This window comes from Glutamicibacter sp. GQ173 (assembly GCF_059759215.1).
In genome coordinates this window covers 57,136-114,806 of the sequence record NZ_JCAXDT010000003.1, presented here as the reverse complement: position 1 = coordinate 114,806, position 57,671 = coordinate 57,136, and the positions used below count along the sequence as shown (strand labels likewise).

At 58.8% G+C, this 57,671-nt stretch carries 51 protein-coding genes and 3 tRNA genes (2 of these 54 only partly in view); 28 read left to right on the top strand and 26 right to left on the bottom strand.

Features of this window, described 5'->3' with window-relative positions; genetic code table 11:
- From AC6CHO_RS06515 to AC6CHO_RS06490, 6 genes are all read right to left on the bottom strand, one after another.
- Positions 1–428: the 5' portion of a single-stranded DNA-binding protein gene (locus tag AC6CHO_RS06515; RefSeq protein WP_060703202.1), read on the bottom strand. The gene continues 145 nt to the left of window position 1, outside the view; only the first 428 of its 573 coding nucleotides appear in the window; its start codon is at positions 426–428; its stop codon lies beyond the left edge, outside the window.
- 55 nt (positions 429–483) lie between these two features.
- Positions 484–780: a 30S ribosomal protein S6 gene (rpsF, locus tag AC6CHO_RS06510; RefSeq protein ID WP_498214223.1), complete on the bottom strand. Its 297-nt coding sequence runs from the start codon at positions 778–780 to the stop codon at positions 484–486.
- Positions 781–950: 170 nt separating this feature from the next.
- Positions 951–3,041: an acyltransferase family protein gene (locus tag AC6CHO_RS06505; RefSeq protein WP_498214222.1), complete on the bottom strand. Its 2,091-nt coding sequence runs from the start codon at positions 3,039–3,041 to the stop codon at positions 951–953.
- Between the two features lie 77 nt (positions 3,042–3,118).
- Positions 3,119–3,610 (bottom strand): helix-turn-helix domain-containing protein, encoded by a 492-nt coding sequence (locus tag AC6CHO_RS06500; RefSeq protein ID WP_498214221.1) that lies wholly within the window; start codon positions 3,608–3,610, stop codon positions 3,119–3,121.
- A 193-nt stretch (positions 3,611–3,803) separates the two neighbouring features.
- On the bottom strand, positions 3,804–4,352 hold the full coding sequence (locus AC6CHO_RS06495) for an LURP-one-related/scramblase family protein (protein WP_186467991.1): 549 nt from the start codon (positions 4,350–4,352) through the stop codon (positions 3,804–3,806).
- 93 nt (positions 4,353–4,445) lie between these two features.
- Entirely contained in the window at positions 4,446–5,726 is a 1,281-nt protein-coding gene (locus AC6CHO_RS06490; protein WP_498214220.1) for a M18 family aminopeptidase, read from the bottom strand.
- Positions 5,727–5,956: 230 nt separating this feature from the next.
- Here AC6CHO_RS06490 and AC6CHO_RS06485 point away from each other — a divergent pair, with 230 nt between their 5' ends.
- Positions 5,957–6,367: a LapA family protein gene (locus AC6CHO_RS06485; protein ID WP_498214219.1), complete on the top strand. Its 411-nt coding sequence runs from the start codon at positions 5,957–5,959 to the stop codon at positions 6,365–6,367.
- Between the two features lie 68 nt (positions 6,368–6,435).
- On the opposite strand, the gene AC6CHO_RS06480 is transcribed toward AC6CHO_RS06485, so the two are convergent.
- The 7 genes from AC6CHO_RS06480 to AC6CHO_RS06450 all read right to left on the bottom strand — a co-directional run bounded on the left by AC6CHO_RS06480 (position 6,436) and on the right by AC6CHO_RS06450 (position 14,313).
- A complete protein-coding gene (locus tag AC6CHO_RS06480) occupies positions 6,436–7,179 on the bottom strand; it encodes a response regulator (protein ID WP_498214218.1) in 744 nt (247 codons plus the stop codon).
- Complete coding sequence (locus AC6CHO_RS06475; RefSeq protein ID WP_498214217.1) at positions 7,137–8,432, bottom strand: sensor histidine kinase; 1,296 nt, start codon at positions 8,430–8,432, stop codon at positions 7,137–7,139. Before AC6CHO_RS06475 ends, AC6CHO_RS06480 begins: the two co-directional genes overlap by 43 nt.
- A gap of 34 nt (positions 8,433–8,466) precedes the next feature.
- Positions 8,467–9,309 (bottom strand): ABC-2 transporter permease family protein, encoded by an 843-nt coding sequence (locus AC6CHO_RS06470; protein ID WP_498214216.1) that lies wholly within the window; start codon positions 9,307–9,309, stop codon positions 8,467–8,469.
- Between the two features lie 6 nt (positions 9,310–9,315).
- On the bottom strand, positions 9,316–10,242 hold the full coding sequence (locus AC6CHO_RS06465) for an ABC transporter ATP-binding protein (protein WP_498214215.1): 927 nt from the start codon (positions 10,240–10,242) through the stop codon (positions 9,316–9,318).
- A 142-nt stretch (positions 10,243–10,384) separates the two neighbouring features.
- Entirely contained in the window at positions 10,385–11,413 is a 1,029-nt protein-coding gene (locus tag AC6CHO_RS06460; protein WP_498214214.1) for a YdcF family protein, read from the bottom strand.
- A 6-nt stretch (positions 11,414–11,419) separates the two neighbouring features.
- A complete protein-coding gene (locus AC6CHO_RS06455) occupies positions 11,420–12,853 on the bottom strand; it encodes a phytoene desaturase family protein (protein ID WP_498214213.1) in 1,434 nt (477 codons plus the stop codon).
- On the bottom strand, positions 12,850–14,313 hold the full coding sequence (locus AC6CHO_RS06450) for a glycosyltransferase family 87 protein (protein WP_498214212.1): 1,464 nt from the start codon (positions 14,311–14,313) through the stop codon (positions 12,850–12,852). Before AC6CHO_RS06450 ends, AC6CHO_RS06455 begins: the two co-directional genes overlap by 4 nt.
- 229 nt (positions 14,314–14,542) lie before the next feature.
- On the opposite strand from AC6CHO_RS06450, the gene AC6CHO_RS06445 reads away from it, so the two are divergent.
- The 7 genes from AC6CHO_RS06445 to AC6CHO_RS06415 all read left to right on the top strand — a co-directional run bounded on the left by AC6CHO_RS06445 (position 14,543) and on the right by AC6CHO_RS06415 (position 22,688).
- Complete coding sequence (locus AC6CHO_RS06445; RefSeq protein ID WP_498214211.1) at positions 14,543–15,694, top strand: cytidylyltransferase domain-containing protein; 1,152 nt, start codon at positions 14,543–14,545, stop codon at positions 15,692–15,694.
- Between the two features lie 42 nt (positions 15,695–15,736).
- Complete coding sequence (locus AC6CHO_RS06440; RefSeq protein WP_060703215.1) at positions 15,737–16,630, top strand: N-acetylneuraminate synthase family protein; 894 nt, start codon at positions 15,737–15,739, stop codon at positions 16,628–16,630.
- An 87-nt stretch (positions 16,631–16,717) separates the two neighbouring features.
- The gene (locus tag AC6CHO_RS06435) at positions 16,718–17,713 is read left to right on the top strand and encodes a glycosyltransferase family 2 protein (protein WP_498214209.1); all 996 of its coding nucleotides are present in this window, start codon (positions 16,718–16,720) and stop codon (positions 17,711–17,713) included.
- Positions 17,710–19,053, top strand: coding sequence for a polysialyltransferase family glycosyltransferase (locus tag AC6CHO_RS06430; protein ID WP_498214208.1), 1,344 nt, complete (start codon positions 17,710–17,712; stop codon positions 19,051–19,053). The genes AC6CHO_RS06435 and AC6CHO_RS06430 overlap by 4 nt, the downstream gene beginning before the upstream one ends.
- 8 nt (positions 19,054–19,061) lie before the next feature.
- Positions 19,062–20,075, top strand: a complete 1,014-nt coding sequence (locus tag AC6CHO_RS06425) for a hypothetical protein (protein WP_498214207.1) — start codon at positions 19,062–19,064, stop codon at positions 20,073–20,075.
- Positions 20,076–20,083: 8 nt separating this feature from the next.
- Positions 20,084–21,316: a DUF6716 putative glycosyltransferase gene (locus AC6CHO_RS06420; protein WP_498214206.1), complete on the top strand. Its 1,233-nt coding sequence runs from the start codon at positions 20,084–20,086 to the stop codon at positions 21,314–21,316.
- 286 nt (positions 21,317–21,602) lie between these two features.
- Entirely contained in the window at positions 21,603–22,688 is a 1,086-nt protein-coding gene (locus AC6CHO_RS06415) for an inositol-3-phosphate synthase (protein WP_498214205.1), read from the top strand.
- A gap of 900 nt (positions 22,689–23,588) precedes the next feature.
- On the opposite strand, the gene AC6CHO_RS06410 is transcribed toward AC6CHO_RS06415, so the two are convergent.
- From AC6CHO_RS06410 to AC6CHO_RS06400, 3 genes are all read right to left on the bottom strand, one after another.
- Complete coding sequence (locus AC6CHO_RS06410) at positions 23,589–24,443, bottom strand: IS3 family transposase (protein ID WP_498214447.1); 855 nt, start codon at positions 24,441–24,443, stop codon at positions 23,589–23,591.
- Positions 24,440–24,877, bottom strand: coding sequence for a helix-turn-helix domain-containing protein (locus AC6CHO_RS06405; RefSeq protein WP_498214204.1), 438 nt, complete (start codon positions 24,875–24,877; stop codon positions 24,440–24,442). Before AC6CHO_RS06405 ends, AC6CHO_RS06410 begins: the two co-directional genes overlap by 4 nt.
- Positions 24,878–25,022: 145 nt before the next feature.
- Entirely contained in the window at positions 25,023–26,474 is a 1,452-nt protein-coding gene (locus AC6CHO_RS06400; protein ID WP_498214203.1) for a CCA tRNA nucleotidyltransferase, read from the bottom strand.
- A 124-nt stretch (positions 26,475–26,598) separates the two neighbouring features.
- Here AC6CHO_RS06400 and AC6CHO_RS06395 point away from each other — a divergent pair, with 124 nt between their 5' ends.
- From AC6CHO_RS06395 to AC6CHO_RS06370, 6 genes are all read left to right on the top strand, one after another.
- On the top strand, positions 26,599–27,138 hold the full coding sequence (locus AC6CHO_RS06395; protein WP_022874507.1) for an NUDIX domain-containing protein: 540 nt from the start codon (positions 26,599–26,601) through the stop codon (positions 27,136–27,138).
- On the top strand, positions 27,122–28,882 hold the full coding sequence (gene murJ, locus AC6CHO_RS06390; RefSeq protein ID WP_498214202.1) for a murein biosynthesis integral membrane protein MurJ: 1,761 nt from the start codon (positions 27,122–27,124) through the stop codon (positions 28,880–28,882). The genes AC6CHO_RS06395 and murJ overlap by 17 nt, the downstream gene beginning before the upstream one ends.
- A gap of 125 nt (positions 28,883–29,007) precedes the next feature.
- Positions 29,008–30,633 carry a hypothetical protein gene (locus AC6CHO_RS06385; RefSeq protein ID WP_498214201.1) on the top strand — a complete coding sequence of 542 codons (1,626 nt, stop codon included), beginning with the start codon at positions 29,008–29,010 and terminating at the stop codon, positions 30,631–30,633.
- A gap of 100 nt (positions 30,634–30,733) precedes the next feature.
- The gene (gene trxB / locus AC6CHO_RS06380; RefSeq protein ID WP_146277170.1) at positions 30,734–31,699 is read left to right on the top strand and encodes a thioredoxin-disulfide reductase; all 966 of its coding nucleotides are present in this window, start codon (positions 30,734–30,736) and stop codon (positions 31,697–31,699) included.
- A gap of 29 nt (positions 31,700–31,728) precedes the next feature.
- Positions 31,729–32,052, top strand: a complete 324-nt coding sequence (gene trxA / locus AC6CHO_RS06375) for a thioredoxin (RefSeq protein ID WP_498214200.1) — start codon at positions 31,729–31,731, stop codon at positions 32,050–32,052.
- Positions 32,053–33,228: 1,176 nt separating this feature from the next.
- Positions 33,229–33,480: a hypothetical protein gene (locus AC6CHO_RS06370; RefSeq protein ID WP_498214199.1), complete on the top strand. Its 252-nt coding sequence runs from the start codon at positions 33,229–33,231 to the stop codon at positions 33,478–33,480.
- Positions 33,481–36,663: 3,183 nt separating this feature from the next.
- Here the strand turns inward: AC6CHO_RS06370 and AC6CHO_RS06365 are convergent.
- The 8 genes from AC6CHO_RS06365 to rpmH form a co-directional block, all read right to left on the bottom strand.
- A complete protein-coding gene (locus AC6CHO_RS06365) occupies positions 36,664–37,878 on the bottom strand; it encodes a ParB/RepB/Spo0J family partition protein (RefSeq protein ID WP_498214198.1) in 1,215 nt (404 codons plus the stop codon).
- A gap of 192 nt (positions 37,879–38,070) precedes the next feature.
- Complete coding sequence (locus tag AC6CHO_RS06360; RefSeq protein WP_498214197.1) at positions 38,071–38,994, bottom strand: ParA family protein; 924 nt, start codon at positions 38,992–38,994, stop codon at positions 38,071–38,073.
- Between the two features lie 175 nt (positions 38,995–39,169).
- Positions 39,170–39,811: a 16S rRNA (guanine(527)-N(7))-methyltransferase RsmG gene (gene rsmG / locus AC6CHO_RS06355; RefSeq protein WP_498214196.1), complete on the bottom strand. Its 642-nt coding sequence runs from the start codon at positions 39,809–39,811 to the stop codon at positions 39,170–39,172.
- Between the two features lie 46 nt (positions 39,812–39,857).
- The gene (locus AC6CHO_RS06350; protein WP_146277176.1) at positions 39,858–40,385 is read right to left on the bottom strand and encodes a Jag family protein; all 528 of its coding nucleotides are present in this window, start codon (positions 40,383–40,385) and stop codon (positions 39,858–39,860) included.
- 2 nt (positions 40,386–40,387) lie between these two features.
- Positions 40,388–41,362, bottom strand: a complete 975-nt coding sequence (gene yidC / locus AC6CHO_RS06345) for a membrane protein insertase YidC (protein WP_498214195.1) — start codon at positions 41,360–41,362, stop codon at positions 40,388–40,390.
- The gene (gene yidD, locus AC6CHO_RS06340; RefSeq protein WP_498214194.1) at positions 41,362–41,739 is read right to left on the bottom strand and encodes a membrane protein insertion efficiency factor YidD; all 378 of its coding nucleotides are present in this window, start codon (positions 41,737–41,739) and stop codon (positions 41,362–41,364) included. The genes yidC and yidD overlap by 1 nt, the downstream gene beginning before the upstream one ends.
- Positions 41,739–42,092, bottom strand: a complete 354-nt coding sequence (gene rnpA / locus AC6CHO_RS06335; RefSeq protein ID WP_498214193.1) for a ribonuclease P protein component — start codon at positions 42,090–42,092, stop codon at positions 41,739–41,741. Before rnpA ends, yidD begins: the two co-directional genes overlap by 1 nt.
- A 65-nt stretch (positions 42,093–42,157) precedes the next feature.
- Positions 42,158–42,295 (bottom strand): 50S ribosomal protein L34, encoded by a 138-nt coding sequence (rpmH, locus tag AC6CHO_RS06330; protein WP_075972541.1) that lies wholly within the window; start codon positions 42,293–42,295, stop codon positions 42,158–42,160.
- 518 nt (positions 42,296–42,813) lie between these two features.
- Between rpmH and dnaA the strand changes: the two genes are divergently transcribed.
- The 11 genes from dnaA to AC6CHO_RS06275 all read left to right on the top strand — a co-directional run bounded on the left by dnaA (position 42,814) and on the right by AC6CHO_RS06275 (position 53,822).
- The gene (gene dnaA, locus AC6CHO_RS06325; protein WP_498214192.1) at positions 42,814–44,250 is read left to right on the top strand and encodes a chromosomal replication initiator protein DnaA; all 1,437 of its coding nucleotides are present in this window, start codon (positions 42,814–42,816) and stop codon (positions 44,248–44,250) included.
- Between the two features lie 470 nt (positions 44,251–44,720).
- Positions 44,721–45,848 (top strand): DNA polymerase III subunit beta, encoded by a 1,128-nt coding sequence (gene dnaN, locus AC6CHO_RS06320; RefSeq protein ID WP_060700134.1) that lies wholly within the window; start codon positions 44,721–44,723, stop codon positions 45,846–45,848.
- Between the two features lie 59 nt (positions 45,849–45,907).
- A complete protein-coding gene (gene recF / locus AC6CHO_RS06315; protein ID WP_498214191.1) occupies positions 45,908–47,071 on the top strand; it encodes a DNA replication/repair protein RecF in 1,164 nt (387 codons plus the stop codon).
- Complete coding sequence (locus AC6CHO_RS06310; RefSeq protein WP_060700136.1) at positions 47,064–47,621, top strand: DciA family protein; 558 nt, start codon at positions 47,064–47,066, stop codon at positions 47,619–47,621. The genes recF and AC6CHO_RS06310 overlap by 8 nt, the downstream gene beginning before the upstream one ends.
- Positions 47,622–47,965: 344 nt before the next feature.
- Positions 47,966–49,969: a DNA topoisomerase (ATP-hydrolyzing) subunit B gene (gene gyrB / locus AC6CHO_RS06305; RefSeq protein ID WP_206693736.1), complete on the top strand. Its 2,004-nt coding sequence runs from the start codon at positions 47,966–47,968 to the stop codon at positions 49,967–49,969.
- Positions 49,970–50,024: 55 nt separating this feature from the next.
- A complete protein-coding gene (gene gyrA / locus AC6CHO_RS06300) occupies positions 50,025–52,652 on the top strand; it encodes a DNA gyrase subunit A (RefSeq protein ID WP_498214190.1) in 2,628 nt (875 codons plus the stop codon).
- Positions 52,649–53,230: a DUF3566 domain-containing protein gene (locus AC6CHO_RS06295; RefSeq protein WP_498214189.1), complete on the top strand. Its 582-nt coding sequence runs from the start codon at positions 52,649–52,651 to the stop codon at positions 53,228–53,230. Before gyrA ends, AC6CHO_RS06295 begins: the two co-directional genes overlap by 4 nt.
- Before the next feature lie 120 nt (positions 53,231–53,350).
- Positions 53,351–53,424, top strand: a tRNA-Ile gene (locus tag AC6CHO_RS06290).
- Between the two features lie 31 nt (positions 53,425–53,455).
- A complete protein-coding gene (locus AC6CHO_RS06285) occupies positions 53,456–53,575 on the top strand; it encodes a DLW-39 family protein (RefSeq protein ID WP_498214188.1) in 120 nt (39 codons plus the stop codon).
- 7 nt (positions 53,576–53,582) lie between these two features.
- Positions 53,583–53,655, top strand: a tRNA-Ala gene (locus tag AC6CHO_RS06280).
- Between the two features lie 94 nt (positions 53,656–53,749).
- A tRNA-Ala gene (locus AC6CHO_RS06275) sits at positions 53,750–53,822 on the top strand.
- A gap of 63 nt (positions 53,823–53,885) precedes the next feature.
- Here the strand turns inward: AC6CHO_RS06275 and AC6CHO_RS06270 are convergent.
- Complete coding sequence (locus tag AC6CHO_RS06270; RefSeq protein ID WP_498214187.1) at positions 53,886–55,028, bottom strand: glycosyltransferase family 4 protein; 1,143 nt, start codon at positions 55,026–55,028, stop codon at positions 53,886–53,888.
- A 111-nt stretch (positions 55,029–55,139) separates the two neighbouring features.
- Between AC6CHO_RS06270 and AC6CHO_RS06265 the strand changes: the two genes are divergently transcribed.
- Both AC6CHO_RS06265 and AC6CHO_RS06260 read left to right on the top strand, forming a co-directional pair.
- A complete protein-coding gene (locus AC6CHO_RS06265) occupies positions 55,140–56,108 on the top strand; it encodes a bile acid:sodium symporter family protein (RefSeq protein WP_498214186.1) in 969 nt (322 codons plus the stop codon).
- Between the two features lie 135 nt (positions 56,109–56,243).
- On the top strand, positions 56,244–57,113 hold the full coding sequence (locus AC6CHO_RS06260; protein ID WP_498214185.1) for a DMT family transporter: 870 nt from the start codon (positions 56,244–56,246) through the stop codon (positions 57,111–57,113).
- Between the two features lie 7 nt (positions 57,114–57,120).
- Here the strand turns inward: AC6CHO_RS06260 and AC6CHO_RS06255 are convergent, their stop codons facing one another.
- Positions 57,121–57,327, bottom strand: a complete 207-nt coding sequence (locus AC6CHO_RS06255) for a hypothetical protein (protein ID WP_444661240.1) — start codon at positions 57,325–57,327, stop codon at positions 57,121–57,123.
- A gap of 171 nt (positions 57,328–57,498) precedes the next feature.
- Here AC6CHO_RS06255 and AC6CHO_RS06250 point away from each other — a divergent pair, with 171 nt between their 5' ends.
- Positions 57,499–57,671, top strand: the start of a protein-coding gene (locus AC6CHO_RS06250; RefSeq protein ID WP_146277192.1) for a peptidylprolyl isomerase. Its footprint extends 373 nt past the window's final position; the window shows 173 of its 546 coding nt (coding positions 1–173); its start codon is at positions 57,499–57,501; its stop codon lies off the right edge, out of view.

Here is a 57,671-nt window from a genome sequence, read left to right as displayed (position 1 = left end):
TGTGGTGCGTTGGAGAATCCTCCACCGCCACCATTGCCGAAGCCACCGTTGCCACCGCCGGAGCGCTGGGTGCGGGTGACCTTGGCGGACGCAAAACGGAGCGATGGGCCGATTTCATCGACCTCAAGCTCCATCACGGTGCGACGTTCGCCTTCCTTGGTGTCGTAGGAACGTGAACGCAAACGACCCTGGGCGATGACGCGCATGCCCTTGGTCAGCGTTTCAGCAACGTTCTCTGCAGCCTCGCGCCACACCGATGCGCGCAAGAACAGGGCTTCCCCGTCCTTCCACTCATTGGACTGGCGGTCAAAGGTGCGAGGAGTCGAAGCGATCGTGAAGTTCGCTACGGCTGAACCGGACGGCGTGAAACGCAGCTCCGGATCGGCGGTCAGATTTCCGATGACGGTAATAACAGTCTCGCCTGCCATTGACTCTCCTTAGAAAGATTGAACGTTTATTCCTACGACGGAAGGTTGCGCGTAATTAAACGCGGGCCTCTTCCGGACGGGTGACCTTGTGGCGCAGGATCAGCTCGTTGATCTTCAGCTGGCGCTCAAGCTCAGCGGAAGCGGCTGGTTCTGCGGTGTAGTTCACCACTACGTAAGTGGCTTCTGCCTTCTTCTTGATCTCGTAGGACATCTTGCGACGACCCCAGATATCAACCTTTTCGATGGTGCCACCGTTGGAGCGGACAACCTCGAGGTACTTCTCGATGGTTGGCTCTACGGTGCGGTCATCGACCTCTGGATCAATGAGGACCATAAGTTCATAAGCACGCATGTGAACCCACCTCCTTTGGGCTAAACGGTCGCGGTATTTCCGCAACAGGAGGTTCTTGCGTTATCAGTGCACCAGACGCCCAAGTTTCGGGCATGCAGTAGCACAGACTTTTCAATCCTACCCGAGATCCTCGCGCAAGCATAAGCCTTCGTGTCCTAGATCATGGGCGGCTACTTCGAATCGATGGCCTGCTGCAGCCGCTGCCCGAAGACCGGCACCAGCGTGCTCATGTAGGTGTCGCTGATGTGGTGCTTATCCCGATAGATCAAAACATTGCCGACAACCACTGGGCAGGTTCCAGCTACGCAGAACTGGTCGCTGAAGTCCAAGACCTTCACTCGCGGCTCCAGCTTGGCGGCGGCCTTGGTGGCGTCGCCCTTTTCGTAGGCCCCCTTTTCGGGGAATGAGCAGGCTTCGGGGTTATTGATGTTCTGCTCCACGCAGTCCCTGGCGTAGGAATCCTGGGGCGGCCGCGGGGTATCGGCAATGGCATAGACCGGCAGGCCGGCATCTTCGAGCTTGCCCCACGCGGCCGCCAAGCCTTGCGCGGGATCGGAAACGAAGGTGGACCCGCCCCAGTTCGAGGTGATCACCGCGTCGATGTCTTTTCGCTTGGCCAGGTCATCCATGCTCTGCTCAAAGGCTTCGCTGCAGTTGATGCTTCCGTCTTGATCTGCCTTGCGCTGCGCTTCGCTAAAGGGGCACGAGTTCTTCAGATAGGTAACAACTTTCCACCCCTTGCTGCGTGCGAAGCCGTTCAACGCCTCGAACCAGTGGGCGGCATGCGAATCCCCAACAAGCGCCACCGTATAGGTCGCATCCTTGCTGCCGAACTCGCATTCCTTGATCTGGGTCGACTGCGGATTCTGCACGCAGCTGCCGATGTCGGGAAGATCCTTGGCGGCCTCGGCCGGCACCGGGACCACCTGGTGTTCGCCGGTGACAAAGGCCGGTGCGCCGTGGGCCAGCGATGCTGCGCCGAATCCTTCGGGCGGTTGCTCGGCCAGCGCGGTTGCCACCTGCTGCTCCTGTTCCACCATGCGCTCCTGGGCGATGCCCGGAAGCAGTCCCGCCGTAGCGGCCACCGCGACCATGGCAGCACCGGCAATCAGGGACTTGGCCGGGGAAACAGCCAAGAAGCGCAGGTGGCGCATCGGTGTCTCCACGAATTTCAGGCTCGCCCATGCCAAGAGCAAGGAACCGGCCAACAGGGCGGCGGATTGCAGCGGCTTCGGCTTGCCTCCGGAGAGCTCGGTGTAAAAAACGATCAGCGGCCAGTGCCAAAGATAGAGCGAATACGAGGCAAGGCCCACCCATTGCACCGGCCGCCAGTTGACGAGCTGGTGCAAAGAGCCGGGGCCGCGGGTGCTTCCGGCGGCAATGATCACCGCGCAGCCCAGTACCGGCACTGCAGCGGCAACACCGGGGAAGACGGTGGCTCCGTCATAGCTGAAGGCGGCGATGCCAATGGCACCCAGCGCGACTAGAACGGCCAGATTTCGCGTGGACCATGCAGTCACCCATCGTGGAAGGCGCAGGGCATCGTTCTCATGTGCTTGCACGCCGAGCGCCAGCAATCCGCCAACGGCCAGCTCCCAGATTCGGGTGGTGGTCACGAAGTACCCTGCTGCGTCCCCGGAATATCCGGCGTACGCCGAGTACCCCAGCGACAAGAGGGACACCGCGCCAAATGCCAGCCACAACCACCGGCGGCGGGCGGCAAAATGATCGGAATGCGCTCCGGGAACCTCGAGCTTGACCAGCCAGCACACCGCCAGGATCAACAGCGGCCAGAAGAGATAGAACTGTTCTTCCACGCCCAGGGACCAGAAGTGCTGCAGCGGTCCTGCCGCTTGCTCGGCGGCCAGATAATCAACGGAATCTGCGGCCAGCACCCAGTTCTGCACGGAGAAGGCGGAGGCCAAAGCCTGCAGGCCCAGTGTGCCCCACTGGGTCTTCGGGAAGACCAAGAAGCCGGCGGCCACAACCACCAAGATTACGAGCATGGCGGCGGGCAGGATGCGCCGGGCCCTGCCGGCAAAAAACGCCGATAGCCTGATGCGCCCGGTGCGTTCGGCTTCGCGCAACAGGTGCGAGGTAATCAGGAAACCCGAGATGACGAAGAAGATGTCCACGCCGATATAGCCGCCGGGAACCACTTTGGGCTCCAGATGGTAGGCGACCACCAGAAGGACCGCCAGTGCACGCATCGCTTGGATTTCCGGTCTGAAATTATTGACCTGCACGGAATTCGAACTCATATTGTTCGATCTGACCAGCCTGGGATGAACAACAGGTAATCAAACGGTATCCGCCGGGCTAACGGCTGATGGGAAGCTCAGCTGCCTTCGCTCTGGCTTGGCGTGGAGAGCGGGTATTTGGCATCCAGTTTCGGATCAACGCCCAGCCTTATTATTGCGTCCAGGAGCACCTTTCCTGCACCCCAGTAAATCGGAATGAGTAGCCAGATGTACCATCCAAGTCCTCCCGCAGTTCCCAGGATGACCGTTCCGAAGGTGACCAGAAGACCAACGCCACGGAAGATCATCATGATCCCTTGCGTGATTGAGTCTCGCCGCTCTTGTTCTGCACGGGTCCGGGACTCAAGCCCTTCTACGGCTTGAGAGAAATTTGGCGTTTGAACGCTCTGGAACAATTCGCCAACCTGCACATCCAGGGCCCTGGCTACCTGCGAGATGGACTCCAAGCTGGCATCATTCCCGGCTTCAAGTCGTTGAATAGTTCTGACCGTAATGCCGCTCTGTTTGGCCAAGCGTTCTTGAGTCCATCCCTTGGCCCGGCGAAGTTCTGCAATCCGTGATTCATTCATGGAACTAAAGCTATCGGCGGGGACCTCGAAACCACCACGACAGGACCACGACAGTTGCCCGACGGCTTAGCGACAGCGCACGACTGGCGAACAAAATGGCGATTGACCTGAATTATTTGAACATGCCTCATGGGGCATATTCGAGGGCTTGCCAAGTTCGAGTTAATTCGATGAAGCACGCGCAGCGCGGGCATCAATTGCGCTGCTGCTTTTCGCGGATCAGATCCAAGGCCAGGACAGAACCGATGATTGCTTGCCGCTGCTGCGTGCCGAGATTGCTGGACAGCTGCAAGGCATAGGTCGACTTGCCCATCAGCGCATTGCCCATTCCGGACCATTGGCGCGTGACCGTACCCAGTACCCCTTGGGGACCGGTGATCTGGAAATCAAAATCCCACACGCTGCCAGTCAGGTCCAGCTCCTCGCCGAGCATCGAAATGGTGACGCGGGTCTTGAACAGGGTGATCCGCTTGACCAGGCTCGCCAGCGGGCCGCCATTCCCGTCGAAGATCTCGAAGCGGTCGCGGCCCATGGTCATGGTGTCCTTGACCTTGATCACCGGTTTCTCCGGCCCGTCGAAGACTGTCAGCTCCCGCGCGCCAGCGAACATCCGCCCCAGCGCACTGCCCCCGGTCTCAACATGGGCAACCTGCATGCCGTGGGCGTCAAGGATTGCAAAATCATTCTTCGAGAAATTCTTTGTCTGCTGAAAAATGAGCATGTCTTGGGCAAAAATCGTCATGCTGATGATTATGCCACCGATTTTTTCCTGCCAACAGGTGGGCCTGGATACGCAAAAGGCCAGCATCGCTGCCGGCCTTTTGCGATGCAGGAACTACGCTGAGAAGAACTCGCGTGCCACCTTGGACAGGTACCAAGGGTCATCCACGCCGCACATTTCACGGGCCGAGTGCATGGACAGCAGGGCAACACCCACGTCGAGGGTGCGAATGCCCAAGCGGGTGGCGGTCAACGGGCCGATCGTCGAGCCGCACGGTACGCGGTTATTGGACACGAACTCCTGATAAGGAACCCCGGCGCTCTCGCACCAGTTGGCGAAGGCCGCAGCGCCTACCGCGTCGGTGGCATAGCGCTGGTTGGCGTTGATCTTCAGCAGCGGCCCGGCGTTCACCTGTGGCCGGTTGGCCGGGTCATGGCGTTCTGGGTAGTTCGGGTGCACCGCGTGGCCTGCATCGGCTGAGAGGCACACCGAATTGGCCAGCGCACGCGCCTGGTCTTCCACACCTGCGCCCAGCGAAGCCTGGATCCGGTTGATCAGCTCTTCGAGGAAGGGGCCACAGGCCCCCGAACGCGAACTTGAGCCGAGCTCTTCATGGTCAAAAGCAGCCAGCATGGCAACGTGCTGGCCCGCTGGCTTCCGCGAGTGGCCGGTCAGCGCGATGATTCCGGCGTGCACCGAGGTGAGGTTATCGAGCCGGCCACTGGCGAAGAAGTCCTTCCCCTGGCCAAAAACCTCGCCGCGTTGTGCCGGGGCGGTGAGGATGTCGTATCCGGCTACCTGTGCTGGGTCCACGCCAGCAGACTCGGCAAGGACCGCCAGAATATCGGCGTCTGCCAAGTCCCCTGCGCCGAAGATGGGGTTGGTGTGGGTCTGCTTGTCCAGGGTAAGACCTTCATTGACCTGGCGATCAAGGTGGATGGCCAGCTGCGGGATGCGCAGGATTGGCTGCGTCTGGGCCAAGTGCTCGGTGCCGTCCTTGAGCACCAGGCGGCCAGCGAGAACCAGTTCGCGATCCAGCCAGGAGTTGAGCAGCGGGCCGCCGTAGACCTCGACGCCGGCCTGCCACCAGCCGTTGGACCCAGTGGTCGGCTTTGGCTTGAGCTTGAAGCCCGGGGAATCGGTATGGGCACCGAGGATATGGAACCCGGATGTCGCGGTGGCGGCCTCGGGCTGAACCCAAGCGATAATCGCGCCGTCGCGCACCACGTAATAGGATCCGGGACCGAGATTCCAGGCGTCAGCTTCATTCAGGCCGGTGAACCCGACAGCGTCCAGCCGCTTGGCGGCCGTTGCTGCCGCGTGGTAGCTGGAAGGGGAAGTTGCGACGTATTCGGCCAGGTCTGCAATGTGGGCCATTGCTGCGGCTTGTGCCATAGCTGGTTACTCACTTCTTTCTGTCATCGTCTCGCTGAAATCCAGGATGAGGTTCCCGCCTGGATGATCGGGTTGCTCTCCAGCTTAGTATCACGGTGCCCGGTTCCCGGCGGATCAGCCGTTCCAGGGCCCGCCAATAACCACCCAGACACCTGCATCTCATGCTTGACTTGGAGCCTAGCGTCGGCAAAGCTGAAGGCATAGCGGGAGACTACGAAAGCGAGATCATCATGAGTGCATCTGATCCAACCCCAGAGCCGCACAGCTTGCCTGTGGAGCCCGATAATGGCGTGCAGGTTAATTCCGGTGAACACGCGGTCCAGCCGCGGGCGCCAAAAGCCGGCAAGGCTCCACGCGAAGTGCCAGAGCCCAAGGAAAAGCTTCCGGTAACCAAGCTGGGGCGCATCTGGACCGCTACCGTCTTGGGCATCATCGTGCTGATCCTGCTGATCATCTTCATCGCACAGAACCAGGACCAGGTGACCCTGAGGTACTTCGCCTATGAAGGCCAGGTCAATCTGGGCTTGGCGCTCTTCATCGCCGCCGTTGGCGGTGCCCTGGTGGTAGCTATCGCAGGAGTGGCTCGAGTGATCCAGCTACGCGCCACTGCGAAGAAGAAGCGCAAGGCAGCCAAGCGCTAATAACGCTTCGGGCCGCTGGCTGTCGAGTTTTCACTTCGGCATCCAGCGGCCCATTGTTGTTTGCGGAATCAGTAATCCAGCCCCTGGGAAGGGACAACCAGGCCCGTTTCATAGGCGTAGACCACTGCCTGGACTCGATCGCGCAAATGCAGCTTGGTCAGGATCCTGCGCACATGCGTTTTCACGGTCGCTTCGGACAGGAAGAAGCGATGCGCAATTTCCGCATTCGACAACCCCTCGGCGAGCGCCCGCAGCACTTCTTGCTCGCGCGGAGTGAGGTCATCCAGCAGAGGGTCGCGTGGAGCTTCAGCAGGCTGCCCTGCATGGGCCTTGCCGCCATTTCGGACATAGGTTTCCAGCAACCGCGCGGTGACACGCGGCGCCACCACGGCATCTCCGGAGGCCACCAAGCGCACCGCGTGAACCAGTTCCTCTGGAGCCACGTCCTTGAGCAGGAATGCGCTGGCACCGGCCTGCAACCCGGAGAAGGCGTATTCATCAAGATCAAAGGTCGTCAGAATAATGATCTTGGTGTCCGGGTGCTCCTTCGCGATGCGTTCGGTGGCTTCGATGCCATCCATTTTGGGCATGCGGACATCCATGAGCACCACGTCCGGCTTCAGCACCGCAGTCTGCGTCAGCGCATCCAGGCCATCGGCGGCTTCACCGGCAATGGCGATATCTTCCTCGCCTTCGAGGATCAGCCGGAATCCCATGCGCAACAGCGGCTGATCATCAACCAGCAAGACCTTGATTTTTTCTTCCACGCCTATTCCTTCGCTGTTTTCTGCTTCGCTATCTTCACGTCGCATTCGGGAACCTTCAGCACCGCTTTAACTATCCATCCGCCACTGGCTACCGGGCCGGCTTCAACGTTCCCCTCGAAAAGTGCTGCCCGTTCGCGCATGCCCCGCAGTCCCCGGCCGCTTCCGACGCTGGGCACCCTGGTGGCATCCCCGTTATCCATGACTTCCAGCCGCAGTTCATCGCGCCGCCGTTCCAAACGTACCTGCACATCGCTGACGTTGCGGGCATAGCGCAGCGAGTTGGTCAGGGATTCTTGGATCATGCGGAAGACCGTCAACTGGAAGGTGGTGTCCTCGGGCAGCTCTCCCCCGGTTTGGGTGAAGGTGATGGGCAGCCCGGCGGTGCGGAAGCCCTCGAGCAGTTGTTCGACATTGCCGCCGGTAGGTTGCGGTTCCAATTCGCCCGTCTCGTTCTGGCGCAGGACTCCCAGCATGCGGCGCATATCAGCCAAGGCGGCCCTGCCAGTGCCCGAAAGCTCGTTGAGCACTTCGTCGGCACGGACCTGATCCCGCTTGGCCACCACCCTGGCCCCCTCGGACAAGGCGATCATCACGGACAAGGAATGGGCCACCACGTCATGCATCTCCCGGGCAATGCGGTTGCGCTCTTGAACCTGGGCCAAGCTGGATACCTGGCGGGCCCAGTGGTTGAGCTCGGCCTCGTGAATTCGCGCATTGCGCACGTTCATGCCAACTGCGGCCGCGGCAATGTAGAAACCAATGACAAAGCTGCCCGAAATGCCGATGATGATTCGGCTGAAGGTTGCTTCATCAATGCCGTCGCTCGGATCCAGCTCCATCCCCGCCATGTCAGGGAAGCCCATCAGCACCATGAGCACCACTTGGAAGCTGCCGGCCAGCACGGCCAGGGGAATGGTGCGCTTGGCCGAATAGCTGGTGGCCACCGTGTACAGGGCAATGATCATGCCCATGCCGCCTAAGCCACCCTGCGGGCCTGCGATGATCAAGGCTACGCATTCAAAAACGAACACCAGGATGATGACGGTCATCGGCGCTTTTCGGCGATAGAGCAGTGCGGCACTGACCGCCAGCGTGATGACCAGCAGGCCGGTGGCGTTGGCTCCCGGCATGGCCGCGGCTACCAGGACTCCTGGCAGGGTGAGCAACAGGTACAGCACCACGGCGCCGATGACCACCAAGCGCGGGTGGGTGCGCAGGTAACGGCGCAACCGGCCCATCCGCTTGGCGGTCAGTTCGTCAAAGGAGGCAACAGTTTCCTGCAGCGTCTGTTGGGTCATGGTTCCAGTGTAGTTTTCTCGGCCAATTCGCCGATTACTTGATGTCCCGCTTGGCGAGCAATACTGCGCCGAGGGCCAATGGGATGATGGTCCATCCGGCGACGCCGGCCAGCTGCTGCCAGAGTTCCAAGTCGGTTGGCACGCTCAGTGGCGTGGCCAACGACAACCCCAGCTGGTCGGGCAGGAAGGCCGAAATGTCCTTGGACCAGTCCACGAGGGTTCCGAGGATTGCCGTGATGATCGGCAGGACAAAGAACACACCGGCCAAAATGGTGATGCCACCGGCCGAATTGCGCAGCAGGACGCCCAGAGCCAAGCCGATCAGGGCCGCCATGATCACGGCCAGGGTGCCGTACCACAGCACCGACTGGAAGGATTCGCTGCCGAACTCCAGAACCAGGTCATACTTTTCGGCAATCGGCTTCGCCACTACAAAGGCCAGGAGGCTGGATACCAGTTGTGTCAGGCCGGTCAGCAGCACAATCAGGATAATCTTGGCTGACATCACGCGCCATCGTTGCGGACTGGACAAGAAGGTGCTGACGGCCGACCCAGTGGTGAACTCGCCGCTGAACAGCAGCACTCCCAGCACGCCCAGAATCAACTGGCTGAAGACCAGGCCGGAGCCGAGGGTCTCGCTGGCAAAGCCTGGCTGCGCCATGGGGCCCATGCCCTCCATTTGGCTGACATCCCCCATGCTCTGCAGCAGCGATCCCACGCCCCAGGTGCCTATGACGGCGATCGCCGCATAGAGCAGCACCGCCAAGGCCAGCAGGATTGCGGTGGACTTCAACGCGAACATGCGGATCGCTTCGCTGCGCAGCACCCCGGCGAAAGTGACCTTGCCGCGCAGCGGCGCTTCAATATGAGTAGTCATCTTCTTCTACTTCCCGCCGCTGTGCTCGGCAACAATATTCGAGTTGTATTCCACGGCGTCTCGGGTCAATTCCATGTAGGCATCTTCCAAAGTGCGCTGCAGTGGCCGCAGCTCGCTGAGCGCCACGCCGGTTTCCAAGGCTCGGCGCCCGATGATTTCCGAATCCGGGCCGGTGACCTCCAGGGTCTGCCCGTCAATGCGCCGCAGCTGAATGCCTTCGGCGCTCAACGCATTCATCAATGCGTCGATATCCGATGCGCGAACGATCGTCTGGGCCAGTCCGTTATCAATGAATTCGCTGATCGGGGCATCGGCCATGATGCGCCCGCGGCCAATGACAATGAGGTGGTCTGCGGTTTGCGCCATCTCGCTCATCAGGTGCGAAGAGATGAAGACGGTTTTTCCTTCCGCCGCCTGCTGGCGGGCGAGGTTGCGCACCCAGGCCACGCCTTCGGGGTCCAACCCATTAACCGGTTCATCGAGGATCAGCACCTGCGGGTCGCCCAGCAGCGCGGTGGCGATGCCCAAGCGCTGGCCCATGCCCAGGGAGAACCCGCCCACCTTCTTGCGCTGCACGCCGCTCAGTCCGGTCAGTGCCAAGGCCTCGTGGACCCTGGAGCTGGGCAATCCGGCGGTGGCCGCCATGGCCCGCAGATGCGCCAACGGGGTGAGCGACTTGTGCACGGACTTGGCTTCCAGCAAGGTGCCAACCTCGGTCAGCGGATGCCGGGACTTCTTGAAGTCCCGCTGATTCACCAGCACCTGTCCGCTGGTGGGCGCCGCCAATCCGACGATCATCCTCATGGTGGTGGACTTTCCGGCCCCGTTGGGGCCGAGGAAGCCGGTTACCTTTCCGGGTTGCACCGTGAACGACACCTGGTCGACCACGGTTTTATTGCCGTATCTCTTCGTCAACTGCTGAGCCTGGATCATATCTCCAGCCTAGAAAAAATGGGGCCGTGATGAACCGCCCCGAATGCTGATCTTCTGGTCACTCAAAAGGTTGAGTGCGCCGGGCCGAAGCAGCGATGGCATGCACCCGTTGGTGCATGCCATCAATGATTGCCGCGCGGAATCAGAATCCGGCGTGGGTGGCCAAGAAGATCATCCCGGCCAGGCCTACCGCGAAGGGCAGAGCCAGCAGGATCATGAGCTTGAGCTGGTCGCGGGCGATCGCCACGCACTCGCGCAGGAACGCGCTGGGCCGATAGTAGGCCGCCGTCTTTCCGCCGAAGGCGCGGGCTTCCAGGCCCATCTGGCGCGATGCCAATGCAGCTCGCAGCGCATGGTAGTCGCTGGTGACCAGCCACAGCTGGCCCTCCGGCTGGCGTTCGCGCACCAGGGCATTGGAGAAATCCAGGTTCTCCACGGTGTCCTTGGCCCGGTCCTCAATCAGGATCTGGGATGCAGGGATGCCCTGCTCGCCCAGGTAGCGGGCCATGGACACGCCTTCGGGTTCCTGTTCGTCGTGCCCCTGCCCGCCGGTGGGGACCATCAGCAGCCGAGGTTCGGCTTGCGATGCATACAGCGCGATCGCCTTGTCCAGCCGGCCGCGCAGCAAGGGGGTGACCTTCCCGTTGATGGCGCGCGCCCCGAGTATCACCGCGGCTGCCCCGCGGGTTTTGGCCGGGAACCTGGCGTGCACCCACGCATAGAGCAGCATCATCGCGAATAGGCAGGCCGTGAAAACGGATGCCATAAAGAGAATGAAGGCCAGCGCGTAGCTCCACCAGGTATTGATCTGCACCAGCAGCACCGCGAGCACCGGCAGGATGAACACCAGCACCCCGGCAGCCAGGGACAGCAGGTTGGAGATCCGCGCGCCTTCGCGCCGCCACATCAACACGCCGTTGTAGATCAGCGCCGCGCCGAACACCACCACCATCAGCGGGGTCATCACCAGGACGATGGCAATGAGGAACCCGAAGCCCGGCACCACGGTGGTCAGCAGATCCGCCACGGCCGCGAGGCTGGAGCACACGAGCGGGAAGAGCAACGCGGCCAGGCCCAGCCGGCGTGGATCTTTGCGGTATTGCCAAATGAACACCGCCCAGAGCACTGCAAGCAGGGCCCATCCTGCGAGTTGAACCAGTAGTTCCTCCATTGCCGACTATCCCACCGATTTCCAGTTGTTGATGCGGTATTCGCGTTTGAGCATTGATTGGGCTCCGAGGTATCCTCCCATGCCATGCACCGATGGACCGGGAGGGGCCGCCGACGAGATGAGGTACAGCCCCTTGGACTTCAGGTACCAGGGATCCAGGGAAACCCGTGGCCGCTTGATGGTGCCCAGCAGATCCATGGTGCCTCCCGATAGGTCTCCGCCGATCAGCGCGGCGTTCTGCCGCTCGAGGTCCTTGGCGGTGACCACGTGCGCTTCGAGGATGATCTCGGAGAAGCCCGGGGCAGCCCGCTGGATCATTGATTGGATTTCGTAGCGCATATCTGCCGGCGAATCCAATGGAACATGGCAGTAGGCCCATATGACGTGCTGGCCGGCTGGCGCGCGCGAGTCATCGAATTGCGAGGGCTGGGCCACGATGGTGAAAGGGGCCGCCGATCCGCGATGGACGGCTGCGCGCTCGGCCTTGCCGACCTGCGCGGCGGTACCGCCAAGATGCACGGTGCCGGCGGTGGCCAGCGCCTGATCCCGCCATGGCACCGGTTCGGAGAGCACAAAGTGGACCAGGCAGCTGCCCGGCGAGCGCCTGGTAGTGGACAGGGCCCGGGAAAGCTGTTCGGGCAGGTGGCCGGCGCTGAGCTTGGCGGCATCTTCGGCGGAGGTGTCGAACAGGATGTTCTGCGCGGACAGCTCATCAATGTGGTTCACCCGCACGCCGGTGTGGATCTGCGCGCCATGGGCCATGGCTTCGGCGGCCAGGGCTTCGCTGATGGCCTGGGAACCGCCACGCGGAATCGGCCAGCCCTTGGCGTGGGCCGTCGCGGCGAGGAATAATCCGGCACCGGCGCTGGCCGGCCCACGCGATCCGCCGGCCACATGGGCCGAGCAGCCCGAGTACAGTGCGGCGGCCTTCTCATACTTCGTGGAGAACACTTCCTTGAGCCCCATGCCGCCCACCGTGGCGGCGGCGAAGGCGGCCAGGGCCTGCGGATGACGCGGGATCTTGAGCAGCGTGTCGAGCAGGGTGGCGCTGATCCCGTCGATCTGGTGGACCAGCGGTTCGATCAAGCGGCGATACATCCGGCCTTCTGCCCCGCCCAATGCTTCGACGGTGCGCTCCAAATCCTTGTAGGCGCACACGGTGCGCCCATCGAGCACATGGGCGAAGGACAGCTGTGGGGTGATGAACTCGACCCGCTCGTGGACCCCCAGTTCGCGCATGGCCGGGGATTGCATGGCCATCGGGTGCACGGCGCTGCCCAGGTCGAAGATCGCCTCGGAGCCGTTCAGCGATTGGGTCCTGGCTGCCCCTCCGATGCTGTCATTGGCTTCATAAACCTGGACAGCCAGTCCTGCCCTGGCGGCCACGGCGGCGGCAGCCAGGCCGTTGGGCCCGGCCCCGACGACGGCGACGTCGATCATTTCCCGCTCCCAGCGGGCTGGTGCCGCTTCTTCGCTCCCGGCCACAGCGAGCGCAGGGTGGTCTTCTCCGGCAGTCCGGCAAATTCGCCGGCCAGCGGGTCATCCTGGCCGACCGCGCGGATCGGGTCGCGCCGCGGGTCAAGGATTGAGCGCGCCACCAGGTACATCAGGTAGCCGAGCATGATCATGTGGGCCAGCACCAGCACGACGTATCCAGCCTCCGGGAAGGCCTTATGCGGGTCCTCGGCGGAGAAGGAATCGAGATAGTTCCAAAGTCCATAGAAGTGGGCGATCTCCACCAGCATCCAGATCACGAATTCGCGCCAGCGCGGCAGGGCCAGCACGAACAGCGGAATCAGCCACACGATGAACTGCGGCGAGTAGACCTTGTTGACCATGACAAAGGAGGCGATGATCAAGAAGGCCATCGAGCCCAGCCGCGGAGTGCGCCGGGAGTACAGGCCCAGCAGGGCAACGCCTACGCAGCACAGGAAGAAGAGCACCAGCCCGTACCGCGAAATCTGCTCCGCCTCGAAACTCGGCATGCCCGGGTTCTTGGCCGCTACCACATTCCAGGCGTGCCAGAAGCTGGAGAGGCCCGCGCCGCGTTCCGAGGAGAAGCTGAAGAAGTGCATGAAGGATTTGGGGAAGGCCAGCGCGTAGGGCAGGTTGACCAGCACCCAGGTGGCTGCGGCCGTTCCCCCGGTGATCCAGAAGGTCTTGAGCCGGCCGGTGCGGATAGCCAGCACCAGGATCGCGCCAAGGATGAAGAAGGGGTAGATCTTCATCGCCGCGCCCAGGCCGATCAGGATCCCGGCCAGGACCGTGTGCTTGCGGGCAAAGGCCAGCATGCCGGCGGCCAGCAGGGCCACGGCCCACATGTCCCAGTTGATGCTGCCGGCCAGGATGATCCCTGGGGCAATGGCCACCATGGCGGCATCCCAGGGGCGCCGCCCGGCCATGCGCACGGTGCACAGCACGGTAACCATCCAGAGGATCGCCACCAGCACCAGGTTCATGTCGAAGTACAGCAGCGAGCGGTTGGCCACCGACTCGGGCACGATCGAGGCCACCGCGGACGCCACCGCGCTCATGAGCACCGGATACTCGAATTCGGCGCTGGAGCTAAAGGGCGCCCAGGGGTTTTCCGCGAATCCGCGAGCGCCGAACAACGGCACCCAGTCGCTGTAGCAGGCGTAGAGGTAGGGGTTGTTGCCGCCCCAGCCGTTGATCCTGCACGGGTTCTTGGCCAGCAGCATCAGCAGCGCGCCGAGCGTGGTCATCAGGATGATGACCCTCTCCACGCTGAAGAATCCCGGGTCTATTCGCCCCGGATCGCTGCGCCGTCCCAGCGGGCCGCCGATCAGTGCCGTGAACTGCCGAAGGAAGCCGTCCGCGCGTGATGGCACGGTAATACGCAGGGGGCCACGCCGGGGCGGTGGCTGGTTTGGCTCGTGCATACCCACCAGCCTAGATGTTTTGTCGGCGCCCACCGGTGTGCACACCCGGGTTTCGCGTTAACTATCGGGTTCACCCCGCTGGCCAAGCCTCCACCGAAGTCCCATCGATGCCGCCAAAATGGCTGTTGACCTGACTCTCAGCAAATATGCAGGTGATTACACCGCGACTTCACCCCTCGTTTACCTAAATACTCCCGATTGGTTAACTAAGGCCCATAGCGTCATATCCGTGAGCAAAACCAATCAGCCACATGTCATGGCGATCATCCCCGCACGGGGAGGTTCCAAGGGCATCCGGCTCAAGAACCTGCGTGAGATCGGCGGCAAGTCGCTGCTGGGACGCGCCATTGAATCAGCCAAGGCCGCGAGTACAGTCAGCGACGTCGTGGTCAGCACCGATCATGAGCAGATCAAAGCCGAAGCACTGCGCTACGGCGCTCGCGTCGTTGACCGACCGGCAGACATCGCCGGGGATACGGCCAGCAGCGAGTCGGTTCTGCAGCATGTCCTGGCCAACACGCAGCCCGCGCCGGCGGTGACGCTCTTCATCCAGTGCACCAGCCCGCTGATCGACCCAGCGGATCTGGATGCGGCCGTCACCACGGTCACCTCCGGAAAAGCGGAAGTCAGCTTCGCAGCGGTGGCCGACCACGGTTTCCACTGGGCTGTTGGCGAGAATGGCGAAGCGGTAGCGGTGGGGCACGAGAAGCTGCACCGCCCGCGCCGCCAGGACCGCGAACCGCGTTTCCGCGAAACCGGGGCGTTCTACGCCATGGACACCGAAGGCTTCCTGGCCGCGGGGCACCGGTTCTTCGGCCGGGTCCAGGTCCACGAGGTCCCGGCCGAGCACGGGATCGACATCGACACCGAGGCTGATCTGCTGCTGGCGGAACTGACACTGCCCGATGAACCGGCAGCGATCAGCGTGGATGCGGTCATCACGGATTTTGATGGCGTGCACACCCCGGACACCGCCTATGTCGATGAGCACGGCACCGAAACCGTGCGCGTCTCGCGCTCCGATGGCATGGGCGTGGCCCGGCTTCGGGCCGCCGGAGTGAAGTTCCTGATCCTCTCCAAGGAAGCCAACCCAGTGGTGGCCGCCCGGGCCGCAAAACTCAAGGTTGAAGTGGCCCACGGCATCGAGAACAAGGCCGAATACCTGGCCCAGTGGCTGGCCGACGAGTCGATCAACCCGGCGCGCGTGGCCTACGTCGGCAACGACATCAACGACCTCGGCGCCATGAGCCTGGTTGGCTGGCCCATCGCCGTGGCCGATGCCAACGAGCAAGTACACCGTGCTGCTCGCCACCGGCTGTCCCGCAAGGGCGGATACGGGGCGGTGCGAGAACTGGCCGAACTGGTCCTCGCAGCACGCTAACCCGCAAATTTTTCCAAGTTTCACCCAATGAAAGGCAAATCAATGACCTCCGTGACCACCGAAATCAAGCCAGTTGCCATCGGCGAATCCCTGCTCGGCGCTGGCCAGCAGGTCTACGTCATCGGCGAAATCGGCATCAACCACAATGGTGATATCGAAATCGCCAAGCAGCTGATCGACGTTTCGGCCGAGGCCGGCGCCAACGCGGTGAAGTTCCAGAAGCGCACCCCGGAAATCTCCACCCCGACCGACATGCGCGACAAGATCCGCTCCACCCCATGGGGCGACATGACCTACCTGGACTACCGCTACCGCGTCGAGTTCGACCAGGCGCAGTACAAGGAGCTCATCTCCTACGCAGCCTCCAAGGGCCTGCACGCCTTCGCTTCCCCATGGGACGTTCCTTCGGTGGAGTTCATGGAAGAGCAGGGTGCAGTCACCCACAAGGTCGCTTCCGCATCGGTCACCGACATCGACCTGCTCAAGGCGCTGGCGCAGACCGGCAAGCCGATCATCCTGTCCACCGGCATGTCCACCATCGAGCAGATCGACAAGGCCGTGGAGACCCTGGGCACCTCGAACTTGGTCATGATGCACGCCACCAGCACCTACCCGCTGCCTCCCGAAGAAGCCAACCTGCGCATGATCGAAACCCTGCGCGACCGCTACCAGGTTCCAGTGGGCTACTCGGGCCACGAGCGCGGCCTGCAGATCTCGCTGGCAGCAGTGGCCCTGGGCGCCGTCACCGTGGAGCGCCACATCACCCTTGACCGCACCATGTGGGGCTCGGACCAGGCTTCGAGCCTGGAGCCAAAGGGCTTCGAGTCGCTGATCCGCGACATCCGCATCCTCGAGCAGGCCATGGGCGACGGCGTGAAGAAGGTCTTCCCGGGCGAGCTGGCTCCACTGAGCCGCCTGCGCCGCGTCGACGCCTAATCACTGCCAGGTATCCGGCGGTTGGACTCACCGACGGGTCCAACCGCCGTTTATTTATGTCTGCATAAGGAAGGCCGAGAAGAAGACATGGACTTGATCCCCGGGCGCATCTCCGTGGTTATCCCCGCCTACAACCAAGAAGCATTTATTTGCGATGCTCTCTCATCGCTGACCCGGCAAAAGCTGGGACGCTGGGAGCTGGAAGTGCTCGTGGTTGATGACGCATCCGACGACCAGACGGCCGCGCTGGTGCGCAGCTACCAGGACCGGCTACCGGGCCTGCAGCTGATCAGCCTGCCCGAGAACTCCGGGGTGTCCGCGGCCCGCAATGCCGGGCTGGAGCAGGTCACCGGCGAATATTTCACTTTCCTCGACCCTGACGACTGGTACTCTTGCGAGCACCTGATGACCTTGGCCGAGTCGCTGACCGAGCTGCATGTCGACTTCGTGCGCTGCGACCACGTGCGGGTCACCGGCACCAACCGCGTGATTCACCGGGCCCCGCAGGCGCTGCGAGGAATGCCGCTGGACCCCGCCGATGATATCGAGCCGGTCGATTCGCCGTCCATGGTGGACTACACCTTCGTCTGGGCGGGCATGTACCGCACCGAGCTGATGCGAACGCAGGAGCTGTACTACTTCGACTCGCAGCTGCACAGCGCCGAGGACCGGTTGTGGCTCTGGAAACTGCACTTGACCACCAGCAAATATGCGGTCGTTTCCTCGCCCGGGGTCTTCTATCGACGCGGCCTGCCCGGTTCGCTGACCCAGGTCTTCGACCAGCGCCAGCTGGGTTTCATCCCCGCCTACGCGCAGATCCTCAACGAAGTGCGGCTGCATCCGGATGCAGAACGGCACCTGCCCAAAGCCATGCGGCAGTTCTTTGCGATCGTGTGCCATCATGAGAAACGGGCGAAGAACTATCCGCCCGAGGTCCGCCTGGAGATGAAGCAAAAGCTGCGCCAGGTGTTCACCACCATTGACGCGCCCTTGGCACGCCAGGTGGCACTCGAAATGGACGTCGCCCGCCGCCGCCATATCCTCTCCTTCCTGCAGCCAGGTCAGATCGGGGCCGCCAAGTGATCGCACTGATTGAAGCCAGCAGCTACTTCCAGCTTGCTTCTCTGGCCGCGATGGCCGATGCAGGACTGCTTCCCGATGCCGATGAACGGGTATTGGTCCTGGCCAACGGTTCACAGGTCCCGGAATTGACGACACCGCTGGATCAGGTCCCGGGCTTTGAAAAGCTGGCTGCTCGTTTCGACCGGGTCGTCGACTTCGCAGCTCTGGCTGCCCCGCGCCGACCTTCCCAGTTCAACCCGCGCGAGGACGAGCTGCACATCTTCGAGCGGCTTCTGCGCAGCGCCTGGGATCTTGGTTCCGAGCCGCTGACCCTCGTTCTGGAATCCGTCCAAGTCAACCCGGCTCGGGCACTGGCCCGCATCTTCTTCGAAGCCCAGCTGTGGGTGCATTCCGACGGGCTGATGTCCTACGGGCCAACCCGCAATCGGCTGCCGATGCCGCTGCGCCAGCGCTTGATGGGGACCATCCACGTTGATCTGGTTCCCGGGTTGGAGCCGCACCTGCTGGCCGAGCTTCAGCCGGTCCGCAAAGTCCTGCGGGCCCAGCAGCTGGAGCGGATCTTCACCGAGCTGGCCGAGGAAGCGCACTTCGAGCTTCCCGGTTCAAGCGCGCTGATTCTTGGCCAATACCTTGGATCCCTTCGCCTGATGGACTCGGATGAAGAGTTCGAGCTGCATGTGCAGATGCTTCAGGAAGCCCTTGATCGCGGGCTGGATACGGTGCTGTTCAAGGCGCATCCATCAGCAAGTGCCACCTCGGCGGCACGGCTGGCCAGTGTCGCTGGGCAGATGGGCCTGGATTTCCGCCTGCTGGACACCGATCACCTGGCCGAAACCGTGATCGCCTCGGCCCGGCCAGAAGTGGTCATCTCCTGCTTCTCCACCGGCCTGGCCACCGCCAAGTACATTCTGAACACCGATGTCCATGCGGCAGGCACCGGAGCGATGCTCCAGGCACTGGCACCCTATGAGAATTCAAACCGGATTCCGCTCTCGATCATCCACGCACTGTTTGTCCAAGGCGTTCCGGCTCCGGCACACAGCGACGGCGATGACCAGCTCTCGAAGCTGCTGGTGGCCGTGGCCTACTGCATGCAAGCGGCCCAGCTGCCTCAGCTGCGCGAACCTGCCGCCGAATTCCTGGGCGTCCACTACCCCGAGTTCTCCGCCCACTTCAAGCGCCGCCGGATCACCAAGCTGGATTTGCCGCCGCGCTGGGTGCATCTGGCATCGCGCCGCACCTTCCCGTCCAGGGTCCGCGGAGCCTCGCGCCGGGTATTGCGAAAAGGGTCGAAGCAGCTGGAAACATTGTCCAAATCCCTCAGCCGACTGGCAAAATGACCCTCATCATGATGAAACTGACCCAGCACGACACCCATGAGGTTCCGCGTCCGCGATTCGGGACCGCTCATGTGTGGGTCGAGTCCCCGCTGCAGCTGCTCTCCGCCGTGGAAACCCACGCCGCAGGGCTGCTGGGCACGGATATCCGGGTTGTTCCACGCCTTGGCATGCCTTTGGAGGCCACTACCCAGGCGCTGCTCAACCATGCTCCGGCCGGGGTGCACTTCGAGCCAGCGGCCCGCAAGCCTCCGCAGCCCAAGAGCTCTTCGGACCGGTATGTCACCGGCGATGCCTACTCGGGCAAGGTGCAGCGCAGCTTGCTGGCCGGGGTAAAGGCCAAGGAAATCATCATCATCGATGACGGGCTGGCCACCTTGGCGCTGATCAAGCAGCTGATCAGCGACTCCCCCACCCCGTTGGTTCGCGCTCGAGCCAAAAACTCGGCGGCCCGCATTGCCATGGGTCTTGCCACCTGGCATCGCTTGCGCCAGCTGGCTCGCGAAGACCGCTTGCTGATTGTTTCCGCGCTCTTTGTGGATGCTGCAACGCGCTCGAAGATGGCTGATCTGGGGATCAAGTTCGCCCAGCACAAGTTCGAGTGGCTGGCTACCCAGCCGGTCGCAGAGAGCTTTGCCGAACCGACCTTGCTCATCGGATCCGCCATGGTTGCCGATCAGTTGATTCACGAGCAGCCATATTTGCGGTGGATCGAGGGCATTGCCGCAGACGGACCGGTTGCGTATTTCCCGCACCGGCGTGAAACCCCGGAACTGCTGGAGAAGATCTCGAAGATTGACCAGGTAGTCCTTAAGGAACATACTGTCCCGATTGAAATGCGGCTGCGGGTACTGCGTCCGGGGCAGGAAATCCGGGCCTTGCCTTCTACCGTGATCCCTTCCCTTCGGCTGCTTTTGGGCCCGGATTCCAGATGCCTCTATCCCCAGGCGGTCCCCGATAATTGGTGGACCGAAGGTACCGACCTCGCATTGCGTGAGCACCTATCCAGTTCGTTGAAGGTGTGAAGCCGCTAATGAAACCCTCAGTTCTTGCTATTGCCGACTCTGATTCCTATCTGAAGCTGGCCACAAGTTTTTTGCATCGCTTGGGTCCCGAATGGGACCGCAAGGTATATCTGGCGCGCACTCCGGTGATGCCCACCGAACAACAGATTTCAGCGGCATTTGAAGGCACCAATCTGGATCCGCAGATGCTCGAGGTCATCCAGCTCTCGCAGTTGGAAGCTGATTCGGTCCAGGAAGACATCATCTTCGCTTCAGCGACAGGTCCTGTTGTTGCCGAAATCTATTCGCGGATCCTGCGTACCGAACCGGTTGATGGGCGCCGTACCGCCTTGATCTCGGCTTTGCCCGGTGTTGCCTACCCTGCCACGCAGAAGGGCTGGAACTATCGTCGAGCCGGCGATGCCTTTATCTGCCATTCACATGCCGAGGCCCGCGACTTTTCGTTCATGACCGAATCCCATGCCGGGCATCAGCCGACCATCATGGTCAGCAAGCTCCCGTTCTTGAACTGCACGGGATTCCCCCCAGCCCAAGAAAAGCTGATCAATCGCTTGGTCTTCGCACCGCAGGCCAAGGTACCCGAGACCGTCGAACAGCGCGAGTCGATCCTGCTTGCGCTGGAGCAGGCCAGCAAGATGAATCCGGGTCTCGAGGTCGTGGTCAAGCTCCGTGCCAAGGCTGGAGAACCGCAGACCCACCTCGAGGCCCATCCATACGACAGCCTTTTCACGCAGCTGCAGTCGCGCAACAGGATCAGTGCCGAATCACGAATCCAGTTCGATACCGGATCCATGAGCGAGGCCCTCGTTCCCGGAAGCGCCCTGGTCACTGTGTCTTCCACTGCTGCTTTGGAATCCTTGGACCGCGGCTTGCCCACAATGGTTCTTTCCGATTTCGGCGTGAACACGCAAATGATCAATACCGTCTTTGTCGCTTCCGGGATCATCGGCGAATTGGAAGATGTTGTTTCGCTGAACTTCGGAGAGCCCAGCAAAGCATGGCTGCGGGAAAACTACTTCCACCGCATGGATCGCAGCTTCTTTCAATCATTGGAGTTCCTGGCCCGGCGGGCGAACGCTGGACAACTGCGTACCGATCCGGAAGTCTTGGCATTCATCCGGCGCCAGCCGCTGCGCCATCGACTGCGTACGGCGTTGCCATCGCCTGTGGTGAAGGTGCTGCTGAAAATGCGTCATGGATACCGACACTCACGCAACCACAGAGCCAGAAGCCTGTCATGATCAAATTAAGTTTCACCAATGACTTCCCTTCTGGTCTTCACATTCAGGCTTAGTCATGATCAACTAGCCTTTTAATGATGTACATAAATTGTTGCGAGAGTCCGTGGGGGTCCTTCCCTCACGGACTCTTTGGCCCTCTGCCGCGAACTTCGAGCAGGTGGTAACTGCAAAGGTTGGGAATGTTCTGAACACATTAGGACTTAAGATCAATATGGGCCTAATTTCAGGACAAACGTTTGACGTGCCCGAATGCCCGAAGATTTGTACATTTCAATAAGGAGCTCATGTGTCGGCCAATCCGATCCGCGTTGCCATTGTTGGCGTAGGAAACTGCGCCACTTCTCTTGTCCAAGGTGTCGAGTACTACCGAAACGCGGACGCGGAGTCCACCGTTCCGGGACTCATGCACGTGCAATTCGGCCAGTACCACGTTGGAGACGTACAGTTCGTTGCTGCCTTTGACGTTGACGCGAAGAAGGTCGGCCTCGATCTTTCCGAAGCCATCCTGGCCAGCGAAAACAACACCATCAAAATCGCCGATGTGCCTGCCACCGGCGTAACGGTCCAGCGCGGCCATACCCTTGATGGACTCGGCAAGTATTACCGCGAAACCATCGAAGAGTCCGATGCTGCGCCTGTAGATATCGTCCAGTCCCTCAAGGACAACAAGGTCGACGTGCTGGTTTGCTACCTGCCAGTTGGCTCAGAGCAGGCCGCCAAGTTCTACGCCCAGTGCGCCATCGATGCAGGCGTGGCCTTTGTCAACGCGCTGCCAGTGTTCATCGCTGGCACTCCTGAATGGGCCAAGAAGTTCACCGACGCCGGCGTGCCCATCGTCGGCGACGACATCAAGAGCCAGATCGGTGCAACCATCACCCATCGCGTCATGGCCAAGTTGTTTGAGGACCGCGGCGTGGTGCTTGACCGCACCTACCAGCTGAACGTGGGCGGCAACATGGACTTCAAGAACATGCTCGAGCGCGATCGCCTGGAGTCAAAGAAGATTTCCAAGACCCAAGCCGTCACCTCGAACACGTCGGCAAAGCTGGCCGCTGACGATGTCCACATCGGACCGAGCGACTTCGTTGCCTGGCTCGATGACCGCAAGTGGGCTTTCGTGCGCCTCGAGGGACGAAACTTCGGTGATGCCCCGGTGAACCTGGAGTACAAGCTGGAAGTCTGGGATTCCCCGAACTCCGCGGGTGTCATCATCGACGCCGTGCGCGCTGCCAAGATCGCCCTTGATCGCGGCATCGGCGGGCCGATCTTGTCGGCTTCGAGCTACTTCATGAAGTCGCCGCCAGAGCAGTACGATGACGAAACTGCACGCAACAAGGTCGAAGCCTTCATCCGGGGCGACGTGGAACGCTAGGCGTTTCGCTTAAACGGTGCGCGAAGATGGGCCAGGACTTTAGTCCTGGCCCATTGTCGTACCTGGAACTGTTCCCAGACGCGGAGAAGCCCGCCGGCTTGCAGGCCGGCGGGCCTCTGGGCACTAATATGCGAGATCATAGTGGGTACCTCTTATTCAATTTGTGGGCAACGGTAATGGCGTTGTGCCCACCTAGCGAATACGAAGGTACATTTCTACAGGCACGTGATTCTTGAGCTCACGCTCACGCATTCGGCGATTGAATTCCGTGCTGTCAACGTTTTTCAGCTTGCTGCTGTCTTGACGCTTTCTCATTTGCTTTCCCTCCCTTCATTCACCGTTGAAGGGGAGGGAAGATCCTGGCGCGTGGTAGAAACGGCGCGAGCTTTCAGGCTTTCTGGACCAGCGAAGATAAGTTCCGAGGTGCGAACTGCCCGTTGAGCGGACGAGGAGTACAGGGTGCTAGACATGAAAAAGTTCCTAAGGTGAGAGTCGATTACTGACCTGCAACCTCAGGAACTGGGTGGGATTCACCGTAGTCTAGGAAACCACTGTTCCGGAGGTTGGAGAGACAAAGCCGTAATTGCCGGCAGGCATAAAGCCGCCGCCACGTCGCCATGTGCGATGAGTCGAAATATCCAGAGTGATATTCATCGTTTCTCCACCTCCTAAAATCTATTTGAAGCCAGTCGCGATCAGACGCGAGGCTTTGCTGATAAGTTTTATCGATCCGCAAGTCTCATTGAGACTTCCCAATCACAATATTCAGCTTACATGGATTACACCCGGTCCGCCACTAATTAAGTCAAAAAGTTTAAGAACTTTTTTTGAGGTGCAAAAATGCCTGGCACCGCGTGAACTGGGTCCCGAAAGTTGGACTAGCTAAATAATAGGCCTGCTTCAGGCTGCAAGGGTATGGCACCGATATTCCATCGGTGTCATACCCTTCAGTCGTTCCTGACGTCGATTCGTGTTGTACCAATCGATGTACGCCTCAATCGTCGCCTTGAGATCCTCGAAATCTGCGAAATGCTCTCCATGGAACATCTCTGACTTGAGATGGCCAAAGAAATTCTCCATGACCGCATTGTCATAGCAATTTCCCTTGCGGGACATGGACTGCACCGCACCATGCCCCTCCAGCAGGGCCTTCCAAGACTGATGCTGATACTGGAACCCTTGATCCGTATGAACCAACAGCTTCTTTTCGAAATCCCTCGCCCCTAAAGCCTGAGCCAAGCTCTGACTGGTGAACATCGTGGTCGGTGACGAAGCAATCGTGTAGCTCAAGATGCTGTGGTCAAACAGATCCATGATGGGAGACAAATACAGTTTCCTCTGATCAACCCTGAACTCGGTCACGTCACTGACGTAAACAGTGTCCGGTGTATCCACGTCGAAATGCCGTTGCAACAGATTCTCAGCGATCTTGCTCTGCTCACCCTGATAGGAGTTGTAACCGCGCTTCGGACGTGCTTTGGACTGGAACCCCAGGATCCGCATGAGCTTGCGGACCAGCTTCATACCAACATTCCAGCCTTCAGCGCGAAGGTCCATATGAACCCTTCGGTATCCGTAGCGCCGCTTGCTATTCTCAAACGACGTGGTGATGGCGGCTTTGAGGTCCGCATGCGGATCTGTCTGATCCATCAACTTCAGATGGTAGTAATAGGTTGACCTGGCCAGGCCTGCTACGGCTAGCAGGTCTGCGAGGTCGTGCTCACACTTGAGGGTGACAACCGCATGGGTTTTCAGCGATGCCCCTGATCCCTCAAGTCTCGGAGTTTTTCCAGGTAAGCCACCTGGGCTAGCAGTCGTTTGTTTTCCTGGCGGAGTTTTTCTTCTTCGCTCAACGGTGGTTTAGGTGCGGTGCCTTTGGGGCGGCCTTTGGGCTTGGGCCTCAGTGCTTCGTCGCCGCCATTTCGCCATAACCGCGCCCAAGCGTCAACATGATTTCTGGAGCTGAGCTGGAACTCTGCGGCAAGTTGCATGGCAGTTTCACCTGCAAGGAACCGGTCAACGATTTCCTTCTTGGTCTCGAAGGAATACTGCGTTTTTGTTGGTTTCTCCATGAGGCATAGCCTGCCATGCAATCGCCACCGATTGTAGAGGAACTTGACCGAATCCACCCCAACTTTGATCATCGATGCCGCTGCCCAATACCCAATGCCTTGCTCGAATAGTTCCACGAGTTGCTCGCGTTGGTACTCGGATAGTGTGCTTCGTGCGTGCATGAAAATGCTCCCCGAAAGTTGTTGACTTTTACAGTCCAACTTTCGGGGAGCAGTTCACGCGGCGCCAGGCATTGTTGCTGAACTCTCCACAGGCCAGCAATTACTCTTCGGTGATAGCTTTCTGGGCTTCGGGCTGCTTTTCCCACCAAGCACGAAGCTGCTCTACAGCCGCCTCTTCGCCCAGCGGGCCCTCGTCCAAACGCAGCTCAAGCATGAACTTGTAGGCGCGGCCCACCACGGGGCCCGGATTGATTCCCAGAATTGACATAATCTGCTGGCCATCCAGATCCGGGCGGATGGATTTGAGTTCTTCCTGCTCCGTGATCTGGGCGATGCGCTCCTCGAGATCATCGTAGGCAAAGGCAAGGCGGTCGGCCTTCTTGCGGTTGCGCGTGGTGACATCCGAACGGGTCAAGCGATGAAGGTGCTCGAGCAGCTCTCCGGCATCGGTGACGTATCGGCGCACGGCCGAATCTGTCCACCCGGCGTCCCCGTAGCCGTAGAAGCGCATATGCAGCTCGACCAGGCGAGCCACCGACTTGGTGGTCTCCTTGTCAAAGCGCAAGGTCCGCATGCGCGCCTTGACCAATTTTGAGCCGACCATGTCGTGGTGGCGGAAGGACACCGCGCCGCTGGGTTCGAACTTGCGGGTGGCAGGCTTGCCGATGTCGTGCATCAGGGCGGCAAAGCGCAGCACAAAGTCGGGTCCCGGAACCGGACCATCTTGATCGGTTTCCAATGCGATGGCCTGCTCGAGCACGGTGAGCGAATGCTGGTACACATCCTTGTGCCGATGATGCTCGTCAATTTCCAGGCGCAGTGCGGAAACTTCCGGCAGCACCTTGTCGGCCAGCCCGGTGTCGACCAGCAGGTTGATGCCGGCTCGAGGATCTGCGCCGTTGATCAGCTTGACCAGCTCATCACGCACGCGCTCCGCGGAAATAATGTCGATGCGATCGGTCATTTCGCTCATGGCCTTGCGCACGTCTGCGCTCACTTCGATTTTCAGCTGCGAAGCAAAACGGGCAGCGCGCATCATGCGCAATGGATCATCCGAGAAGGAAATGTCCGGAGCCCCCGGGGTGCGAATCGATTGGTCCTTCAAGGAAGAGACGCCATCAAAGGGGTCAACGAGCTCAAGGTCCGGCAGCCGAAGGGCCATGGAGTTCATGGTGAAGTCGCGGCGGAACAGATCGTCGTGCAAGTTATCGCCGAAGGCGACAATCGGCTTTCGCGATTCCTTGTCATAGGCATCAGCGCGATAGGTAGTGACTTCTAAGGTATGCTCGCCCTTTTTCAGCGCGATGGTTCCGAACTCTCGTCCCACATCCCAGATATTGTCGGCCCATCCGGAAATCACATTGATGGTTTCCTCGGGGCGCGCGCTCGTGGTGAAGTCCAGATCCGGAGAAACTCGGCCCAAGTAGAGATCTCGAACCGGTCCGCCCACCAGGGACAACTCATGGCCTGCCGTGACGAAGCGGTCGGTCAAGTCGAAAATGACCGAAGGCAGGATTTGACGCAACGCGTCAGGTGAGGGAAGTGCATGCATAGTTACTTAAGCGTGCCAGAAATCTGGGCGAAATGCTTGAAAATGCACTGAATTCGCTTGCGAGATAACTTACTTGTCCACGTCGATAAAGCGAAGGTGGCCACTTTCTCGATAGAGTGGATTCATGAACCGACCGATCCCGTCTGCCCCAAAGCGCACTCCATTGACTGCGTCAATGGCTCGCGCACAGGCAACGGGCGGTCACACGAGCTTGCCAACAGTGGAAGAAGTCTCTTCCGGCGGCATTGTCATCGACTTCAACGCCCCGCAGCTTCCGGTTGCAATTATCGCCCGGTACAACCGCGGCGGTCGCCTGGAATGGTGCCTGCCCAAGGGGCATCCCGAGGGCGTGGAATCCAACGAGGAAGCGGCGATCCGCGAAATCGAGGAAGAGACCGGCATCGCCGGGAGAATCCTCGCACCATTGGGTTCGGTCGACTACTGGTTCACCGTGACAAACTACCGGGTGCACAAAACCGTGCACCATTTCCTGCTGGAAGCTACCGGCGGGCATCTGACGATCGAGAATGATCCCGACCACGAAGCCGTCGATGTTGCCTGGGTTCCCCTGGATTCCCTCGGCAAGCGCCTGTCCTTCCCTAATGAGCGCCGGATCGCTGATCTGGCACGCGAGGTTCTAACAAAGCATGACTCAGGTTCCTAATTCATCTGCCGGCGCCGATCAGCAGCCTATGACCGGAGCCATGGACCTCGTCGCCGAACCTCCTGTGGAGCTGCATCACCAGCAAGGCAGGTCGCGCTCCAAGGTCTATGCCCTGATGGCCTCGGGCACCATGGTTTCGCGCCTGCTCGGTTTTGCCCGGACAGCGTTGCTAGCCATGGCCATCGGTTCGGTCACCTCGGTGGCCGACATCTTTGAAAAAGCCAACGTCATCCCGACGATCATCTACATGCTGCTGGCCGGTGGCGTGTTCAACGTCGTGCTGATTCCCCAGCTGATCAAGGCCTCCAAGGCCAAAGACCGAGGCGCGGCATACACCTCCAAGCTGATTTCACTGACCGTGGTGGTGATGGGCGCCTTGACCCTGCTGCTCACCCTCGGCGCCAGGCCGCTAATCACCGCGCTGACCAACAACTGGTCCGAACCGATGATCGTGCTCGGCACCGCCTTCGCGTACTGGTCGCTGCCGCAGATCTTCTTCTACGGGCTCTACGCAGTCCTTGGCCAAGTGCTCAACGCCAACGGCCGATTTGCCGCCTTCATGTGGGCGCCGGCCATCAACAACATCATCCAGCTCCTGGTCATCGGCGCTTTCATCCTCACCTTTGGCGCCTACACCTCGGGCGATCCGATGCAGAACTGGAGCTATCTGAAGACCGTGTGGCTCGCTGGCGGGGCGACCCTGGGCATCGTCATGCAGTCCCTGGTGCTGTTCTGGCCGCTGAAGAAGAGCGGGCTGAAGCTCACCCTCGACTTCGGCTGGCGTGGCATGGGCCTGCGCCACGTGGGCAAGCTGGCGGTCTGGACGCTGGCCGCCATGGTCATCGGCAACCTCTCCTCGCTGCTGTACTCCAAGATCGTCTCCGGGGCGACCGCAGCGCGTGCCCAATTGCCGGCCGAGCAGGCGGCCTCGGTCGCTGGCGAGTATGCGCTGAACACATCCCAGCTGATCACCGTCTTGCCGCATTCCCTCTTCGCCCTGACCGTGGCCACGGTGCTGTTCAACGACTTCGCCCGGGCCTTCACCGAGAAGCGCGTCTCCGATGTCGGCCAGCTGCTCAACCGCGGCATGCGCTCCACGGCCATCCCGATTGTCTTCTGCACCATCGTGTTCATTGTGCTCGCCGGCCCATTGGGGCGCCTCTTTGCCGGCTCCTCGGAAAACGCCGCCCAAGCCGCCGGTGCCCTGGGCCAGCTTTTGCTCCTGACCTCGCTGGGCCTGCCGTTCAAATCCCTGCAGTTCTTCATGCTGCGCGTGTTCTATGCCGAAGAAGATACCCGCACTCCAATGCTGATCCAGACCGCCACCGCGGCTCTCGGCCTGCTTCTTGCCTTCTCCGCCGCCGCACTGGTCGATCCGATGCATATTGCCGCGGCCATCGCTTTCATCTACGGCCTGACCAATGTGCTCGGCTGTATCGGCACCCATTATCTGGTCAAGCGCCGCTACGGCAGCTACGGTGTCACCTCGGTGATCGATACCTACGTCCGCGTGGGCTGGATGGCGACCATCGCTGGTGCGGTGGGTTCCCTGGTGCTGTGGCTGCTGGGCGGATTCAGCTTCGGTTTCGCCTACAGCTCGCTGATTAACGCCATTATTTCGATTGTTCTGGTCGCCGGAACCATGGGCGTGGTCTACATCGGATTGCTGCACAAGACCAAGGTCCCAGAGCTCCAAGGCTTCCTCGGCCCGATCCTTCGCAGAATCCCCGGATTCAAGAGCTGAGAAACCTCTGAAACTTGCTAGTGATTCTGGGCAAATTGGCACCATTTAGGTTGCGCCGACAGGTAACATGACTGGTGGTGGTCTCTGTACTACCACCGAAGAACAATCAACCCTTGGAGATGCACGTGTCGCAGCCAATCGATGTCGGCTCTGTCCTCAGCGGCCGTTACCAGGTCACTGAGACTGTCCTTTCATCAGCTGAAGGTGATTTGGTACTCGGCGGCATTGACCAGGTCCTGAACAGATCCGTCAGCATCATGGTGGCTTCGACCGATAACTCCTCGCAGCTTGCGGCCAGTGCCCGCGAAATCGCCATGGGCGAGCGCGCCTCCAACGTCCAGGTCCTGGACCTTGGCATCACCGATGCCAACCAGACCTACCTCGTCGCCAACGTGGCACGATCCTCGGATCTGCTGGACCTGGTGCTGGAATCCGATGAGGCGCCCTATGTGGAGCCGTTCTTCACCGATACCCTCGGCACCGAGATCTTTGGCGAGTCCCGCCAGTCCGTGCCTGAAACCTATGAGGACGACAGCCAGTACTACGAGCAGTTGCAGTACGACGACGAGCAGCCAGAGCATCAGCGCAAGCTCGGCACTGCCTTCTCCAGCGGCTTCGCTGGCCTGAAGCACCGCTTCGGCAAGAAGAACCAAGAGGAGCCCGCAGAGGAGCAGTTTGACCAGACTGCCCCGAACGAACAGGTAGCTGCCACCACCGCCACCCCGGTCACTCCCACCGAGCAGCCGGCTACCGAAGGACAGCCAGCGGTCACCCGTTTGGACGACGAAGCCGACGAGCCAAATGTCACCGCCACTGCGGCACTTGCCGCCGCTGCCCAGTCCAAGGGAGATGCGCCGGCCGCAGCCCGCCCTGAACAGCCTCAGGCCGAATCCGCCGAGAAGAAGCCAGAACAGGATCCGGCCGACGAAGAGCAGAAGCCGGCCAAGAAGAAGGGTGGCGCAGCCATTGCCGGTGCGGCAGTAGCTGGCGTAGCGGCAGGAGCAGCAGCCAAGGCATCGACCTTCCCGGCAGCAGCCAAGAATGTACCTGCCCAGAGTGCAGCGGCTCCCGTCACCGATGAGGAAGAAGAGGAAAGCAGCTCGAAGGGCACCCGCCTGCTGGTTGGCGCGGTTCTGCTGATCGTCTTGATCCTTGCCGTAGTCTTCGCTTTCAACTTCCTCGGTGGAGACAAGAACACCACCGCGGACGAGCCGAGCGAAACGACGGAAGCCTCTCAGCCCTCGGAGACCGACAAGGCCGAGGAATCCACCGAGCCGACCCTGCCCAAGCCTGAAATTGCGGACGTTTCACGTCTGGTTCCCGGCAATCAGCAGTTGAATGCGGAAACCGATGGCACCCTGTCAAACATGATCGATGGCAACGCCTCCAGCTCGTACAACACCTACACGTACACCACCAGCAACTTCGGTGGCTTCGCATCGAACATGGTCTTCATCCTCGAGCTTGAAGACGAGGCTGCGATCTCCGAGGTGAACTTGGACGGCCTGAATGCCACCGGTGGCGACTATGAGATCCTGGTCGGCGATTCCGACGATCTGGGAGATGCCAAGTCCGTAGCCAAGGGCTCGTTCTCCGGCCCATCGGTTTCCGTAACCGTGAAGGACGGCGACAAGGACTCCATGGAAGGCTCCTACGTCTTCCTGAACGTCACCGACCTGCCACGCAAGGCTTCGGGCGGCAACGAGTCCCGTCCATACGGCCTGCAAATCGGCGAGTTCTCCGCCAAGTAACAGAAGCGGAATTTTTTAGCAAAGCCATACGTTGAGGTGGATAGTGAGGTAAAGCCTCGCTATCCACCTCGCACTATTAGGACGAAAGGGTTCTACCCCCGTGACATCAGCACAGAACGACGAAATCCGCGACGTAATCATCGTCGGCTCCGGCCCGTCGGGTTATACCGCTGCGATTTACACCGCGCGTGCGAACCTGAAACCACTGGTCATCGCCGGATCAGTCACCGCCGGCGGCGAACTGATGAACACCACGGACGTGGAAAACTTCCCAGGCTTCCCCGAGGGAATCATGGGCCCGGACCTGATGGACAACATGCAGAAGCAGGCCGAGCGCTTTGGCGCCGAGATCCTCTTCGACGATGTCACCGCGATGGACCTTGCAGGCGAGATCAAGACCCTGTCCCTGGCCGACGGCACCACCTACCAGGCCCGCACCGTGATCATCTCCACCGGCTCCGCCTACCGCGAACTGGGCCTGGACGACGAGAAGCGCCTCTCCGGCCACGGTGTCTCCTGGTGCGCTACCTGCGACGGCTTCTTCTTCCGCGAGCAGAACATCGCCGTGATCGGCGGCGGCGACTCAGCCATGGAAGAAGCCCTGTTCCTGACCAAGTTCGCTGCCAAGGTCACCGTGGTGCACCGCCGCAGCGAGCTGCGCGCATCGAAGATCATGGCTGAGCGCGCCCTGGCGCACGAGAAAATCGACTTCGTGTGGGATTCGGAGGTAGTTGGCATCAACGGCGAAGACAAGGTTCAAAGCATCGAGCTGAACAACCTCGTCAACGGCGCCAAGAGCACCCTGGATGTCACCGGCATCTTCGTTGCCATTGGCAACGACCCACGTGTTGATCTGGTCAAGGATCAGCTCGAGCTGACTTCCGAGGGCACCATTGCCGTCGAAGGACGCACCTCGAAGACTTCGCTGCCAGGTGTATTTGCTGCCGGCGATGTTATCGATTCCACCTACCGCCAGGCAATTACCGCAGCTGCTTCCGGCTGCGCGGCTGCACAGGACGTGGAGCACTACTTGGCTAACGTCAACGAGACTGTAGCTACCGTCTAATTAGTTTTCCCAGAAAGGGGTTCTCTCTTATGAGCAACGCAAAATCAGTAACTGAAGCAACCTTCCAGAGCGAAGTTCTGGATGCCGAAAAGCCAGTCATCGTCGATTTCTGGGCAGAGTGGTGCGGACCTTGCCGCCAGTTGGGTCCAGTTCTGGATCAGATCGCTGAAGAGCACGCTGCCAAGGTAGACGTCGTCAAGGTCAATGTTGATGAGAACCAGGGCATCGCCGCTAAGTACGGTATCACCAGCATCCCAGCTGTTTACGTCTTCAAGGGTGGCGAGCACGTTGCTACCTCGATCGGTGCCAAGCCTAAGGCTGTCATCGAGAAGGACTTCGCAGACTACCTGTAAGTCCTACACAAGACCTGTGATGGGGACCGGCCGTCGGCCGGTCCCTTTTTCTGTGTCTGGAGGTTTCCTCATACCTTAGCTGGGGTCAGGCTTGATCTGACTGCAGTTCTGAGCCTGATCTGACGAATATTTGATGATATGAAAATTGATTCTGTTGTTTTTCATGATTCCTACAATATTTTCCTGCCACTGGCCGGCTCTAAAGCGATTTTCCTTCCTGCGCCTGACAGGTTGGTCTCCTCTCCCACGAAAGTCATTTTTGATTCTGTTCGGCACACGACATGACCAGCAGCGGACACCTTCTAAGCCCTTTGCCGGAGAGTTTGGAACTTCAAGTATGTGCAAACATCAAAACTTGGATCCACCGAGGGAGAGAACACCGCCTGAGAAATGTTCTCATCTACACTTTTTGTCCTCCAGAGTTCAAAGGTCGCCAAGGGACTTTCCAATCTTCGAGCACGCCATTTCTCGTGCGAGTCAACAAGTTAACACTGTCGGTTGAATACTGATCGCTGAGGAGAGCCGAAAAGTGAACTCTCCAGGATAGGAAGCCGATCCGTTGCGAAGATCGATCCCTGCGACGCAAGCTCGTAGTGGAGGGGTATCCCAATGCATGTATCGCAAGCGGCCTCGGCCTCTACACACAATAGTCACCAAGCCCGCAGTCTTGGCCAGACTCGCCAGTTGCAACCGAAAACCGATCAAGACTACGTTCGACGTGTACACGCCACGAGTGCGGGAGCTGCAAAAAATGCATCATTTTCTCCAGCGACGACGATCGCTGAAAAGATCCGCTTGATCGGGCCGGAGCAATATTTTCGGGAGCAGGCATCCACGTCCTGCCTGAGCAGCGGACTGCCGAACTGAACCGCCAGATAATCCCCAGACGCGATCCTTATGGCCTAATGCTTCGCATCTGGAACCCTCGCCACTACGTGAATCTTGTTTCATACCAGTCGAATTCAGATAACGGGCCTGACGCCGGCAGGGACATCTGCCAAGCCAAGGACCCGGAGCAGTTCAGGTGTCCCCTGGGCTCCCGTTTGGAACGGTAGCCTCGCCACGAGCGCGCCTGTCCTAGGGCATCTAGGATCGATGCAACGGGCACTACGAAACCTCACTCATGCCACGATCCTGCTTCACCACGCTTGGTGGCTTCAACGAACAGTTCTGTAGTTGGAAGGCAACGACCAACGTCCGTACCGTGCGTTTTTGCCGGCCATCCCATTGGATCTGATTGGCGCTGATCATGTCGCCGTCGCCGCTATCCGGCATGAGCACGCAACGCTGACCTTGACGAGCGATGTATCTGCCTCGAGGTGTGGCACCGTGTTCATCGATCCCCGTGATCCTGCCGCATTGATTGACGGGATGCTTCACCTTGGCCAAGCCATGGCCGTGCGCGGTGGTTTCTGCCGGTGGCAGTGAAGCTAGGACGGGACTAGACCGCCAAGTCCAGTTCATTTATCGACCGCCGTTGCTGTTCAGGTCCAAGCTGCCTTCTCCGCAACGTTCAGATCGCGCTTTGCCCCATGCCTATTGCGAACTCGGAAACGAGATAACTGCTTCGTGGCGCATTTTGGCGTTCTCGCTATCGCTTCTTCAAAGGCTGCTGTTCTAAAGTCCGATGTATCAAAGTTTCAGTTTCTGCCGCTCCCCCTGCCCCACGTTTGGTACCCGCGGCATTCTCCAGTAGCCAACCTGGACCGAGAGATGGAACCGACCTAACCACAGTCCTGGTTCAGTTCAGCGACTCCAGTCCCGAAATCGGTCATCCCCTTGATCACTGCGTCTTCAACGCTGCCTTTCGATTTCGTCCTGTCTGCCGAAGCGGGATCGCTTACAGGTTTGAGTCGTCTGGGAACCTCTTCAAGTCATTCTGATCCGCTCATCAATACCAACTCATCGATGGTGGACTGGCCGGATGGTGTCGACCAGAATCTTTGCTAAACCTGGTTCTCGACAAGGCTAGTAAACCTGTACGGTTTCGATTTCCTGGTGCCACATCATTGGGTTATGTCGCAATGGTCGATGGCTGCAGGTCCGCACCGATCGATGTTCGCGAGTGATCTAAAGCTTGCCCAGAGGGACAAACGCAATGATCGGCTCCTCCCCCCTGCGGGAATCGTTCTCCCGAGTACGCAAGGTACCCAATCTAGCTCTACACGGACCTTGTCCGGATTGCTGCAAGATCGCCTGCGCTCATCCGTGACCAAAACCCTCCAAGGTCTTCCAGCTGCATCAGCTAGCGGGGTTTCTGGATTAGCAGCTCTGGTACAGGCAGCGCAGGCAGCTCTTGCAGATGCACGCTGGACCTGAGGCCGGTTCATATCCTGCTCACGCCATCGTTAATCCTCCTGTTAGCTGCACACGTTGCCACATGGTCGGCGCACCGACGTGTACGGGTGCTAGGAGGCCCTGTAGCCTTCTCTGCGTCCCTAAAGGGACTCGGTGGGCGCTCTGGGTGGATCATTTACGCTACACAGTCCCTGAGGTTTCGCAGTAGCCCGAGATCGATTCTCACCCCACTCCCCGCCCCTGCTCGGAGGAGGCCTTCGGAAGTCGCTAGTGAGCACCTTTTGTCCTGGTGCCGCTCTTGTGGGATTTGTTTTCGCTTAGTAGGGCACCTGTCAGGTTCATGGAAGCAGAATCAAATACACGCAGCCCTAGGAAATCGAAGCCAAATTCTTGAAATGTTATTGGGAACAGCTAGGGGCCAATGAGGAAAGCATGAGCGGGTTAGCTTCGTCTAAAAGTCCTGGTTATCCTTCATCGTTGGTTCCAGCGCAGGCATCAGCCACTTCGCGGAGATTTCCACCAGCGCCTGAAGTACCAGAATCCATTGGCATCTAAATGATGCAATTCCGAAGCGCCTTCATCCCTGCATGCAGTCAGCGGGGTGCTCGGACCTGCTGCATTCGAAGTCCTGTCCTGCCAGATTCTAAATTGAGACTAGACCCAGTTGATATGGTGCACCACCTATCATCAGCGATATCTGATCATCATCGAACATCACGACTGAACGAGATCTTTCGTTACTTATCTATCGATGCTCATCTAGCACGCCGAGTCCGCCATGTTTCACGTGAAACGATGACCTACTGACGATTGAACTTTAATGACATCGACCAGGAGGATTGATGTTTCACGTGAAACGGGAACACCTCCAGATCTCCAAAGAGAACCCTTCGAGTTCCCGTCGGTTCATCAAACGTTGTTCTGCCTACATTGAACTCAACTATGAATTCTCGTCACGGGGCTTCCAAAATACCTTGTACTGATTTCATCCGTCGTCCAGGACTTATCAGATAGATGGCAAAAAACTACGAATCCGCGATTGCCATCTATCGAGGGATCGTCAACCTTAAAAAACAGTTTGCAAGGGGTCTTCAAGTCTAACCACTCGCAGGACCCCTTCCTGCCACTCCCCCGGCTTTAGGTCAGGTTCGCAATACACTGGCTACGAATGCCATCGACAACCGGCACTCGGCATTGGGTATCTATATAACTCTCGAACGTGAATCCTTTCCTCGGCCCTGGCCCTGTGTCTAATTGCCATAGCGAAAAGGATCTGCAGGAAACCAACTTCTACGTACCTCGCCTCAGGGAAAACCAGCGTCTTTCCAAAGACAGAATACAAGATGAATTAGACCGGCTCCTCCCGCCTGCTAATCAGAAGGACCCGCCAAGCATCGCAATGTTCTGACAACGTTGAACCGAAGGTGCATCCCCTCAGAAGACGTGACATCGATAGGAGGAGGATATTCTAAAGAAGGTGCGCCGTCTACTTCACGACATCGATATTGCTGGTCTTCCTCGGGCAAACAATCAACAGAGCAATCCGGCTGGATGACCCAGAGTGATCACGGGCCGAAATACGATCTGGTCTACAGCATTCGCTCTAGCATTGGCGTCGTTGCTCTGGTGACAGTCTTTACAACTGCAAGCAACGCCGCGCGAAGATTTACTCATCGTTCGACCCTGACGCATTCATTACTTACGTCATCGAGGTAAGTCATCCCAAAGCAGGTGCCTGACAATACTCTTTCTCGGTGCGAACTACGCGTGCGATCCCTCTCCGGGTGATGGCGCCAGGCTGGCATACTCTAGAATTTTTCAGCGACACTTACTCTCGGACTCGCCTGGAAACCTGGAAGCTCAACGGAGTAGTGGTTGGCAGGAGTTACCTAGACAGTTTCTTGTTTCACGTGAAACACCGGAATGCAGGCATGGCTATATGCACTCGCTTCAAATGGGCTTTGCGCCCGCAGCCACCGGGAGATGGTGGGGCCTGACCGCAACCGAGGCACAGCATTATCCTAATGATTCAATTCCAGGATGAGGGGCAATGCCGCTTTTGAACTTTTCTGTTCTCCTCTCGCAAACCACATCTCCACTTTGAAACGCGTTTGGGACGAGAGTTCTACTGCGCCGGGGAATATCAAATCAGGAAACTAGATTGGCTGAGCTCGACGACCCTCCCCCGGTGTCAGTCCGATTCATGGAGGTCTGGCTTGAAGAACAATCATCGGCATAAAGTTTCACGTGAAACATCCCCAAACGCAGAGAGGGCTCATGTTTCACGTGAAACATGAGCCCTGTCTGAAGAAATTACTGCTTCATGTTCGGATCAATGACTTGCATAATACGGTTCAAGTCGTCGACCGACGCGAACTCAATACTGACCTTGCCCTTACGGCTACCTAGCTGAATCTTTACATTGGTATCCAGACGATCCGCCAAAGACGTGGCAAGGAAATCGAGCCGTTCGTTTCGCTGCGTCTCCCTTGCCTTCTTGGCTGGCTTCTTGGGCATATCGTCGCTCAAGGCTACAGCCTCTTCCGTCGCGCGCACCGAGAGGCCTTCATTGATGATGCGTTGCGCCAGCTGCTCGATGGCTTCGTTATTCGACAGACCCAGCAGAGCGCGTGCGTGTCCCGCAGAGAGTACTCCGGCGGCCACTCGGCGCTGTACCAACGGTGGAAGCTTCATAAGACGGATCGTATTGGAGATCTGTGACCTTGATCGGCCAATGCGATCTGAAAGTACCTCTTGAGTACAGTTAAATTCCTCCAGAAGCTGCTGATAAGCCGCAGCTTCTTCGAGTGGATTCAGCTGCGATCGGTGGAGATTTTCAAGTAATGCGTCACGCAGAAGGTCGGTGTCCTGCGTATCACGGATGATCGCAGGGATCGTTTCTAGACCCGCTGCCTGGGTGGCACGCCAACGACGTTCACCCATTACGAGTTCGTATGGTTCATCATCAGACTCGCGTGATGGGCGAACTACGATGGGCTGAAGCAGTCCAATTTCTCGAATGGAATGGATGAGCTCATCCATGTGCTCCTGATCGAAATTGGTGCGGGGCTGCTTACGGTTGGGGTGGATCAGTTTTACATCAAGTTCAGCAAACTGTGCACCAGGCACTTCTACCAAACCTGATGAGTTTTCGATCGGGGATGTCGGCACGACGTCTTTTGCCGCTGACTCCGTGCTTGCCTTGACTGGTTCTGTCGCTTTCGCTAAAGACTCTTCGGTTGAGTTCGCCTTCGATGCAAGGGTCGTGTTCAAGCCGGGCATGGTAGCGCGAGGGCGCTTCGCTGATTTAGTGGCCGCAGTGGCAGGCTTTGGCGTTGAAGACTTGCGTCCAGGTTCGAAGAACATGTCAACAGGGCGTGATGCCTTGGCTTTACCAGGAGCCGCCTTAACCTCGGGCTTGGTTGTTTCACGTGAAACATCGTTGGCCTCTTCGACAGACTCCGACACCGGCGAACTCGAGATGAGTGCTCCCAGTCCCCTGCCCAATCCACGCTTCTTCTCTGCCATGATTATTGCACGCCCTTTCGTCCGAACATTCAGCCCGAGACTAGTCTACTGTTTTTAGACATTGAACCGGGGATGCTTACAGAGAATTGGTGCAGGTGTTGCTCACCGTACTGAACTACCGAGTATTCTCCGGAAAAACAAATATTTTCATCTGAAAATACTAGCTAATTTGCGGAGATTAGATGCGCCAGCCTAGGCGCCTCGTTCAGCCATCTCATAGGCAGCTTCAGAGTACGACAGGGCGCCGGTTGAGTTTGGATCGTAGGTGATCACAGTTTGCTGGTAGCTTGGAGCTTCAGAGATTCGTACCGACCGGGGAATGACAGCATCAAGTACTTGTTCCGGGAAGTGCTCTCGCACTTCGTTGGCAACCTGAGCTGCCAGCTTGGTACGTCCGTCGTACATCGTCAGCAAGATGGTGGAAACAGTGAGCTTGGAATTCAGATGCTTCTGAATCATCTCGATGTTCTTCAGCAGCTGGCTCAAACCTTCAAGCGCATAGTACTCGCACTGTATAGGGATCAGGACCTCACGGGCAGCCACAAAGGCGTTGACGGTAAGAAGTCCCAGGCTTGGCGGGCAGTCGATGAAGACATAGTCAAGACGCGGCAGTCCCTCGCGCTGGCGAGTACGCGCGTAATCGTCTAGAGCGCGCTGCAAGCGCTGTTCACGCGCAACCAGGGAAACGAGCTCGATCTCCGCGCCTGCCAGGTGAATGGTTGCAGGAGCAACCTGTAATGATGGCAGGTCCGGGCACGTGGCCACAACCTCAGACAACGGAAGATCGTTGATTAGTACGTCATAGATGCTATCCACTTCGGAATGATGATCAATTCCCAAAGCGGTCGATGCGTTTCCCTGCGGATCAATGTCGATCACCAAAACGTTCAAGCCGCCCTTGGCCAATGCGGCAGCCAGGTTAACTGTGGTGGTGGTTTTACCGACGCCACCCTTTTGGTTCGAGATTGTGAAATAACGGGTTTTCTCGGGAGCTGGCACCGTTCGGGCCTCCAAAGCTTCGCGACGACGATGTTCGCTAGCTATCTGCGTAGCCAATGGCGAGGAAGAGTCACTGAAGTCAAAAGCACTATCCGACGAGCTCTTAGTCTTGGACACAGGTAAAACTCCTCCTCGTGAATTGGTGAAGCCTATGTTGATGGCTACACCGACAATGTTTCACGTGAAACATTCAAAACAAGTTATTGAGATTGCTAAATAATTTCATTCGGCAGAACTCTGCAAAATGAAGTCACCGCACACCCATAACTAGTTAACAGACTATCGCGTTGGGCTAGCCAACCTTAATGCGAACCACCGTAGTCGGCTCTGCAAGCAAATCTTCACCAATGGTCAAGACTTCAGTTTCTTTGCCGCCAAGCTTACGGATGGCCTTCGAGGCCTTATCAATCTCTTCGGCAGCCGACCGGCCCTTGATAGCAATGAGTTCCCCCTGACCGTGCAGCAACGGGATAGTCAGGCCGGCCAAGTTCGCCAGCGCGGACACCGCTCGTGCGGTGACGTAGCGTGCGTTAACCACATCTACCATTTGTTCGGCTCGGCCGCGCATGACGGTCACGTTATCAAGGCCAAGGTCCTCGATTACTTCGGACAGCCAGATGCAGCGACGTTCCAGAGGCTCAATCAAAGTGAGCTTCAAGTCAGGGCGCGCGATGGCGAGGCATAGGCCTGGAAGGCCTGCTCCGGAGCCTACGTCAGCTACCTCGACATCGTGCTCCATCACGGATTCAATCACTGCACAGTTGAGCACATGGCGCGACCACAAGCGTGGAACCTCACGGGGCCCAAGCAGTCCGCGCTCGATGCCTGAGGTAGCCAGATGCTGAACGTAGCGCTTGGCTAGATCCAGGCGGTCCCCGAAGATCTTTTCGGCGGCCAGGGTCTCTTCTGCAGTAAGGCTGAGATCCTCAGTCATGGTCTTGGTCCTTTAGGTCGATCATCACGCTGGTGCGTATTCTTGCTTAACTGTCCAATACCGAAACAACGATATGGCGTCGAGTTGATTCGCCTTCGGACTCCGAATGCAATCCTGCCTCGGCAATCACGTCGTGCACAAGCTTGCGCTCGTATGCGCTCATTGGCTCCAAATGAACCTTTTCACCGGTATCACGGGCATTGGCAATAGCGTCCTCGGCCAGCTTCTTGAGCTGCTCTGCACGGTCTGCACGGTAGCCCGCAATGTCCAGGATCAGGCGTGAACGCTCACCAGTAGCAGTGAGAACTGCTAGCCGGGTCAGTTCCTGGAGAGCGTCAAGGGTCTCTCCGTTTTCGCCCACCAAGCTGTCCAAGGACGTGTCGTCGTCCTCGGTCACGATGGAAATGTAGGTACGTCCACCGCGGATTTCGATGTCGATGTCTCCATCGAGATCGGCTATATCAAGAAGTTCCTCGAGGTAGTCGGCAGCGACTTCGCCCTCGTCCAGAACCTCCTGCTCGTTATCGATCGGGGCTTCAAGTTCTGGTGCGTCGATATTCTCAGTTGCAGTCATCGCTACTTCTTCTTCCGGCGGTTATTACGCTTTGGCTGTTCACGCTGGCCCTTGGCAGCCTGCTGGGCGGCCTCTTCGGCAGCAGCGGCTGCATCTTCCTTCTTCACGCCTACCGGTGGCAGACCCTTTTCGGCACGGCGGGCGTTCAGCTCGCGCTCGGCCTGCGAGCCTGGAGTAGGGTTGTTGCGGATGACCCAGAACTGCTGGCACAGGGTCCACAGGTTGGTTGCGGTCCAGTAAATCAGAACACCAATTGGGAAGTTGATACCACCGATACCGAAGACCAGCGGCAGGATGTACAGCATCATCTTCTGCTGCTGCATGAACGGCCCCTCGAGGGCCTCCTTGCTCATGTTCTTGGTCATCAGCTGGCGCTGGGTGAAGAACTGGGAAGCGATCATCGCAAGGATCATGATCACGGCCACGATTACTACGGCCCAGTTGATGTTTCCGGAGTTGATGGTGCCCAGGAACGTCTCGGACAGCGGAGCGCCGAGGATCTGTGCGCTGTCAAAGCTGCGGATGTTCTCAACGGACAACGCGCCAACTGATTGGTGGTTCTCGCTGGCATGGGAGGCGTTATTCAGTACGCGGAACAGCGCAAAGAAGAACGGCATCTGAATCAACAGCGGAAGGCACGACGACAGCGGGTTGGTCTTATGCTTCTTGAACAGCGCCTGCTGTTCCTGAACCATAGCCTGGCGCGACATCTGGTCGGTCTTGCCCTTGTACTTAGCCTGCAACTTGCGCAGATCAGGCTGAAGGGCCTGCATGGCGCGCTGCGACTTGATCTGCTTGACGAAGACTGGAATCAGCAAGGTACGGATCAGCAACACAAGGAAGATGATCGACAGGGTCCAGGTTACGCCTGACCCTTCATCCATCCCAATCCGGGTGAACAGTTCGTGGAATGCCCACAAAACCCACGACACCGCATATGTAAACGGAGTCAATATCGTGTCTAGGAAGTTGTTCATCAGTGGTCGAGCTCCTTGCGGCCGCTATCCGCGGCGTCTTCATCGTCGGGAATCACAGGATGATTCAGAACTATGATCCTCGGCAGTTTGCCTTCTGGCCAAATCCTTGGTCCCTCGGGAACATGATCGACGCCTCCGTGTGACCACGGATTGCACCGAAGGATACGCCAAGTGGTCAGTCCGGCACCTTTGATAACGCCGTGCTGAGTCACTGCTTCGAGCCCATAGGCAGAACAGCTAGGAAAGTATCGGCATACATCGCCATATAGTGGCGAGATGATTTTTCGGTAGATCTTGAGCATCCCGATGACGACGTTGCGTGGAATATCGATGATGAACCACAGCACACCGGACCGGGGAGCAGAATCCTTACGCATCAGCGATCCTCGAGCTTCCGCAACGCAGCTGAAAAAGATGCGTTTATTTGGGAACGAAGTTCTTCCCACGAAAGTTCCGCAGCGCCAGGAAGGGCCCTCACGACAATGTCAATATCGCCATCTGCGCGCCGAAGCTCGTGGGCAATTTCCCGCATCCGTCGTTTAGCGAGGTTCCTTTTAACGGCAATACCTACAGCCTTGGAAACTATGAATCCAAACCGGTCCCCGGCAAACTCTTCGGTTTGACGACGGCGTGCATATAGCACGACGTTCCGGCGTCCGCTTCGGACGCCGGAACGTACTGTGGCTGTAAGATCCTGCGCTAGGCGCAGTCGCTGATTCTTTGGCAACATGTTTTTTGGACCAGCTCTTTAGTTGAGCTCGTTGAAATCATGAAGCCAACAGCTGATTAGCAAATTTATGCTGAGAGTTCGGTGCGGCCCTTGCCACGACGTGCCGAAAGGATGGCACGACCTGCACGGGTACGCATACGAAGACGGAAACCGTGCTTCTTCGAACGACGACGGTTGTTAGGCTGAAAAGTCCGCTTGCTCACGGTGACACTCCAAGACGATCTAGATGATGCGTTCTTCCCGTTGACCAGCTAACTCGATAACAACAGGTTGACGCTCGTAATTTTTTATATAATGTGCGTTATTTGCGGGCTCTTCGAAAATGAGCAAGTCGCAAAATGAAGCACACAGGACTGAACAACAATAGAAAAATGCGCGCCATAGGTCAAATTGGCGCGGAACTACCACCAACAAGCCGGATCAGAAACGATGGCCTGTGAATAATCTACCCCAAAGTTGTGGATTACTTCTGTGGAGAAGGAAAGAAAATTCACATGTTTACATGAAAGTGCTAGTCATCTCGAAGCTTAAAACGCACATTTTCAAGGGAAAACCCGTTTTCCACACCTTTGGGGTCAACTTTTTCCACCTGGCTGTGCATAACTGTGTGGATGGTGGATAGAATCAATGGAGACGTCGTCCAAAAAACGTCGTTTTCGAGCCTTGGAAACAGGATTCGTGTGACTAACATTGCATTTTTGACGAGAGTGGGGCGCCCTTAGTGAGCAGCGACGAGACCAATAGCATTGGTAGCTCCTGGCGCCAGGTAATTCGAAAGATCGAAGACGATGATCGAGTCAAGGCGCGCTACCGTGCCTTTGTATCGTTGGCGAAGCCCCAAGGTCTGATTGGCACGACTCTGCTCGTGGCTGTTCCCAATGACCTGACCCGCGACATTTTGCAGACCCAGCTGCGCGAACCGCTGGATGAAGCGCTACGCGAAGTATTCCAGGACGACATTCGTTGTGCCGTCAGTGTTGATCTGTCGCTGTCGGATGAGATGGATGAAGAAGTCCCTGAAGCCAGTGCGCCGGCACCAGTTGCTCCGGCGGTGACCGAACCTCCGGGCCCGCGACCGCAGCCGGCACCGCAGCCGACTCCCCCATCGAACTCTCAAGAGTTCGGACGCCTGAATCCGAAGTACATTTTTGATACCTTCGTGATTGGCTCCTCGAACCGCTTCGCGCATGCCGCGGCAGTTGCTGTTGCCGAAGCACCGGCCAAGGCCTACAACCCGCTGTTTATCTACGGCGACTCCGGGTTGGGCAAGACTCACCTGCTCCACGCCATTGGCCATTACGCACGGCACCTCTACAAGGGCATCCGCGTTCGCTACGTCAATTCAGAAGAGTTCACCAACGACTTCATCAACTCCATTCGTGATGATGAGGGTGCAAGCTTCAAGCAGACTTATCGCAACGTCGACATCTTGCTCATTGACGATATTCAGTTCCTGGCCAACAAGGACGCTACCCAGGAAGAGTTCTTCCATACCTTCAACGCGCTGCATAACCACAACAAGCAGGTTGTGATCACCTCTGATCTGCCGCCAAAGCAGCTGCAGGGCTTTGAGGACCGCATGCGTTCTCGTTTCGAGTGGGGTTTGCTCACTGATATTCAGCCACCAGAGCTCGAGACGCGTATTGCGATTCTGCGCAAGAAGGCCGATGCAGAAAATCTCTCGGCCCCAGGTGACGTGATGGAGTACATCGCTTCGCGCATCTCCACGAACATCCGCGAGCTTGAAGGTGCCTTGATTCGAGTCACCGCATTCGCTTCGTTGAATAATCAGTCTGTTGACCTTGCCCTGGCCGAAACCGTGCTCAAGGACTTGATCAGTGAAGACGGAGCCCAGGAAATCACCCCGTCGACGATTATCAAGCAAACAGCCGAGTACTTTGGGCTGTCCATTGATGAGCTGAACAGCAAGTCTCGAACTCGTACTTTGGTTACTGCTCGTCAGATCGCCATGTATCTGCTGCGTGAGCTTACCGACATGTCTTTGCCAAAGATCGGTGCCGAGCTTGGCGGGCGTGACCACACGACCGTGATTCACGCAGATCGCAAGATCCGAGAGCTTATGGCGGAGCGCCGAGCCATCTTTAACCAAGTCACCGAGCTAACGAACCGCATCAAGCAGAGCCAGCGGGAACACTGAATAACAAGAAACCACAGGTGTGGATAAATCTGTGGACGATCTGGTGACTACCTGCGGATAAAGGTGGCTACCCATGTGGACGTTAAAAATCGTGGAACTGAGTTTCAACAGGACCTTGGAACTCAGTGTCAGCTTCAACCACAGATTGTTCACATGCACAATCGCCGTCAGATCTGGGGATTCAAGGCTTATCCACAGTATCAACAGGGGTTATTAACACTCCTCCTTTAAACACTTATTCATCCAAATAACGAGTCCACTCCTGACTCGCGAACCAAACCTGTTCAAAATGTGCCTTCGCAGCTCTCTCATCAACAGATGAAATTGAGGGCTGCCTTTGCATCTGCAGGACGTGGCAAGATTAGATGGAGAAAACGTGCAACTACCTGCTCTATGCTTAAGAACTTGGCGAGGGAACAACCTTCTTGGCCTGACTTAAGACTCAAGGGTGTCCGAAAGGCGGATTTTTCGTGAAGTTCAGCGTTGAAAAGGATGTATTGGCAGAAGCCGTATCCTGGACCGCACGGTCCCTGGCACAACGCCCACCCTCACCAGTACTGGCTGGCATTTTGATCACCACCCACGAAGGCCTAGTTCGCCTCGAGGGTTTTGATTATGAGATTTCTTCGCATATCGAGATTCCTGCAGATATCTCTGAGCAAGGCTCGATCCTGGTCTCAGGCAAGCTCCTGGCTGAGATCACCCGCTCATTGCCAAATTCCACGGTGACCTTGGAAACCGAGGGTTCAAAGATTTCATTGACCTGTGGCCGCTCGCGCTTCCACCTGGCCACCATGCCAGTTGATGAATACCCAACGTTGCCGGATCTTCCAGCAATTGCTGGCACCATTGATGGCCAGGCTTTCTCTGCTGCTGTTGCCCAGGTCATCGTTGCAGCTTCCAAGGATGACACTCTTCCAGTGCTTACCGGCATCAAGGTTGAGATTGAAAATGATCTGATCACTTTCCTGGCTACTGACCGTTACCGCTTGGCGCTGCGTGAACTGAACTGGACTCCAAATACGTCGGAGATCTCCACCTCGTTCTTGATCAAGGCCAAGACTCTGAGCGAAGTTGCCAAGACCCTCTCGGGCGCTGGCGAACTGAAGCTGGCCATTAGCGAAAAGGGCGACATGGTTGGCTTCGAAAGCTCCAACCGCCGCACCACGTCGTTGCTGATCAATGGCGAATACCCGAAGATTCGCTCGCTGTTCCCAAGCGACACCCCAATCCATGCAACGGTTCGCACCAGCGAGCTCATGGAAGCAGTACGCCGTGTATCAGTTGTTGCCGAACGCAATACACCGGTACGCATGGCATTCACCGATGGCCAGCTGACCTTGGACGCCGGGACCGGCGAGGATGCCCAGGCTGAAGAAGCCATTGTTGCTTCCTTGCGCGGCGAGGACATTGTGGTTGCTTTCAACCCGACCTTCCTTTCTGAAGGCTTGAACTCGTTCACCACTGACTTCGTGCGCTTCTCCTTCACCAGCGCGCCAAAGCCAGCCATGCTCACGGGTCAGAAAAAGCTGGATGAAGCCGATCAGGATCAGTACCGCTACCTCGTGATGCCGGTACGCTTGCCAAACTCGAACTAGCCCAATTGCGTGGTGCATGATTTTTTTTCATCCACCACCTCGTTTCTGTCAGGACCTCGGTGTATATATCGCAGCTTTCACTCACGAGTTTTCGCTCGTATGCGCAGGCCGACGTGCACCTGGCTCCTGGCATCAACGTGCTCATTGGCCCCAACGGTGTTGGCAAAACCAACATCGTTGAATCCATCGGCTACCTGGCTAACTTGGCTTCCCACCGAGTCAGCAACGATGCTCCCCTGCTGAATTTTGGTGCGGAACGGGCGCTCATCCGAGGCACCGTGCATCGCGGAAGCCAAACCACAACGCTGGAAGTCGAGATCACGAGCGGCAAGCTCAACCGGGCCAGGATCAACCGCGCCAATCCCGTGCGGGCACGCGAGATTCTCGGCTTGGTCAGAACCGTTTTATTTGCCCCGGAGGACTTGTCGCTGGTCAAAGGCGACCCTTCGCATCGGCGCAAGTTCCTGGACGAACTTCTTGTTGCATTGCATCCAGTAGAAGCCGGAACCAAAAGCGACTACGAACGCATCGTGAAGCAGCGCAACGCGCTGCTGAAGTCGATTCGAGGAAAATCCAAGCTCAGTTCATCGCAGGAAAACACGCTGAAGGCCTGGGACTTGCAGCTGGCCACCTGCGGTGCGCGGTTTATTCGTGGACGTCTCGATGTTCTTGTGCTGATTAGGCCATATATGCAGGCGGCGTATGCCGACCTTGCCGATGGCGCCAAAGACGCAAGGGCAATCTACCGATCGTCCTTGGAGAGCGAAAGCGATGAGACCAGCGTTCTCGCCGCTTCGCTCGAGGATCTGAATCAGGAAGAAATTCAAGAGCTCCTGCTCAATGCCATTGAGGCAAACCGCAGCCGCGAACTTGACCGGGGCATCTCGCTGTTTGGCCCGCATCGTGATGATCTTGCCTTGATTCTCGGCCCGACTCCGGCCAAAGGCTATGCATCCCATGGCGAAACCTGGTCCTTTGCCCTGGCCCTACGACTCGCTGCCTATCGCGTTTTCGGCGACGATGATCCACGCCCAGGTTCTGGTCCGATCTTGATCCTGGACGACGTTTTTGCCGAGCTCGACACCACTCGCCGCGACCGGCTGGCGCATATCGTTGCCGGAGCCGAGCAGGTCCTGGTCACCGCCGCAGTTGCCGAAGATGTTCCCGAAGCATTGAAGGGACATTTCTTCCAGGTATCCCCTGGCCAGGTCGTCGATGCGTGAACCCGAAGAACGAGACGAACATCGTTTTGATCCGGAAATCGACGCCGCCACGGCATTGCTGAACCGGATGCGCAAGCTCGCCGAAGAACGCGGCGAGCGACGCGTTGACGCGGCGCGAATGGAAAAGGTCCGCAAACGCCAAGCTGCCCGTCGCGGATTCGCTGCGGAAAAACCGGAATCTTCCGAGGGCGCAATTCGCGACCCGCGCGCTATTGGCGAAGTCGTTTCGCGCTTGTCCAAATCCCGCGGCTGGAATACACAGGTCGCTGTTGGGTCGGTGCTTGGCCGATGGGCTGACATCATCGGCGAAGACAACGCGAAGCACTGCAAACCGGAGTCTTTTGAAGATACGGTAGTGGTGATGCGCTGCGATACAACCGCACGGGCTGCGCAAATGCGCCTACTCAGCCACGATATTCTGAAGAAATTCGATGCAGAATTGGGCCCCGGGATCGTCACCGTGCTCAAGGTGCTCGGTCCGAATGCGCCTTCCTGGCGCCATGGGATGCGTTCGGTGGCCGGCCGCGGCCCTCGAGACACCTATGGGTGAAAATTGCTGATACGGCACATGGCGCACTAACGGACCCGGAGGGTGGATCCCCCCTCACTTGAGCTCCGAAACTGGCTCAGATGGTCAATTACTAGCTTTATGTGGCTGATTTAGGCCACAGGAGCACCGATTATTTTGCTCTACGCGGTAGAATTAGAGGTAGTGAAATGGCGTTGCCGCGGGTTAAGCCCTGTGGCGATGCCCCTCCAGACCATGATCACCGGAGATGCTGCACTGAGTGCCGAAAGTGATCGCGCGCCAAATTCGAGGAGTTCGTAGCACCCGTGTCTACTGAAAATGCTTCACCGCAGGATCCGGCAGAAAGCCAAGTTCCCGCGGAATCGATGACTTCCAAAGTCGAACATACCTATGGCGCCCAGGATATTACCGTCCTCGAAGGACTCGAAGCGGTACGCAAACGCCCGGGCATGTACATCGGTTCCACTGGCCCACGCGGCCTGCACCACTTGGTTTACGAAGTTGTCGACAACTCCGTCGATGAGGCATTGGCGGGATACTGCGACACCATCAACGTCACCCTGCAGGCCGATGGCGGCGTGCGTTGTGAAGACAACGGCCGAGGGATCCCCGTGGATGTGCACCCCACCGAGGGAAAGCCCACCGTTGAGGTAGTCATGACCATCCTGCACGCCGGCGGCAAGTTCGGCGGCGGCGGCTATGCCGTGTCCGGCGGCCTGCACGGCGTGGGCATTTCCGTGGTTAACGCGCTCTCGCGCCGGGTGGACACTGTCGTGCGCCGCCAGGGCCACGCATGGCGCATCAGCTTCGGCAACGGCGGCGTCACCACCAGTCCGCTGACCCAGGGCGAGGAAACCGAGCTCACCGGGACCAGCCAGACCTTCTACCCGGATCCGGAGATCTTCGAGACCACCGAATTCGACTTCGAAACGCTGCGGGCCCGCTTCCAGCAGATGGCCTTCCTGAACAAGGGCCTGCGGATCACGCTGACCGACGAGCGCATTCCCGAAAACGCCGAACCTGAAGCCGAAGTCGAAGAAGAGATCGAAAACCAGGTAGTCAAGCCGCGAACCGTGGACTACCTGTACAAGGACGGCCTGCTGGATTACGTCAAGCACCTGAACGCCGCCAAGAAGATCGAACTGGTCCATGACGAGGTTATCGCCTTCGAATCCGAGGATGCGGCCCGGGGCATCAGCGTGGAAATCGCCATGCAGTGGACCAGCGCCTACGCCGAATCCGTGCACACCTACGCGAACACCATCAACACCCATGAGGGCGGAACCCACGAAGAAGGCTTCCGTGCGGCCCTGACCGGCCTGCTCAACCGCTACGCACGCGATAACAAGATCCTGCGCGAAAAGGACGACAACCTCACCGGCGAGGACGCCCGCGAAGGGTTGACCGCAGTCATTTCGGTCAAGCTCTCCGAGCCGCAGTTCGAAGGCCAGACCAAGACCAAGCTGGGCAACTCGATCGCCCGCGGATTCGTCCAGGGCGTGGTCAACGAAGAGCTCAGCGACTGGTTCGAACGCAATCCGAACGTGGCGCGCGACATCATCCGCAAGGCACAGCTGGCCTCGCAGGCCCGCATGGCCGCGCGCAAGGCCCGCGACAACGCCCGCCGCAAGTCGCCGATGGAATCCTTCGGCATGCCCGGCAAGCTCTCGGACTGCTCCTCGAAGAATCCCGTCGAGTGCGAGGTGTTCATCGTGGAGGGCGACTCCGCAGGCGGCTCGGCCAAGCGCGGACGCGACCCGCACACCCAGGCCATCCTGCCGCTGCGCGGCAAGATCCTGAACGTGGAGCGTGCCCGCCTGGACCGCGCGCTGGGCAATGCCGAGGTGCAGGCGATGATCACCGCCTTCGGCACCGGCATCGGCGAAGAGTTCGACATGGCCAAGCTGCGCTACCACAAGATCGTGCTGATGGCCGATGCGGACGTCGACGGCCAGCACATCACCACCTTGCTGCTGACCCTGATCTTCCGCTTCATGCGCCCGCTGATCGAGCACGGCTACGTCTTCCTGGCCGCTCCTCCGCTGTACCGCATCAAGTGGTCCAACGCCCCGCACGACTACGTGTTCTCCGACAAGGAACGCGATGACTCGCTGCTGGCCGGGCAGGCCGCCAACAAGCGCCTGCCCAAGGACAACGGCATCCAGCGCTACAAGGGCCTGGGCGAGATGGACTACTCGGAATTGTGGGACACCACCATGGATCCGGAGCACCGCACGCTGCGCCAGGTCACCATGGATGATGCCGCAGCCGCAGACGAGGTGTTCTCCGTGCTGATGGGCGAGGACGTCGAGTCCCGCCGCAACTTCATCCAGCAGAACGCCAAGGACGTGCGCTTCCTGGATATCTGATCGGCCGCGCCGAAAGATCATCCACCGAAGACTTTTTGACTTGTAAGGGAAAAAATTGAGCGACGAGCAAACCCCTGAGAACGAACCCCTGGACGGCGAGGTCCTCGAGCCGGTCCATGACGGCGGGCGCATCGACCAGATCGACCTGCAGACCGAAATGCAGCGGTCCTACCTGGACTACGCCATGGCCGTGATCGTCGGCCGCGCGCTGCCCGACGTGCGCGATGGACTCAAGCCCGTGCACCGCCGCGTGCTGTACGCGATGTTCGACGGCGGCTACCGCCCCGAGCGCGCCTACAACAAGTGCGCCCGCGTGGTCGGCGAAGTCATGGGCCAGTACCACCCGCACGGCGACACCGCGATCTATGATGCGCTGGTCCGCCTGATCCAGGACTGGGTCATGCGCTACCCGCTGGCCCTGGGCCAGGGCAACTTCGGCTCCCCGGGCAACGACGGCGCCGCCGCCCAGCGTTACACCGAAACCAAGATGGCCCCGCTGGCCATGGAAATGGTCCGCGACATCAACGAGAACACCGTTGATTTCCAGGACAACTACGACGGCAAGAACCAGGAACCCACCGTTCTGCCGGCGCGCTTCCCGAACCTTCTGGTCAACGGCTCCTCGGGCATCGCCGTGGGCATGGCCACCAACATTCCGCCGCACAACCTGCGCGAAGTGGCCGAGGGCGTGCAGTGGTACCTGAAGAACCCGGAAGCCACCCGCGAGGAGCTGCTCGCCGAGCTGATGCTGCGCGTGAAGGGCCCGGACTTCCCGTCCGGCGCGATGATCCTGGGCACCAAGGGCATCGCCGATGCCTACCGCACCGGCCGAGGCTCGATCACCATGCGCGCGGTCGTCAACGTGGAGGAAATCCAGGGCCGCACCTGCCTGGTGGTCACGGAGCTGCCGTACATGGCCAACCCGGACAACCTCGCGGTGAAGATCGCCGAGCTGGTCCGCGACGGCAAGATCGCCGGCATCGCCGATATGCGCGACGAGACCTCGGGCCGCACCGGCCAGCGCCTGGTCATCGTGCTCAAGCGCGATGCCGTGGCCAAGGTGGTGCTGAACAACCTGTACAAGCACACCGAGCTGCAGACCAACTTCTCGGCGAACATGCTCGCGATCGTCGACGGGGTGCCGCGCACCCTGCCGCTGGATGGGTTCATCCGCCACTGGGTGACCCACCAGATCGAAGTGATCGTGCGCCGCACCCAGTTCCGCCTGAAGAAGGCCGAAGAAGAGGCCCACATCCTGCGCGGCCTGCTCAAGGCGCTGGACGCTCTTGACGAGGTCATCGCGCTGATTCGCCGTTCGGCCACCACCGAGGCGGCCCGCGACGGGCTGATGGAGCTGCTGAGCATCGACGAGGACCAGGCCCGCGCCATCCTGGATATGCAGCTACGCCGCCTGGCCGCCCTCGAGCGCCAGAAGATCCAGGATCGCCACGCGGAGCTCGAGCGCATGATCGCCGAATTCCAGGCCATCATCGCCTCCCCTGCCCGCCAGCGCGAAATCGTCGCCGAAGAACTCGGCGAGATCGTGGACAAGCACGGCGATGACCGCCGCACCAAGATCCTCATGGGCTACGACGGCGACATGAGCGTCGAGGACCTGATTCCCGAAGAGGAAATGGTCGTCACCATCACCCGCGGAGGCTATGTCAAGCGCACCCGCATCGACAACTACCGCTCGCAGGCCCGTGGCGGCAAGGGCATCAAGGGCGCGAACCTGCGCGGGGACGACGTGGTGGAGCACTTCTTCGTCACCTCCACGCACAACTGGCTGCTGTTCTTCACCAACCACGGCCGCGTGTACCGCACCAAGTGCTACGAGCTGGCCGAAGCCGGCCGCGACGCCAAGGGCCAGCACGTGGCGAACGTGATGGCCTTCCAGCCCGATGAGCACATCGCCCAGGTGCTGGATCTGCGCACCTACCAGGATGCTGCCTACCTGATGCTGGCCACCCGCAACGGCCTGGTGAAGAAGACCCGCCTGGAGGACTACGACACCAACCGCACCGCCGGGGTGATCGCCATCAACCTGCGCGACGACGATGAACTGGTCTCCGCGCAGCTGGTCAGCGAATCCGATGATGTGATGCTCGTCTCGCGCAAGGGCCAGTCGGTGCGCTTCACCGCTACCGACACCGCGCTGCGCCCGATGGGCCGCGCGACCAGCGGCGTGACCGGCATGAAGTTCCGCGAGGGCGACGAGCTGCTGGCCGCCGACGTGGTCCGCGAGGATTCCTTCGTGTTCACGGTGACCAACGAGGGCTATGCCAAGCGCACCGAGGTCGCCGAATACCGCGTGCAATCCCGTGGTGGCTTGGGCATTAAGGTGGCCAAGCTCAACGAGGAACGCGGCGAGCTGGTGGGCGCGATGATCGTCGACGAGACCGATGAGGTCCTCGTGGTCATGGGCTCGGGCAAGGTGGTCCGCTCGGCCGCGGCGCAGGTTCCTGCCAAGGGCCGCGACACCATGGGCGTCATCTTCGCCAAGCCGGATAAGAAGGACAACATTATTGCGGTTGCCAAGAACTCGGAGACCGAGCTCGAAGAGAACTTGGAGGAAGATGCCGTAACGTTGGACGCAGAAAACACGATCGATCAGTCATCCACCGCGCCGGAAACCGAATCGGACGCCCAGGAAGATGACACCACTAACGGAGGTAACGCATGAGCACGCCCTCGACGCCACGCCCCAGCGGCAGTGCCCCGAAGAGCGAAGCGCCGCGACCTACCCAGGTAAAGCGTCCGGCAACAACTGGCACCGGCAGCCGCCCAGCCGCGGCAGGCGCCAAGCCAGCTGCCGGCCAGGCTCGTCCTGCAGGCGCCCGCCCGGCCGCCCAGCGTCCGGCCAACGGCCAGGAGCGCCTGGTTCGCCCAGCGCCCAAGGCCAAGGTCCGCAAGGCACGCCTGCTGGTTTCCAAGGTTGAGCCGTTCTCGGTACTGAAACTGGCCTTCTTGCTCTCGGTAGCTTTCGGTGTCATCACCGTAGTCGCTGCTGTGGGCATCTGGGCCCTGCTGGACCTGATGGGTACGTTTGACGCATTCAACACGCTGATTCGCGACGCCATGGCCGAAGGCGGCTTCGACCTGCGACAGAGCATGTCCCTGGGGCAGGTGGCCTCCTACGCGACAATCATTGCCGTGGTGAACGTCGTGGTCATTTCCATCGTCTCCATGCTGGGTGCGGTGCTGTACAACATTGCCGCATCGCTGGTTGGCGGCATCGGTGTGACCCTCACCGACGACTAGAAACACCCCTAGTCGAGCCCGGGTTTCATGTTGTGATGCATGCCACCCGGGCTCGATTTGTATCTTCTGGAAATCCCCGGTAGAGTTTTATTTCGTTCCAAAGGGAACAAACAAAAGCAAGGGCGTATAGCTCAGGCGGTTAGAGCGCTTCGCTGATAACGAAGAGGTCCCAAGTTCAAGTCTTGGTACGCCCACGGAAACCTTGCTGGAGGGAAAGAGGAAGTAATGAAAAAGTTCCTGGTTCTCGCAACGATTGTGGCTACTGCGGTAGTCTTGGTCAAGAAAGCGAAGGCTTCTTCGGAAACAAAGGAAACCTGGCATCAGGTAGCCGATCAAGTTTCCTAAAGCTTTTGGGGCCTTAGCTCAGTTGGTAGAGCGTCTGCTTTGCAAGCAGAATGTCAGGAGTTCGATTCTCCTAGGCTCCACAAAAGAGAGTGGCGGAAAGCATCAGCTTTCCGCTAATTCTTTTTGATTGATCCTTTTGGATTGGTCGGTGAGGAACACCAGATAAATAAATACGGGGCCTTAGCTCAGTTGGTAGAGCGTCTGCTTTGCAAGCAGAATGTCAGGAGTTCGATTCTCCTAGGCTCCACAGAAAAAGGACGGAAAGCTTCTGCTTTCCGTCCTTTCTCCATTTCCGGGTCATCTGCGCCGATTAGCGGCTAATTCGAGCCATCCGCACGTGCTGGTAGTGATCCAGCAGCTGCTCGCCAATGCTGAACCATGAACGGTCCTGCACGCTGCTCAAGGCGGCACTGGCAAAAGCAAGGCGTTTGGCATCGTCGTAGACCAAGTCGCTGACCCGGCTGCGCAGTTCATTGAGATTTCCTGGCTGGTACAGCCAGCCGGTGCGCGAGGAATCAACCAGGTCCAGCGGCCCGCCACGGCCCACAGCGACCACAGGAACTCCGCAGGCCATGGCCTCCTGGATGGTCTGGCAGAAGGTCTCCGAGGCGCCTGGATGGACAAAAACATCCATGGAGGCCATGACTTCAGCCAGGCGTTCGCCAGAGAGGAATCCAGTGAAGTGCGCGGTTGGCAGCAAAGCCCGCAGCTCACCCTCTAGCGGCCCAGAACCTACGATGACGAGCCTGGTGTTCTTCAGATCCGCCAAGGCCCTCAGATCGGCGACCTGCTTCTCTGCAGCGAGGCGCCCTGCATAGCCGATGACTACCTCGCCATTGGGAGCCACTGCCTGCCTGAATTGCTCGTTTCGACGTCGCGGGGTGAATTGGGCCGTGTCCACTCCCCTGCCTGAGATCCTCAAGCGATCAATGCCCAGATCCTGCAGCTGGCGGTACGAAAACGTGCTGGGAACCAGTGACAGGTCCGCGGCGATATGGATGGCGCGGACATGGTCCCAGAGACGCTGGGTCAGCCAGGGCATCTTGTAGCGCTCGGCATAGCTGGGAACTTCGGTTTGGTAGAGCGCCACAGTGGGCAAATTCAGTTCCTGGGCTGCGCGCAATCCCTGCCACCCCAGAATAAATGGGCTGGCCAGATGGACCACGTCCACGCGTTCGCGCGCCAGGATCTTTCGCAATCGGGTAACACTAGTGGTTGCCACTCGGACTTCCGGGTAGCTGGCCAGAGGCATGGAGGGCACCGTATGGATGGCGAAGCCCTTGTACTGCCGAGGTACACCGTGACCTGCCAGCTCACTGGCCAAGGAACCTGCAGGCGTAATGACCACTGCCTCGTGACCGGTGAGAGCCAAGTGGTCCAGCGTCTTGAGAATAGAATTGGTAACCCCATTGAATTGGGGAAGGAACGATTCAGCAACGATTGCAACCTTCACAGTTTCAGCATGGGGATCGACAATGACAAGAAAGTTAATATGACTGGGTCAGTTCATTAACTTCTGTCTTCCTATTTTTGGTAAACCGCAGTTAGTGGCAAGATACCGTAGATGTTGAATGATAATTCGGGCGTGGTCCGCGACGCAGCTGACACCGCAAAGATTGATAAAGACTCGCGCATTGCGGTGCTGCTCTTTCCAGCGCTGATCCTGCTCGGCGGGCTGTGCGGCATGCTGCTCCCCCAGACATTTGTCGGCTTTGCCGGATGGATCAGTCCCCTGCTGATGGTGATCATGTTCTGCATGGGCTTGACGCTGACCCTGCCAGACTTTGCACTAGTGGTTAAGAACCCGTTGCCGGTACTTGGCGGCGTGGTGGCCCAGTTTGTCGTGATGCCGTCCATGGGCTGGCTCGTTGCCAAGGTGCTGCATCTGGATCCTGCGCTCGCTGCCGGCCTGATTCTGGTGGGTTGCGCACCGGGCGGAACCGCGTCAAATGTCGTCTCCTATCTGGCTCGAGGCAATGTTGCTCTGTCGGTGGCGATGACCTCGGTTTCAACCTTGATCGCACCGGTACTCACTCCCCTGTTGGCGCTGTGGCTGGCGGGCCAGTACATGCCCGTCGATGCCGGTTCCATGGCCGTCAGTGTTGTTCAGATTGTCCTGATTCCCGTGGTCCTGGGCCTGGTGCTACGCATGCTGTTAAACCGGCTTGTGCTCAAGGTGGCCGGAATCCTGCCGTGGATCTCAGTCATCGCCATTACCTTCGTAGTGACGATTATTGTTGCCGGCAGCGCGCAGGCCATTCTGACTGCCGGATTGCTGGTTTTGCTTGCGGTCATTCTGCACAACGGGTTGGGCCTGATGCTCGGCTATGGAATTGGTGTGCTGATGCGCGTTCCAGAGGACGCACGGCGCACGATGGCTATTGAAGTTGGCATGCAGAATTCTGGATTGGCGGGCGGTTTGGCCAAGCAATATTTCACGCCGGAGGCGGCATTGCCAGCTGCAGTATTCTCTGTGTGGCATAACTTGTCTGGAGCGATGATCGCTGCTTATTGGCGTCGAAAGAAGATCTAAAAGACTGAAGACCCGAGGCAGAATCGGATATATTTTAATTTTGGAATATCTTGATTCGTGCAAGAATCGCGTCCCTGAACCTGCCTCTTGGAGCCGTAGGACTGTCTTGGTGCAAAGCACCGGTAATCTGAATCAGTGACGTTACTACTTGCCCTGGTCGGGATCATTGGAATCTCGGCTTCCGGGCCAATTATTGCCGCGTTCCCTGGTGTTCCGGTGCTGTCCATGGCTTTCTGGCGCAATGGCGCGGCAGCGGCAGTGCTGAGTGTTCCCGCGCTTCGAAAAAGCTCGCGTGTTTATCTGGCAATGTCCAAACGTGAATGGGTTTTCACGGGCATTGCAGGTCTTGCCTTGGCGTCGCACTTTGTGTGCTTCATGTACTCGATGAGGCTTACCAGCGTCGCTGCCGGCACCGCATTGGTGTGTATCCAAGGTGTTTGGATTGCAGTGTTCCAAGTGATGCGCGGCGTCCAGTACCGGACCAAGGTTTTCATTGGCATGGCCGTGTCGCTTGGCGGCGCCATTCTGATTACCGGATTCGATATGGGCCAGAGTTCAGAGGCGTTGCTCGGCGACGTGCTGGCCCTAGCCGGCGGTGTGCTGGCGGCGGTTTATACCCTGGCCGGATCAGTAGCTCGGCGGACGATGGCGACAGCAACCTATGCCTCGAGCTGCTACGCGATTACCGCTCTCGCTCTGCTGATTCTTTGTTTTGCCACGGGCATGCCGATCTGGGGATTCGATGCCCACGGTTGGCTGGGCATCATCTTGCTGACCTTATGCGCACAGATCTTTGGGCATACGGCAATGAATCATCTGCTTAACGTGCTTGGACCGCTGACGGTTTCAACGCTGATTCTCTTGGAGATCCCAGGAGCCGCTTTGTTGGCGGCGCTGTTCCTGGGACAGGTGGTTTCCATGGCTACCTATGCCGGCCTTCTGGTGATACTCGTTGGGCTTGCCCTCGTGATACGAGGACAAGCCCAACCGAAAACTCGTGAGTAACTAGATTTTATTTGTCATCTTCAATGATCTCGCGGATTTCTTCTACGCTTGCTTCGCGAGACTCGACAGGTTGCTGAGGCTGTGCCGGCGCAGGTTCGTTTTCCCATGGATCCTCAATGGGTTTTGAGGCCTTCCAAACAGCCACCAGCAGCGCGACGATTCCGGCAATAAAGCCTACGGCTAGTACTTTTCCTACTTTGCTCTTCTTGCTCATGCATTGCTCCAGACTGAAACAGGATCTCGCTATCCGACAGCTCAAGCCTATGCAGTTACAACGCCACAGGCCAGTGTTAGCCAGGCAGCCATCAGACATTGTTCTAAATTTTCACTCAACGCGTACGTCAGCATTTAGCGGCTCACGCCTTGATCATGGAAGAATGTAGGCATGACCGCAAACGCAACTCATAAAGCCACGATTCACACTACTTTGGGCGATATCGTTGTCGATCTCTTCGGCAACCATGCACCTAAGACCGTAAAGAACTTCGTCGGCCTGTCGACCGGTGAGCAGGAGTGGGTACACCCAGAGTCCGGTGACCAAAAGACCAACACCCCGCT

Excerpts from the sequence above, each read along its gene's own strand:
- AC6CHO_RS06450 (WP_498214212.1), bottom strand. The coding sequence starts at position 14,313 with ATGCACGAGCCAAACCAGCCACCGCCCCGGCGTGGCCCCCTGCGTATT.
- AC6CHO_RS06500 (WP_498214221.1), bottom strand. The coding sequence starts at position 3,610 with ATGAATGAATCACGGATTGCAGAACTTCGCCGGGCCAAGGGATGGACT.
- AC6CHO_RS06310 (WP_060700136.1), top strand. The coding sequence starts at position 47,064 with ATGCGTGAACCCGAAGAACGAGACGAACATCGTTTTGATCCGGAAATC.
- AC6CHO_RS06460 (WP_498214214.1), bottom strand. The coding sequence starts at position 11,413 with ATGGAGGAACTACTGGTTCAACTCGCAGGATGGGCCCTGCTTGCAGTG.
- murJ (WP_498214202.1), top strand. The coding sequence starts at position 27,122 with ATGACTCAGGTTCCTAATTCATCTGCCGGCGCCGATCAGCAGCCTATG.
- AC6CHO_RS06475 (WP_498214217.1), bottom strand. The coding sequence starts at position 8,432 with ATGACCCAACAGACGCTGCAGGAAACTGTTGCCTCCTTTGACGAACTG.
- AC6CHO_RS06400 (WP_498214203.1), bottom strand. The coding sequence starts at position 26,474 with ATGCATGCACTTCCCTCACCTGACGCGTTGCGTCAAATCCTGCCTTCG.
- AC6CHO_RS06425 (WP_498214207.1), top strand. The coding sequence starts at position 19,062 with ATGATGAAACTGACCCAGCACGACACCCATGAGGTTCCGCGTCCGCGA.
- AC6CHO_RS06455 (WP_498214213.1), bottom strand. The coding sequence starts at position 12,853 with ATGATCGACGTCGCCGTCGTCGGGGCCGGGCCCAACGGCCTGGCTGCC.
- AC6CHO_RS06350 (WP_146277176.1), bottom strand. The coding sequence starts at position 40,385 with ATGACTGCAACTGAGAATATCGACGCACCAGAACTTGAAGCCCCGATC.
- yidD (WP_498214194.1), bottom strand. The coding sequence starts at position 41,739 with ATGCGTAAGGATTCTGCTCCCCGGTCCGGTGTGCTGTGGTTCATCATC.
- AC6CHO_RS06435 (WP_498214209.1), top strand. The coding sequence starts at position 16,718 with ATGGACTTGATCCCCGGGCGCATCTCCGTGGTTATCCCCGCCTACAAC.
- yidC (WP_498214195.1), bottom strand. The coding sequence starts at position 41,362 with ATGAACAACTTCCTAGACACGATATTGACTCCGTTTACATATGCGGTG.
- AC6CHO_RS06395 (WP_022874507.1), top strand. The coding sequence starts at position 26,599 with ATGAACCGACCGATCCCGTCTGCCCCAAAGCGCACTCCATTGACTGCG.
- AC6CHO_RS06420 (WP_498214206.1), top strand. The coding sequence starts at position 20,084 with ATGAAACCCTCAGTTCTTGCTATTGCCGACTCTGATTCCTATCTGAAG.
- AC6CHO_RS06255 (WP_444661240.1), bottom strand. The coding sequence starts at position 57,327 with ATGAGCAAGAAGAGCAAAGTAGGAAAAGTACTAGCCGTAGGCTTTATT.
- AC6CHO_RS06480 (WP_498214218.1), bottom strand. The coding sequence starts at position 7,179 with ATGCGACGTGAAGATAGCGAAGCAGAAAACAGCGAAGGAATAGGCGTG.
- AC6CHO_RS06470 (WP_498214216.1), bottom strand. The coding sequence starts at position 9,309 with ATGACTACTCATATTGAAGCGCCGCTGCGCGGCAAGGTCACTTTCGCC.
- AC6CHO_RS06440 (WP_060703215.1), top strand. The coding sequence starts at position 15,737 with ATGACCTCCGTGACCACCGAAATCAAGCCAGTTGCCATCGGCGAATCC.
- AC6CHO_RS06490 (WP_498214220.1), bottom strand. The coding sequence starts at position 5,726 with ATGGCACAAGCCGCAGCAATGGCCCACATTGCAGACCTGGCCGAATAC.
- gyrB (WP_206693736.1), top strand. The coding sequence starts at position 47,966 with ATGACTTCCAAAGTCGAACATACCTATGGCGCCCAGGATATTACCGTC.
- rnpA (WP_498214193.1), bottom strand. The coding sequence starts at position 42,092 with ATGTTGCCAAAGAATCAGCGACTGCGCCTAGCGCAGGATCTTACAGCC.
- AC6CHO_RS06295 (WP_498214189.1), top strand. The coding sequence starts at position 52,649 with ATGAGCACGCCCTCGACGCCACGCCCCAGCGGCAGTGCCCCGAAGAGC.
- AC6CHO_RS06265 (WP_498214186.1), top strand. The coding sequence starts at position 55,140 with ATGTTGAATGATAATTCGGGCGTGGTCCGCGACGCAGCTGACACCGCA.
- rpsF (WP_498214223.1), bottom strand. The coding sequence starts at position 780 with ATGCGTGCTTATGAACTTATGGTCCTCATTGATCCAGAGGTCGATGAC.
- AC6CHO_RS06505 (WP_498214222.1), bottom strand. The coding sequence starts at position 3,041 with ATGAGTTCGAATTCCGTGCAGGTCAATAATTTCAGACCGGAAATCCAA.
- trxA (WP_498214200.1), top strand. The coding sequence starts at position 31,729 with ATGAGCAACGCAAAATCAGTAACTGAAGCAACCTTCCAGAGCGAAGTT.
- AC6CHO_RS06365 (WP_498214198.1), bottom strand. The coding sequence starts at position 37,878 with ATGGCAGAGAAGAAGCGTGGATTGGGCAGGGGACTGGGAGCACTCATC.
- AC6CHO_RS06495 (WP_186467991.1), bottom strand. The coding sequence starts at position 4,352 with ATGACGATTTTTGCCCAAGACATGCTCATTTTTCAGCAGACAAAGAAT.
- rsmG (WP_498214196.1), bottom strand. The coding sequence starts at position 39,811 with ATGACTGAGGATCTCAGCCTTACTGCAGAAGAGACCCTGGCCGCCGAA.
- AC6CHO_RS06485 (WP_498214219.1), top strand. The coding sequence starts at position 5,957 with ATGAGTGCATCTGATCCAACCCCAGAGCCGCACAGCTTGCCTGTGGAG.
- AC6CHO_RS06465 (WP_498214215.1), bottom strand. The coding sequence starts at position 10,242 with ATGATCCAGGCTCAGCAGTTGACGAAGAGATACGGCAATAAAACCGTG.
- AC6CHO_RS06285 (WP_498214188.1), top strand. The coding sequence starts at position 53,456 with ATGAAAAAGTTCCTGGTTCTCGCAACGATTGTGGCTACTGCGGTAGTC.